Source organism: Rathayibacter iranicus NCPPB 2253 = VKM Ac-1602 (assembly GCF_003149025.1).
GTDB classification, from domain to species: Bacteria; Actinomycetota; Actinomycetes; order Actinomycetales; family Microbacteriaceae; genus Rathayibacter; species Rathayibacter iranicus.
Map to the genome: position 1 here is coordinate 57672 of NZ_QGDV01000004.1, position 57671 is coordinate 115342.

The window sequence follows — 57671 nt, forward strand, 5'->3', positions numbered from 1 at the left end:
GGGTGCACCGGGTACCGGTGAGAGCCCTGCGAGTATAACGATCCGGTGACCGCGAGCCTCTAAGGCAGCCGCAGTGGCGTCATGGTAGTCCGCGGACTCTCTCAGGAACATGCCACCGCTCACACGACTACAGCAGGACGGCTCCCGGTTATCATGGTGGACGGTGCGCGGCGATTCACCCCTATATCCGCGCGCCCCGATGGACGACCGTCGGAACCCGACGGTCGGGATCGACACCACAGGGGGACGGGACACCACAGATGAAGAGACTCCTCGACTCGCAGAAGGTCCGCTTCCTCGTAGCAGGCTGCACCAACACCGCGATCGACTTCCTCATCCTGAACGCCCTTGTGCTGCTCCTGCACCTGCCGACGCTTGTCGCGAACGTCTTCTCGGTCCTGGTCGGCATCACGATTTCCTACGCACTCAACCACTTTTTCGTATTCCGCCACCCGGGTCGCGTCTCCGTCGCCACCTTCCTCAAGTTCTTCCTCGTGACGGGATTCAGCTCGCTGGTCCTGCAGTCCGTCATTATTTACGGGTTCGAGGTCTTCTTCAATACCCGCTTCGGCAACTCGCTCCTCTTCCTGCCAAGCTCGGGTCAGAACGCCTTCCTGGCGATCAATATCGCGAAGGCCGTCGCGGTGCTCGTCGGTCTGGTGTGGAACTTCTGCATGTACAAGTTCGTGGTGTTCCGCCGGCCCACGAATGATGTACTCCCCGCGGTCGAAACGATTTCTCCCGCTGCTGTGGCCGTCAGCACTGAGCAGGTCAACATCACCCGCTGAGACGCTCGCGCCCGGAGTTCCGCTCCGACCCCCGTGCTAGCCTCGTCGAGTTCTTCCGACGGTGCCCCCGCCCGCCGATGCCGTACTCCCCGGAGGCTCCCATCGCTCGCTCGACGTTGCCCATCGCGGTGGTGGTCGTCACCCACTTCTCGGGTGAGGTCCTCCGCGCGTGCCTCGAGTCGGTTCCCGAGGCGACCGAACACGACGTGCGGGTCGTCGTCGTCGACAATGCGACCACCGACGACTCTGTACGCCGGGTTGTCGAGCGGATCCCGACGGTCGAGTTCCACGAGACGGGCGAGAATCTCGGCTACGGCGCTGCTGTGAACTACGCGGTCGAGCGGCTCAGCCGGAACGTCGAGTGGATCCTCGTCACGAATCCAGACACCGTCTTCCTCCCCGGTTCGATCGACGCTCTCTACGACGCAGCCGTGGCCGACGAGCGGATCGGCTCGATCGGACCGCGCATCCTCGACTCGGACGGCACGGTGTACCCCTCCGCCCGCGCCCTGCCCTCGCTCGGCACCGGCGTCGGCCACGCGCTCCTCGCGCACGTCTGGCCCAGCAACCCGTGGTCGGCAAGGTACCGTCGCTCCCGCATGGTCGAGACACTCGAGCATGGGCGCCTCGAGGCGGGCTGGCTGTCCGGCGCCTGTGTCATGGTGCGGCGCACGGCGTTCGACGAAGTCGGCGGATTCGACGAACGGTACTTCATGTATTTCGAGGACGTCCAGCTCGGCGACTCCCTCGGGCAACGGGGCTGGACGAACGTCTACCTCGCCGACGCGGTCGTATCCCACCTCGGCGGGCACTCAACGCGCCTCGCCTCGGCACGGATGCTCGCTGTACACCACCGCAGCGCCTACCTCTACCTGGCGCAGAAATACGGTGCCTGGTATCAGGCGCCGGTGCGGGCAGTGCTGCGTCTCGGCCTCGGCGCGCGCGTCGTCCTGATGGGCCTGCGCCCGACCCGCTGACGTCTCGTCGCTGATCAGCGGACGATCAGCGCAATCAGACTCAGGAGGAGGCGTCTAGCGTCGAATAGAAGGCGCGCGCTGCGGCCCACGTGGGCAAGATACCCTGCGCCTCTGCCTCGGCGAGCGATGGCGCATCAGTGTCCTTCGGCGAGAGCAAGAGTTCGCCGGCTTCGGGCGGGAAGCGCAGACCGATCTGCTCGTCAAGCGGGTCGATACCCTTCTCGCGCACCGGATCGAAGGTCGAGTTCACCAGATAGGACACGACGGCGTTCTCCGTCAGCGCGACGAAAGCGTGTGCCAGGCCCTCTGCGATGTAGACCGAGCGACGGTCGACGTCGTCCAGGAGGATCGACTCCCAGCGACCGAATGTCGGCGAACCAACCCGCACGTCGATCACGTAGTCGAGAACTGCACCCGAGAAGCACGAGACGTACTTCGCCTGCGACGGCGGCAGCTGTGCGAAGTGGATCCCGCGCACCGTCCCACGGCGCGAGACCGAGGTGTTGCCCTGCCGAAGGGACAGTGGATGTCCGACCTTCTCGGCGAGGTGGTCGAACCGGTAGAACTCGTAGAAGACCCCCCGCTCATCAGGGAACTGGCGCGGAGTCACTTCGTAGACGTCGGGGATGTCGAGCTCGCGGATCTGCACGGACGTCAGTGTAATGGTGGGGTGTTCCAGTGGCGCGGATCTGTGCACTGCGCGCCACCGGAGGCGGGGTCGGTGCGCCGCCGGTCAGGCGCCGGAGCGCTCGGGCATGATGAGGAGGTGACTTTCCTCATCACGGGCGCCTCCGGCATGCTCGGCACCGACCTCCGCGCCGTCCTCGGCTCCCGCCCCAGCACCGCCCTCGGGCGCAAGGACCTCGATGTCACCGACCTCGACGCGGTGCGCGCCGCCGTGGACGGTCACGACGCGGTACTCAATTGCGCCGCCTATACGCGCGTCGACGATGCCGAATCCAACGAGGAGGAGGCGTACCGGGTGAACGCGATCGGCGCGCACAACCTCGCGCTCGCGACCGCTGAGATCGGTGCAGCCCTCATTCAGGTCTCGACCGACTACGTCTTCGATGGCTCCGCCTCGAGCCCTTACGCGGAGGATCACCCGCGCAATCCGATCTCGGCGTACGGCCGCACCAAGGCCGAGGGTGAGCGGCTCGTGCTCGCCGCGAATCCGGAGCGCGGCTACGTGGTCCGCACCGCGTGGCTCTACGGCGAGCACGGCGGCAACTTTGCCAAGACGATGGTGCGCCTCGCGGGTACGCACGAGACCTTGACGGTCGTCGATGACCAGCGCGGGCAGCCGACCTGGACCGCTGATCTCGCCGCGCGCCTTGTCGAGCTGATCGACTCCGGTGCGCCGGCAGGCGTGTACCACGGCACGAACTCCGGCGAAACGACCTGGCTCGGCTTCGCCCGCGCCGTCTTTGCCAAGGCCGGCCTTGACCCCCAGCGCCTCCGCCCGACCGACAGCGGCTCCTTCGTCCGCCCCGCCCCGCGACCCGCTTACTCGGTGCTCGGCCACGACGGCTGGAGCCGGGCTGGTCTTTCTCCGCTGCGCTCGTGGGAGGAGGCTCTCGCGGCCGCTCCGCTCCAGGTGGTGACCCCGTGACGACGACCCTTCGAGTCGTCGTCGATCAGATGCTCGCCCGCGTTCCCGGCGGCATCGGCCGCTACACCGAGGAACTCACCCGCGAGCTGATCGCCACAGCGCCGCCCGACTGCGAGGTCGAGGCCGTCGTGTCTGCGCATCCGCCCGAGAAGGAGGAGGAGCTGCGGCTGCGCCTGCCGGGCCTGGCCCGCATCCACCGGCTCCCCCTCGGCCGGCGAGAACTCTCACGGGCGTGGCAGTACGGCATTGGGATCCCGGCCGGCGGCGGCATGATGCACGCGCCGAGCCTCTTCGCACCGGTCCGTGCTCACGACGGCAGCGAAGGCGAGCAGATCGCAGTCACCATTCACGACACGGTGCCGTGGACACATCCCGAGACACTGACCCCGCACGGGGCGAAGTGGCACCGCGCGATGGCGAAGCGGGCGCGCAAGCATGCCGACGCGGTCGTCGTACCGACCCACGCCGTCGCCCAGCAGCTCTCGCAGCTTATGGACTTCGGCGACCGCCTCCGGGTCATCGGCGGTGCCGTCGGCTCGGGCCTCGTGCTGCCCAAAGACGCCGACGAGCGCGCCGAGACCCTCGGGCTGCCGCCGGAGTACGTCCTCAGCGTCGGCACCCTAGAGCCGCGAAAAGGCCTCGTGTCGCTGATCGCGGCATTCGGCGCAACCTCGGCCCCCGCGGTCCCCCTGCTCCTTGTCGGGCCGACAGGGTGGGGGGATCTCGACATCGCCTCCGTCGCTGACGAGCAGGGTCTGGATGAGTCGCGGGTGCGCGCCCTCGGAGTGCTCAGCGACGGCGACCTCGCGGTCGTCCTCTCTCGCGCCACGCTCTTCGTCTATCCGAGCATCGCCGAGGGCTTCGGGCTGCCGGTGCTCGAAGCCATGCACTTCGGCGTGCCGGTTGTGCACTCGGACGATCCGGCGCTCATGGAGGTCGCCGCGGACGCGGGCGTCGCCGTGGAGCGCGGGGATGCGAAGGACTACCCGGAACGCCTCGCCCTAGCGATGAGCAGCGTGCTCGCCGACACCGTGCTACGTGAGCGGATGTCTGTCGCGGGACGCGACCGCTCCCGCGCCTTCAGCTGGCGTGACTCCGCCGAGAGGGTCTGGGCACTGCACGCCGACCTCTAAGCCAGGCGTTTTTGCCCGGCCCGGAATGCATCGCCGTCAGCGCGGCGTTTCGGCAGCGGCTCGCGGCCTGTCACGTCCCCGGACGAGGTGTGGCGGGAGCCGACGGTCCAGGCTTATCCGACGGCGGCGGCTTCCAGTCCCGATCCTCCTGCGACATCGAAGGCTCATCACCCGGCTGCACCTCTCCCTCCGCCAAGCGACGCTGATACGAACGATTTAACTCGTCCGAGTCACCACGCTCACACCGCGACACCGCACCAAGACGGTAGCGATTATCCCAGGCAGAAGAGGTGGCAAAGCTCGCGCGGAGCACCGGACCGCCCTCACCATAAACCGTGGGCCACGGGGTTGAATCAGTCACTCGCACGCTCATGCCCAGAGAACGCCAATACTCCGCGATCCGCTGCGCATCCCCATTCAGATCCGCATTCGGGAACGCCCAGTACGTGTAAGCGAACTGTGCACCCTTGCTCCCCGAACCCAACCCGCACACGTCCGCCCGCGGTGAACCCTCCCGCGTCGACCACCCCTCAGCAGGCACCACAGCCGCAGAATCACGCACGAACTCGACCACTCCCACACGATTGTCCTCCGGCGACATTTCTCTTTCGGCGCTGCACGACACGAGAAGCACGAACGAAACCGCCACAGCTACCACCGAGAGAAGCCGTGCCCGGACCTGCCCCTCAACCATAAGAACAATTCCAGGGAGACGGCGTGCGGCCCATCACGTCCCCAGACGAGGCGCAGCGGGAGCCGACGGTACAGGCCCATCCGACGACGGCGGCTTCCAGTCCTGGTCCTCCTGCGACATGGAAGGCTCATCACCCGGCTGCACCTCCCCCTCCGCCTGACGACGCTGATAGGAACGATTCAACTCGTCCGAGTCACCCGGCTCACACCGCGACACCGCATCCATCGAATACCTGCCGTCCCACGACGACGATGTGTCGAAACTCGCGCGCAGTACCGGACCGCCCTCGCCGTAGACGGTAGGCCACGGGGTCGAATCAGTCACTCGCACGCTCATGCCCAGCGACCGCCAATACTCCGCGACCCGCTGCGCATCCCCATTAAAATCTGAATTCGGGAGCGCCCAATACGTATAGGCAAACTGTGCCCCCGTGCTCCCCCACCCCAATCCGCACACATTAGCCCGCGGCGCACCCTCCCCCGTCGACCAGCCCTCAGCGGGCACCACGGCCGCCGAATCACGGACGAATTCGACCACCCCCCGCCGATTGTCTTCCGGCGGAACAGACCCTCCTTCACTGCACGAAGACAGAAGCACCGCCGCAACAGTCACCACGATCACCGACAGCCATCGCCGACGCTGCCATAGCTCAGCCATGAGCAGGAGCCTCCGGCGCACGCTGAGGGACCGGACGCGGAAGTGTCTCCCGGAACGGGGTAGGCGGAGTCAACTTCTCATCCTCCCCACCCAGCGCGAGAGAAACATTGTCGGCGCTTTCCGTGTCCTTATCGAGATACCCCCGATCATCCGTCGAATCACCGGCCACCGCATCATGCTTCGTCACCGGCAGCCCCGCATCACCTCCCGTCTCCACGCCGAACACGTGGGCGCCGAAGGCAGGATCAGCCGGATTCACGCTGTGCCACGGACTGAACTCCCGCCCCATCCACGAAGTTTCATCATCGGGAAAAGAATTACCCCACTTCCGGTCGGTGGCCTGACCTGCATAAACCTTGCCAGCATGCAACTGCTGCGCCGACGTAATCCAATTCCGCAACCCAGCGGAGCCGAGCGCGACAAACGCATCCCTCGTCGTCGTGCCCATCCCAGGATCGGGCACCACACCCCGACCTGTCAGCTGGGACTGACGTCCCTGCCTGCCCAGACGCCGCCATGCTCGCCCATACAACGCTTTCGGCGCCGCGTCTCGGTAGCCCAGCGACGGCTCCCGGCCCGTCACGTCCTCGGACCAGGTGTAGCGGAAACCGACGGCACCGGCCCATCCGACGACGACGGCTTCCAGTCCCGATCCTCCTGCGACATCGAAGGCTCATCACCCGGCTGCACCTCCCCCTCCGCCAAGCGACGCTGATACGAACGATTCAACTCCCGCGAGTCACCCGGCCTGCACCAGGACACTGCACCGAGGGAGTACCTACCGTCCCACGGCGAGTGGGTATCAAAACTCGCACGCAGCACCGGACCGCCCTCACCATAGACAGTGGGCCACGGCGTTGAATCAGTGACCCGCACACTCATCCCGAGAGAACGCCAATACTCCGCCACCCGCTGCGCGTCAGCGTCCCGATCCGAACCAGGGAAAGCCCAATAGTTGTAGACGAACCTCGCCCCCTTCTGACCCCAATCCAGTTCGCACACACTTGCCCGTGGTGAACCCTCCCGCGTCGACCAACCGTCACCCGGCACCACGGCCGCTGAATCGCGAACGAACTCGACCACCCCCAGCCGATTGTCCTCCGGCGACACCTGCGTCCCCGCGCCACACGACGCGAGAAGCGCCGTCGCGAGCACTGCGGACAGCACCGTGCGCAACCACGGCCGAGTGCGCCTCTCAATCACGAGGAGGAACTTCGCGTCGGGGCGGAGGAACGGATTGCGGCGCCGTCAATTCCGCAGGATGAGAAGGCGGAGTGAGGTCATCGTCCAGACCCCCAAGCGCCCTGCTCACATTGAGGACAGACTCCGTGCGTGGGTCGAGATACCCCCGGTCATCCGTGGCCTCCCCGGCCACCGCATCATGCTTCGTCACCGGTAACCCCGCATCGCCGCCCGTCTCGACGCCGAACACGTGGGCGCCGAAAGCAGGATCAGCCGGGTTCACACTGTGCCACGGACTGAACTCTCGCCCCATCCACGAGGCCTCATCGCCGGGAAGAGAATCGCCCCACTTCCGGTCGGTGGCTTGACCGACATAGACCTTGTCAGCACGCAACTGCTTCGCCGACGTAATCCAATTCGGCAACCCAGCAGACTCGAGCGTGACGAACGCGCCCATCCCCGGAGCGGGCGTCACACGCCGACCTCTAAGCCGGGACTGACTTCCCTGCCCGCCCAGACGCCGCCATCCCCGCCCATACACCGCTATCAACGCCGCGTCTCGGCAGCCCGGCGACGGCTCCCGGCCCGTCACGTCCTCGGACCAGGTGTAGCGGAAACCGACGGCACCGGCCCATCCGACGACGACGGCTTCCACTTCCGATCCTCCTCGCTCATCATCACCTCACCACCGGGTTGCACCTCCCCCAATGCACGGCGGCGCTCGTAGGAGAGATTTAGTTCCCGAGAGTCACCCGGCTCGCACCGCGACACCGCACCCATCGAGTAGCGACCGTCCCAAGCCGAAGAGGTATCAAAACTCGCGCGCAGGACCGGACCGCCTTCACCATAAACGGCCGGCCACGGCGTTGAATCAGTGACCCGCACACTCATCCCGAGCGACCGCCAATACTCCGCGACTCGCCGCGCATCCCCGTCGATGTCCACTCCTGGCAAAGCCCAATACGTAAAAGCAAATTGTGCTCCCTTTCTGCCGGAGCCCGTCCCGCAGACATCCGCTCTCGGTGCACCTCCCGTCGTTGACCACCCCTCACCCGGCACCACGGCCGCCGAATTGCGCACGAACTCGACCACCCCCCGCCGGTTGTCCTCCGGCGAGACTGGCGCCTCTACGCTGCAAGAAGTTAGCAGCGCCGTCACAACGGCCACGGCTATCACTGACAGCCATCGCCGTCGCTGTCGCGGCTCAGCCATGAGCGGGAGCCTCCGGCGCACGCCGAGGGACTGGACGCGGAAGTGTCTCTCGGAACGGGGTAGGCGGAGTTAGCCTTTCGTCATCCCCGCGCAGCGCCCTCGACACATTGCGGGCAGATTCGGTATCCGGGTCGAGATACCCCCGGTCATCCTTCGAGTCACCGGTCACCGCGTCGTGCTTCGTCACCGGCAGTCCCGCATCGCCGCCCGTCTCCACTCCGAAAACGTGGGCGCCGAAGGCAGGATCAGCCGGATTCACACCATGCCACGGACTGAACTCCCGCCCTATCCACGAAGCCGCATCACCCGGACCAGGATCGCCCCACTTCCGGTCGGACGCCTGGCAACCCAGCGGCGACTCTCGGCCCGTCACGTCCTCGGACCAGGTGTGACTGAAGCCGACGGTACAGGCCCATCCGACGACGGCGGCTTCCACTTCCGATCCTCCTGCGACATCGAAGGCTCATCACCCGGCTGCACCTCCCCCTCCGCCAAGCGACGCTGATACGAACGATTCAACTCCCGCGAGTCACCCGGCCTGCACCAGGAGACCGCATCTATCGAATAACGGTCGCCCCAGGCAGAAGAGGTGGCAAAGCTCGCGCGGAGCACCGGACCGCCCTCACCATAAACCGTGGGCCACGGGGTCGAATCAGTCACTCGCACGCTCATGCCCAGAGAACGCCAATACTCCGCGATCCGCTGCGCATCCCCATTCAGATCCGCATTCGGGAACGCCCAGTACGTGTAAGCGAACTGTGCACCCTTGCTCCCCGAACCCAACCCGCACACGTCCGCCCGCGGTGAACCCTCCCGCGTCGACCACCCCTCAGCAGGCACCACAGCCGCAGAATCACGCACGAACTCGACCACTCCCACACGATTGTCCTCCGGCGACATCTCTCTCTCGGCGCTGCACGACACGAGAAGCACGAACGAAACCGCCACAGCTACCACCGAGAGAAGCCGTGCCCGGACCTGCCCCTCAACCATGAGAAGAATTCCAGGGAGACGGCGGTAGGACTGGAGCTGGCGGTACTCTCTTCCTGGGCGGCGAAGGCGGGGTGAGCTTCTCGTCCAGTCCCTGAAGCGCCCAATCCACATTGCGCGAGCACTCAGTTCCCCGGTCGAGATAGCCTCGGTCGTCCGTGGCCTCACCGACTACCGCATCGTGCTTAGTCACCGGCAACCCAGCATCGCCGCCCGTCTCGACACCGAAGACGTGGGCTCCGAAAGCAGGATCGGCCGGATTCACGCTGTGCCATGGACTGAACTCTCGCCCGATCCACGAAGCCTCATCGCCGGGATCAGGATCACCCAACTTCCGGTCGGTGGCCTGGCCGACATAAACCTTGTCAGCGTGCAGCTGCTTCGCAGAGGTGATCCAATTCGGCAGCCCAGCAGACCCGAGCGTGACGAATGTGTCAACGTGAACGCCCGGATCCGTCATCGTGATTGCCGCCGCTGTGCTCCCAAAGGAGTGCGCGATAACCCCTAGGTGCGGTGGGCTCTCACGCCGAACGACATCAAGCCCCTTCAACGCCGAAGCAAGCGCAGTACCGCCGACCTCAGCGTCCGCGATACCCAAAACACTGAGATCAAAAACCGGCGGCGACGGCATCGGAGGCGTTTTATATCCAATCCAGGCAACGACCGCGCTCCCCTCGCCGCGGAGCGTCTGCACGGTCTGCGCCCCCGTCGCCCACGTCTCCATATCCTTCGTCGTCGTGCCCATCCCCGGGACCGTGAACGACACGTCCGAGGCGGTGTCGAGGTCGCCGATTGAGACGGCAGCCAGCGGTGGCCGGTCCGCGGTCAGTGATATCAGGAACCTCGGAGCATCCTTTTGCGCCGCTCCAAGGGTCGCGTCGATCGACTCGAGGCACGTCCGCCGCTCTTTCAGCGGCTGGAGCTTCATCTCGAGCGCCGCGACCACGGTGGGATCGCAGGTGAGGACCGCGGCGACAGACGCCACGACTAGCATGCGCTCGATCTCCTCGATCTCCTTCGCCGTAGCGTCGAGGTCCTGTTGCAGACCAATCCTGTTCGCTCGGTCCCTTGCCCCATAGGGCAGGCCCTCGAGATTGCCGAGCAAGGTCGGGAGCGTAGAGAGAAGGAGTTTCTGTCGATCGGAGAAGCCTGCTGAGGCGTCGCCCGGAGCGAGGCCAGCCCACCAGGTGGACACTGTTGCGGGACTGATCCGCCCGATGCGAGCGGCGAGGTCGGGGGACGCCGCGAATAACGCGGTCAGTTCGTCAGCGGGGAGATCTGACAGCGCCCGGAGCAGTCGACGCTCGTCCATCGGGGCGAGTGGCGGCGCGACCACATCCAGGGCAGGGACCGAGAGCGACCCGCCGCCCGCCGCCTCGAACGCGTTCGCGATCTGCTCGATCCATGCCGCGTCGACGCGTTCCTCCTGCACCAGGTACTCAAATCCACTGAGGAACGTCGAGGATCCCGTCAGGACCCAGCCGCAGGACGACGTGAAGTTGACCCAACCGGAGCGCAGCCGAGCGAGAGCATCGTCGAGGGCGGGCGCCACAGCGTTGGCCTGCCTCACGAAGACACGAAGATTCTCAGGATCGGCCGAGCTCAGACCGGACTGACCCCCTCGGCTCCCCCGATGGCGCGGCACCGGAGTGAACGCGACCGAGACCTCCGGCGTCGCAAACGGGACATCGGAGGGCATCCGATCGACGACGACGTCTTCTACCATCGGGACACCTGCGGCGGCGCTCTGACGGCGCCGCTCGTCCCGCTCGTCCTCACGCACCTGCCATGCCGCCAGCTCCTGCAACCGTTCGAGTTCACGTCGCGCCTGATGCGCCGCGATCTCGACATCGTCGGCGAGACGCCCAAGCGCGCGCATCAGCACGCCATAGTCCGCGCTATCCGAGCGGCAGTTCTCCTCGAACACTCGCGCGTAGGGCCCCCGGAAATCCCCCAGCGCGCTGCCGATAGCGACATCGAGCAGACGCCGCTCCGTCTGGACGGCGGAGAGAACCACCTCCGCGGTCTGCACGAGCCGACGTGCACTCTCCTGGTCGAATTGCAGCATTTCCCGCACCCTTCCCCGAGCAGCATGGATGCTCAGGTTAGGTTAGGGGGAGATAGCCCGTCTTTACGCGCCAAAGATCGTGCCATTGCCGCCAGCAAGGTGCGGAAAAATAGCCGAGCCGCCGCGACAAGAGCGGCAGTTCGACGGCTCCACCGCCCGAGCGCCTACTTCGAGGAGTCCGCCGAGAGCCCGTCCTTCACGAGCGAGTGCACGACGTCGTAGTCCGGAGCCTCAGGATTCACGGCCGGCGGAACCAGCTCGATCGGGTCGACCGGCTGCGACTTCGTCTTGAACCCGAGCTGCACGAAGTAGCCGAGCATGCCCTGCGGCACGTCCGTCTTAATGACCTGCGACCCCGCCGCCGCGACGTCCTGGAATTTCGCGAGCACGTTGGCCGGTTCGAACTGAGCGAGCAACGCCTCCTGCACCTGGCGCTGGCGAGCCATCCGGTCGTAGTCGCTCGTCGTGTACCGGGAACGGGCGTAGGCGAGAGCCTGATCGCCGTTGAAGTGCCACTGCCCCGGCTCGATCCACTGGTTGACGCCCTGCATGACGCCGTCCTCGTCTGGAAGCCCGCCGAGCGGCAGCGGCTCGTCGGCCACGTAGTCGATGTCGATCCCGCCGAGCGCGTCGATGAGCTGGGCGAAGCCCTCCATATCGACCAGGGCGTAGTACTGGATCTTCAGATCGAGGATGCCCTCGACCGCGTCGCGCATGCCCTCGATCCCGGGTTCGCTCCCACGAGAGACGGCATCGGGATAATAGTCCGGATGCTTGAGCTGCATCTCGGTATAGATCGAGTTGAGCTTGCAAGGGCTGACGTCGCACTGACCCGAGTTGTAACCCATGGGGTACCGCTCGTGCATCGGACTGTCCGCGGGGATCGGGATGTCGACGAACTCCCGCGAGATTCCGATGATCGAGGCCTTGCCGCTGGAGGCGTCGATGCTCACCACCGAGATGCTGTCCGGACGCAGCCCGTCGCGGTCCTCACCGGCGTCGCCCCCGAGGAGCATCACGTTGTAGCGTCCGTCGACCGGCGGCTCGATCGCGCCGCCGCCGAAGATTGACGAGAGCGTGCCGCGGGTGACCCCGATGAGATACGTGCCGTATGCGGTAGTGCCGACCGAGACTGCCATCAGCGCGATCGTCGCGAACGCGAGCACCCCGCGCATCCGGGGCCGCACACGCACGACGCGAATCAACCGCAGCGTGTCGAGCGTCAGCACGAACCAGACCACGCCGTAGACGACGAGCGCCGCCTGGAGCGCCCACATCGACAGGTCGAAGGTGGCGAGCGTGTAGAGCCCGGTCGGGAAGACGAAGTAGAGCAGAACGCCGACCGCCAGGGCCATCCAGAGGCCGAGAGTGAAGCACAGGCCGAGCCGTCCGAGCCGGCGGTTGCCGGCAAGCACCTGTGCGGAGCCGGGGACGAGGAAGTTCGTGACGAGCAGCCACCACGCGCGACGGGTCATGATGGCGCGCGAGGCGACGTCCGGGTGCCGCAGCGGCAGCGTGACGGCCGTCACAGGCTCGCCACCAGGGCGTCGTTCTTTCGGGCAACCTGCGCTTCGAGGTCGAGAGCGAAGGCCTCGAGCGCTGTCGCGAGCGCTTCGTCGCCGGTCGCCAAGATCCGAACCGCGAGCAGGCCCGCGTTGCGCGCGCCGCCAATCGAGACGGTGGCGACCGGAACGCCCGCCGGCATCTGCACGATGGACAGAAGCGAGTCGAGTCCGTCGAGCGTCGCCAGCGGCACGGGCACACCGACAACCGGCAGCGGAGTGACTGCGGCGAGCATCCCAGGCAGGTGAGCGGCCCCTCCGGCGCCCGCGATGAGAACGCGAAGACCGCGGCCGCGCGCCTCACGCCCGTATGCGATCATCGCCTCTGGAGTCCGGTGCGCCGACACGACTCGCACCTCGTGCGCGACTCCGAACTCGGATAACGCCGTCGAAGCGGCCTGCATGACAGGCCAATCAGAGTCCGAGCCCATCACGACACCGACGAGCGGAGTCGGACGATTCACCAGCGCTCCGGCGCTCATGAGAGGGGTCCGTCGGGAATCTGGGCGGTCGGCTGGCGTGTCACGGCGACCATCGTACGGGTCAGTCCGTGAGAAGGGCCGCCGCCGCGCGCGCCTCGTAGACGACGAGATCGAGCTCGTCACCGGTCGCGTTCACGTGCCCCACCTTCCGCCCGGGCCGCGGCTCCTTGCTGTAGTTGTGCACTTTGACGCTCGGATGCTCCGCCAGCACCCGCGGGTATCGGTCAGTGAGCGACTCCCCCATGGGGCCCCCCAGCACGTTCACCATCACGGTCCACGGGTCCCGGCAGCCGGTCGCGCCGAGCGGGAGGTCGAGCACCGCGCGCAGGTGCTGCTCGAACTGGGAGGTGGTTGAGCCGTCCATCGTCCAGTGGCCGCTGTTGTGCGGGCGCATTGCCAACTCGTTCACCAGGATCCGGTCATCGCTCGTCTCGAAGAGCTCGACGGCGAGCACTCCGGTGACATCGAGGCTTTCAGCAAGGGTCTCGGCGATTCCGGCCGCGACCGCGGCGATCCTGCCGGCAGAGGCGGGGGCAGGGGCGATCACCTCCGAACAGACGCCGCCGCGCTGCACCGACTCCACAACGGGCCAGAGAGTGCTCTCACCGGAGGGGCGCCGGGCCACGAGCTGAGCGAGTTCTCGGCGAAAGTCCACGAGTTCCTCGACCAGGAGCGATCCGCCCCGGCCGTCCTCGGCGAGCGCCGTGAACCAATCGTCTGCCTCGTGGGCCCCACGCACAACGCGGACGCCCTTCCCGTCGTAACCGCCGCGTGCAGTCTTCACCACAGCGCTGCCACCGTGCTCGGCGAGGAATTCCGCTAGCTCATCGGGCGAGGAGACCTCCGCCCACTCGGGGACGGGGACACCCAGCTCACTCAGTCGTCGGCGCATCATCAACTTGTCCTGCGCGTAGAGCAATGCATCCGGACCGGGATGGACGGCAACACCGCGAGCGGTCAGTTCTCGCAGGATCGGCTGGGGCACGTGCTCGTGGTCGAAGGTGATCACGTCGACCGTCTCGGCGAAGGCCAGCACCGTAGCGGCATCGCGGTAGTCACCGACGCGCGTTGCAGCGAGAGCCGCCGGGGCACCCTCGTTCTCGGCGAGCACGGCGATCTCAATGCCGAGCTCCACCGCCGCAGGGATCATCATCCGGGCGAGCTGGCCGCCTCCGATCACGCCGACGCGCATGAAACTCCTCCGTCTCCGCCCGCTGACGCGGTGCGGCTCCATGCTACCGACGCGCCCGAGCCACCGGAGGGCCAGCTCAGGCTGGCGGTGGCCACTCCGGCTCCGTGCCGGGGGCCGACGCGATGACAGCGCGCAGCAGCTCCGCAGCGAGATCCGGATCGGGGAGATCACGCAGCTGAAACACTTCGGCCCCGCCCTGGACGATGGCGATGTCGCCGCACCGCGCCAGTCGCTGGGCGAGCGTCCGCTGGACGGACACGCTCATCCGCGGGTCGAAGACAAGATCGGCCCGCCGCACAGCGACCACTCCGCGGCGGGCGGTCAGGCCCCTCGCCGTGATGCGGTAGCGGATGCTCGCCCACCGCGCGATGCCGGGCACGCAGAGCAGGAGCACCAGAACCGCCGTGCCGATACCAATGACCCAGCGCTGCAGGGCGAGTTCGAACTGCGCGAAAAAGTAGAAGCCGGTCCACGTCAGCAGCAGGAAGCCAAGGACGGGGCCGACTACTCCGCGGGCGCGCGGCGTAAGCCGGGCGAGCTCGCGGTCGGCGGGGTCGGGCACGGATCGGGCCATTAGGACCGCAGGTGCGTAATGTCGCCCGCCGAGAACACGCGCCGCGCCCCCTCCTGCTCGAGCACGAGAGCGCCGTCGATTCCGAGGGCCACCGCGATCCCCTCCGCGTGGCTGCCGTCGGGCAATTCGAGCCGCACCCGCGAGCCGATCGTCGAACAGGTGGCGCGGACCGCGGCGGCTGCGCCTGAGGCCTCGGCGTCGTGCAACGCCAGCAACGGACCCAGGAGTGCCGAGAATGCGGAGAGGAAGGCGGCGAGGACGGCATCGGGCTCGGTCACCCGTGCCCCGGCAAGGGCGAGAGACGTGGCCGTTGGAACGGGGAGTTCCCTCTCCTCCAACAGCAGGTTGATTCCGGTGCCAACGACGACGCGGCCGTCGAGGAGCCGCTCGGCGAGAATCCCCGCTGTCTTCCGCCCGTCGATCAGGACGTCATTGGGCCACTTCACCCTGACCTCTGCGGTGACGAGCGGAGCGAGGGCGGAGGCGAGCGCGGCGCCGGCCACCAGAGGCAGCCAGCCGAGGGCAGACCCTTCCAGTCCGGAGCCGTCGACCAGAGTCGACGCCGCGAGCGTCCGCCCCGAGGGGGCCAGCCAGACGCGGTCGAGCCGCCCGCGGCCAGCCCGCTGGTCATCAGTCGCAACCACCGAAAGGTGCGGCCAGGCCGCAGGCTCGGCCGTCGCGCGCTCGCGGAGTTCGTCGTTCGTGGACCCCGCGTGCTCGAGCACCAGGACGCGGGGGGAGACGGCGGCGGAGAGCGGGAGTTGCATCCGGCCACGCTAGCGGCGGCTCCCGCGAGGCGCCTCGGAGCGGTGCCGCGCCGCACGGGACGCGACGACACGCGTTGTGCGGATCCTCCCGCCGGGAGCTGTCGTCCCTGTGCTAATGCAACAAGAGAGCCCTCCTCGACCGCCGGTAAGGTGAGCGAGTGACCGCGAACATCGAACGTCCCGCGCCCGATCTGCACACGACGGCGGGGAAGATCGCGGACCTGCGCGACCGTTATCACGAGGCCGTCACGGCCAGCGGCGAAGCGGCGATCGAGAAACAGCACGCCAAGGGCAAGATGACCGCCCGCGAACGGATCGACACCCTCCTGGATCCGGGATCGTTCGTCGAGCTGGACGAGTTCGTCCGCCACCGCACCCACGCTTTCGGCATGGAGAAGAAGCGTCCCTATGGCGACGCGGTCGTTACCGGAACGGGCACCATCCACGGCCGCCAGGTGGCCGTCTACTCGCAGGACTTCACGATCTTTGGCGGCTCGCTCGGCGAGGTCGCAGGCGAGAAGATCATCAAGGTAATGGACTTAGCCCTCAAGACGGGCGTGCCCATCATCGGCATCCTCGACTCCGGTGGAGCGCGCATTCAGGAGGGCGTGGTCGCCCTCGGCAAGTACGGCGAGATCTTCCGCCGCAACACCGCATCTAGCGGCGTGATCCCCCAGATCTCGATCATCTGCGGCCCGGCCGCGGGCGGCGCGGTCTACTCCCCCGCTCTCACCGATTTCGTGATTATGGTCGACAAAACCAGCCAGATGTTCGTGACCGGCCCCGACGTGATCAAGACCGTCACCGGCGAGGACGTGGGCATGGAGGAGCTGGGCGGCGCGCTGACGCACAACAAGATCTCGGGGGTCTCGCACTACCTCGCGAGCGATGAGAACGACGCGCTCGACTACGCGCGGACGCTGCTCTCCTTCCTCCCCGACAACAACCTCTCGCCGGTCCCCGTCTTCGAGACCGAAGTCGACCTCGAGACCACCGACGCCGACCGCTTCCTCGACACGGTGATCCCAGACAGCCCGAACCAGCCGTACGACATGCGCGCCGTGATCGAGCACATCGTCGACGAGGGCGATTTCCTCGAGGTGCAGCCGCTGTTCGCGCCGAACATCGTGATCGGCTTCGGCCGCGTCGAGGGCCGCTCGGTCGGGATCATCGCCAACCAGCCGAGCGCTATGGCCGGCACCTTGAACATCGAGGCCGGAGAGAAGGCGTCCCGCTTCGTCCGCTTCTGCGATGCCTTCTCGCTGCCGATCCTCACCCTGGTCGACGTCCCGGGCTACCTGCCGGGCACCGACCAGGAGTGGACGGGCGTCATCCGACGCGGCGCGAAGCTGCTCTACGCCTACGCCGAAGCGACAGTTCCGCTGGTCACCGTCATCCTGCGCAAGGCTTATGGCGGCGCCTACATCGTGATGGGCTCCAAGCAGCTCGGGGCCGACATCAACCTGGCCTGGCCGACCGCCGAGATCGCCGTCATGGGCGGGCAGGGCGCGGTCAACATCCTCTACCGCAACGAAATCCGCAAAGCGGAGGAGGCCGGCGAGGACGTCGCGGCGGTGCGGACCCGTCTTGCGAACGAGTACACCTACAACGTGGCGAGTCCGTTCCTCGCCGCCGAGCGCGGCGAACTCGACGGCGTGATCGAGCCGTCGGCGACGCGCGTCTCGGTCGTCAAGGCGCTGCGGGCGCTGCGCACGAAACGGGCGAGCCTACCTCCGAAGAAGCACGGCAACATCCCGCTCTGATCTGCGCTGTTCCGCTCCGCTGGCCTGTCGAAGCACCGCAGCGTGCGCTCGACTGGGCGGCGTCGATGGCAGAAACGCGGCTCAGCTGCGTGAGAGAGGTGCGCGGAAGGGCGCGTGCGGCGGTCAGTCGATGCGGCCGGGAGTCGCTGTAGCGGCGGGCTTCTGCTCGGCGACGGCAGCGGGCTTGTCCTCCGGGGCGGGCGCCTTTTCCTCGGGCTTAGCGCCGACCACTCGCGCGAAGGCAAGGGCCTGCGACGCTGAGAGATCCGGCAGGTACGCGCGGCCGAGCGCCGCTCCGATCCGTGGAAGCTGGAGCGCATCAGCGTAGGTCATCCACAGGCCTGCATAGCGCGGGTGGAATTTGGCTTTGAAGCGGAAAAGCGACGTGAATCCATAGGCAGGTTCGAGCGTGCGCGAGACGAATTCGAGCAGCCGTGAAAGGACCGTCGGCTCAGGCGCCTCCTGACCCTCTTCAACCGGCGCGGTCGCGAGTGGCGCTCCCGAGAGCGAGAGGAACTCTGCCCCCTCCTCCTTCACCCGCAGCGCGGCGGAGGCGATGAGGAATTCCATGATCCCGGGCATCGCGTCGTCGGAGCGGCGCATGAAATCGAGCGTCCAGCCGACGATCCTGCCCTCGCGGTAGACGGGGAGCCAGCTGGTCACGCCCTGCAGGACACCGTCCGCGCCGACCGCGAGCAGGAGAGCGACATCGGGATCGCGCACCTCCTCGATCCCGCCGAGCGTGAATCCCATTTCGGGCAGCGATTTTTCGGCTACCCAGCGCTCCGAGAGGTCGACGATCTGATTGGCCATTCCGAGCGAGAGTTGGGGCCAGTTCGTCCATTGGGCTTCGATCCCGAGCTTGATCCCGCGGTTGAGCGGATAGCGCACCTTCTGCCACTGCTTGCCGGTGAGTTGGAAATTCGAGAGCTCGATGATCGTCTCCTCGCCCACCGAGAGGCGCAACCAGCCGAGGTCGTCGAAGACCGGGAGCAGCTCGTCGTGGATGCTATAGAAGACCGGGGTCCAGCTACGCTCGTCGCAGAACCCGACGAACTCCGCGACCGCCTGCGCTCTCCGTTCAGGAGCGCACGCCGGATCGGAAAGGGTGATTGCGACACCTCCGATCACCCTGTAAGCGACTCCGCTCGTGCCGTCGGCCGAGATCCAGTGCGCGTTGCCCTCCCAGGTCCCCTGGTGACCGAGGCTGCCCGCTCCGTGCTGTGCAAGCAGGGCGCGGTAACGGGCTTCAGCGCCTCGGACGCGCTGCACATCGGTTGCCCGCAGCAGCGCGACGACCGCCGCCACCACGAGCAGCCAGAACACTGGGCCGACCCACTCGAAGACAAGGCGCGCGATCGGCTCGCGGGGCACCGCCGTCAGCCCCGCGCCGCCGAGGAAGCCGACCGGCACGAAACGCAGCAGCCCGTCGAGCAGGAGCCGCCCGAAGCCGAGGAGAGGCTCGAAGCCCGTGCGGAGACGCGCCGAGAAGACGAGATAGCCGACGAAACAGACGACGAAACCGGCCGCGACGACGCGGCTCCAGAGCAGGGCCGCAGCCCGGGGAGCGCGGATGCGGAAGTGGCGTCGGCTCAGCAGGAGCACCGCCACCACGGCGAGCGGCACCAGGACCGTCGTCGCCATCCAGAGCAGGTATTCGGCGTAGTACTGGAACTCCGGGTGTCGGGCGGCTCGCTGGAGCGAGAACAGCTCGAGGACAGCGATGGCGAGGTTCACCCCGATCGCCAGCAGCAGACCGAGCCGCCGTCCTGAGCGCAGGCCGTAGGCGGCAACCAGGAGGAGGATCAGGGGGACAAAGGTCAGCAGGATCGGCCCCGGCGCGACGAGACTCAGCCGGACGTGGTGTGAACAGTGGCGAATCGCTCGGCTGCACGGGTCCTCGAGATCCGTCGTCCCGGTGAAAGCGCTCTGCAAAATTCGGCCGAGGAACGAGAACGGGCCGTAGCCGGAGTCCGAAAGAACCGCGACCAGGGGACCGATAGCCGTCACGGCGACGACGGTCGCGACCAGGGCTCGCGATTCCCGGTGCGAACTCGGCGCCGGCCGACGTGGTCGCAGGCCCGCCGCTCCGCTTGACAGCACCTCGCCAAGTACCAGCCCAGTCACTCCGGCGAGGAGCCGATAGACGTCGGCCGAATCGCCCGCGTAGAGCACGAACATCAGCACGACGGCAAACGTCACGACCCGCAAGCGCCGTCGCCACAGCGTGCCCATGAACGCGGTCGCCGTCACTAAGGCGCCGACCCCGCCGATCAGCGGATCGAAAGTGCGGTCGCCAACCGTGTCGCCGGCCCACCACTCGCCGAACGCGGCGCCGATTGTTTGAAGGGCCGTTCCGAGAACGGTCCCGACCACGCCGGTGACGACGAACGCCGTCACGGTCCGACCAGCGCCCATCCGGCGCTCGGCGACGATCAGTATGGGAAGGAGAAGGGCGACGTCGAGGAGCAATTGGAGCGGGGAGGAGGCGATCAGAAGAGACGTCACCGCGGCCCACGGGCGGCCGGCGAGCGTCGTGTCGGCACTCGTTGCCCACCATGCGGTCGTCTCGGCGCTCGCGGGCGCCAGGAGAGTCCCGGTCACGGCACTGGCGACCAGCAGGACGAGGGTCATCGTGACGGCGGCCGGAGATCGCCGCATCAGGAGACGTAGAGGGCGCACAGCAGCAGCGCCGCTCCTTGGGATCCACGTCGGCATACTGATGGAACTCCTGTTCGCGACGGGGTGTGCGTCGCTCCGGCGGCGCCCGGCGTCATCATAGCCATGTGGTGCTAGCCGACGCCGTGAACGGCGTGCGATAGCGTCACGGCATGACAGCTCTCGACTCCACACCCGCCGTCGTCATTTCCACTCCTGGCCTCGATGCCCGCCAGATCGCCGCAATAACCGCCGTCGTGACGGCGATTGCCTCGCAAGCGCCCGCCGAACCCGAGGCACCGCACGAGCTGAGCGGAGGCTGGAACGACCGCGCCACGGCCGCACGCACATCGCTGCGGCCCGCTCCCGGCGCCTGGCGCTCATTCTCGGGCTGAATCACGTTTTGTCCCCCGATTGGTCCCCTTAAATGCCGACTATCCGGGTCTGTTCCTGGCGAGGATAGTAATCGACGTACGGTGCTTCTTCGCGAGAAGGAACACCGCCAATCACCCGCCGACCAGGGTAAGCAGGCGGGTGTGTTGGGGGCGAGTGAGGGCGATATTCGGGTTGTTGCCCTCACTCGGGGTGTGACGGCGGGTCGCCCCCTCTTCGGAGGATCGGGCGGCCCGCCGTACGTCATTAACGAGTCGATGCACCTCCCGGGCGTCACTGCCGGGTGTCACCCTCCTGAGGTTCGTCGCTCGTCGCGCCGGATCTCGACCCACGCGTCGACCTCGTCTCCCGCGTCGTCCGATCCGAGCGCCCCGGCGCTCCCGTCGCCCGCCGTGCGCAATCCCACTACTGTGACCGCCGACGGAGAATCCGCCGAGGCTGTGCGGACAACCACGCGGTCCACCTCGTCACGGATGCCCGTGAGAGCACGCGCGAGTTCCCGAAGGACGCGCAGGCTCTCGCGCTCGGAACTGCGGTCGAGGCCGCCGTCATCGAGCACCGAGACTGTGACGCCCCGCCGCCGCGCGTCGAGAACCAGGCGCCGTACATCGTCGTCGAGGAGCCTGCGTCCCCGGATCTCATCACGGACGGAAGCCTCGAGGAGCCGGCACTCGCGCCGATCTTCCTCGGTCAGCCTCGCGCCGCGATCCGCGATCCGCCGCAGCATGTCGGAGGCGATGGCCCGGGTCTGCTCAAGGCGCACCTCCCGCTCTGAGAGGTGAGCTTCCTCCGCGGCGCGCCAGGACGCGGCAGCACGCTCCGCCGCCTCCAGCACCCGAGCCTCCGCGCCTGCCCGCGCAAGCTCGACGATGAGCAGCTGCGCGATGGCGACCCACGCGACCCCGCCCACGACCCCAAGCGTGGCAAGCGTTGCCGGACCCGCCCACACCGTGGTGTGCACGACGAGGAAAGCCATTCCAGCCCAGGCGGCGAGGGGCTGACGGCGTGCGCAGACGATCGTCATCAACGTTCCCGCCGCGGCGATATACCAGGTGGCGTAGCCGTTGGACGCGGTGGGATCCAACGACGGCGCCACCAGCAGCGGGAGCGCGATCGAGATTCCCGTCATCCCGATCGCTACCGGCAGGGACAGCCGAGTGATCGACCCGGGCCAGAGCGCAATGACGGTCGCCGTCACGTAGAGCGCCACGGCAATGAGGTCGGCCGAGGTAGCGGGAATGGTCTGGAACGAGAAAAACGCGAGCACCACGTGGTAGAGGGAGAAGCCGGCGCCGAGCGCATAGAGCAGAGGACGAGGGTAGGCGATCATCGCGTCGGCTCCCCCTCTGCGCCGTCGGGCCACGCGAGCACGACCCGCGTGCCCTCGCCTGGTACGGAATCGACGCGCGCCGCACCCCGCGCGTTGTGCACGCGCTCCAGGATCGACAGGCGGATGCCCAGGCGCTCGCGCGGCACATCAGCGAGGCGAAACCCGCAGCCGTCATCCTCGACAACGACGTCGACGCCGTCCCCGCCGAGCCACCCGCGCACGACCCGGTGGACGCTCTCGGACGGACCGGCGTGCTGCAGGCTATTCGCAAGGGCCTGCCAGACAGCACCGACCAGCGCCTCCGCGACCGTGCGCGGGAGCGTGGCACTTCGCGGATTCACGTCCGGTGCGAACTCGACGGCGCACTCTGTTCGGAAGGTCGAAGCGGCGTGCGCGAGCTGACGCTCGAGCAACTCCAGGGGTACCAGCCCCTCGGGAGTGTCGGGCTCGCGCTCGGGCAGCAAGACGGCAAGGGTGTGCTGCGCCATTGACGAGACGAGGGCGCGCTCGGCCGATGACTCCGCCGACGAAGCGGCCAGCAGAGTCGCCAGGACATTGTCGTGCACGAGCGCGTCGACTTCGACCCGCTCGATCTCACCGGCGTGCTGGCGCATCGCGGCCTCGTACTGCTCCATCGCAGTTGTCCTGGCTCGGTCGACCTGATCAGCGGACTGCCGCAAGACGGTGATCAGGACCAGCATCACGAAGCCGACGATGCCGACATACACAGCGTCGAGGACGGCGCGCGTCGGCTCCACGGCACCACCCGAGGGCAGGATGCGCAGGATCCCGAACAGCACCGTCGTGACCGATGCGTAGGTGATCGCGATCCGCAACGGAGCGACAATGGTGCAAAACGCCGTCCCGATCGTGAGCAGGTACCAGATCCAGGGTGTCTCGCGTCCGACTTCCCCCGGGGGCACCGAGAGCGGCCAGGTCACGAGCGCGACGAAAATTCCGGCCGCGACGAAGACGGCCGCGGCGCGGGTGTCCCGGCGCAGGACCGCGGTGACAACGGCCGCGGAGAGGGAACCGAGCACGAGGAGGAGGATCGGCCACGCGATCGCGGGCCGCAAAGACGGCAATTGATCGAGGATCGGCGGCACGGTTTGGACACCGAAGCCGAAGCCGAAGGACGACACGACCGTACTGAGGATCCGATCGATACGCTCACGCGCGGCGTGCGCGCGGGCGGTCGGTGCCTCAGCGAGGGCCATCGCCGGCGTCGGGGTCGATGCCCGGAAGGATCCCGTCTTCGACCGCGCGTCGAAGCAGGTCGACCTTGGTCGGAGCCGGACGCCCGATCTCGACGTACCGCCCGCGGATTCGGTCGAGGTATTCCTTCGCTGTCGAGACGGAGATCTGTAAACGGTCGGCGACCAGCTTCAGAGGGAGCCCAGACGCGTAGAGGTGCAAGACATCGCGCTCGCGGCGCCCGAGCACGGCACGAGCGAAGTCGTCGTCCGCATCGATCGCGGAGGCCCACTCGAGGTTGTTCAACACCTCGCCACGAGCGACGGTCCGGACGGCGGCGATGACGGTCGACATCGGCGACGACTTCGGGATCACCCCAGCCGCACCGGCAGCGAGCGCTTCTCGCACTGCAACCACCCGGTCCGCGATGCTGTGCACCAGCACTGCCGAACCGCGTACCTGGCCCCACTTAACGTTGCTGGTGATGCTTGAGCCGTCATTCAACGAGAGGTCGAGAACGAGCACGTCCATCTCGGCGAGGCCAATGGCCTGGTCGAGGCAACCCACCGTCTCGGCGGCGGCGATCACTTGCATTCCGGCACTCCCGAGCGCGGCGGCGACCCCGAGGCGCACCGACTCGTGGTCATCCACGATGGCCACGCGCACGCGCGGCACGGCATCGGGGTTCGGCTCCATCCGGCTCATCGTAGCGATGCGAGAGCTACGCGGGTCAGCCTTCGCGGCGGACCAGTCGAGCGACAGCCTCCACATGGGACGTGTGCGGGAAGAGGTCGAAGCCGTCGAGGCGCTCGAGCTCGTAGCCGGCGCCGGTCAGGGAGCCGACGTCACGAGCGAGCGCGACCGGGTCGCAGGCGACGTAGACGAGCTGCTCCGGACGCAGCTGCGCGAGCGCGTCGGTGACCGCGCGTCCCGCTCCCGAGCGGGGCGGATCGAGGACGACGGTCGCTGCCCGCCAGCGCGCCCGCTCTCGGGCATCGGCCTGCACGAGAACGTCGCGGAGGTAGCGATCGACCCGGGCGGTCACGGCGCGCGCACCGACGTGGTCGGCGAGGTTCTCGAGGGCGTGCTCGGTCGCTCGGGCGTCGCTCTCGACGCTGGTGAATCGCGCTTCCGCTCCGAGGCGGTCGGCGAGCGCGGCGGCGAGCAGGCCCACTCCGCCGTACAAATCGTGGTTCGCGGCACCCGGATCTGCCGACGCCGCGTCGACAGCGGCCTGGACCGCCTCGAAGAGCGTGGTGGCGGCTCCGCGGTGCACCTGCCAAAAGCCGGTGCGATCGACACGGAAAGTGCGGTCGGCGACGACCTCGGTAACGACCGTGCGGTCTCGGCGTGCGCGCTTGTCGGCGGGGTCGTGCACCACGACGGCGGCGCCCTCGGAGCCGGCCGCGTCGATGAGGTCGACCACTGAGCCAGGTGCGAGCCGTCCGTCCAGCGGAGCGGCGGCGGTCGAGGCGGCGGTCGCCAGCGGCAGCGTCGCGACCGTGACAACGTGATGGCTGCGCACCGCGTATGGGCCGACCCGGCCGTCATTGTCGACGTGCAGGCGGTTCCTCGTGCGCCAGCCGAGTCCGCGCGCCGCGTCGTCCCCGGCGATCGGCGTGACCTCGACCGAGACGTCTCGGTGGGCGAAGCGGGCGAAGGAGTCGACGAGCACCAGGCGCTTAAGCTCGCGCTGGTAGGCGAGGTCGGCGTGGCCGAACTCGGCGCCACCCACCCGCTCCTCCGGGCGCCTGCTTAGCGCCGCCTCAGGCCAGACGTGCTCGACGCGGTGCTCGGAGGCCTCCAACACTTCCAAGGCCTCGGCCCGCCAGAAGCTGTCGTGCCGCACCTCGCTGATCCGCGCCCGCACCCGCTCGCCGGGCAGTACCTCCGGGACGAAGACGACGCGGCCCTCGTGCCGGGCGACGAAGACGCCGCCGTGAGCGACATTGCTAACATCGAGTTCGATCTCGGTCCCGAGTGCGTCGTCAACCCCGTCGGGGCGGGCAGAAGCTCGGGGCGGGGTCTGTGCCATCCGTCGAGCATCCCACAGCGTGGGCCCGGCCGCAGGGAGCCCTCGTGCGCCTCTACCTCGCCTCGACGTCCCCCGCACGCCTCGCGCTGCTGCGCGCGTCCGGGATCGAGCCTGTCGTCGTGCCCTCGCGGGTCGACGAGCCCGCGGCGGTCGCCCGGGCTGAGCAAGAGCAGGGGGCCGCGCTGGACGCCGACACGACCGTGTCCCTGCTGGCTCGCGCGAAGGCGCAGGCAATCCTTGGGCCGGAGATTGACGGGCTCGTGCTCGGCGGCGACTCCGCCTTTGTCCTCGACGGGGTTGTGCACGGCAAGCCGCACGAGCCGGAGCGGGCCCGCGAGCGCTGGCGCGCCCAGCGCGGACGCACCGGCCGCCTCCACTCAGGGCACTGGCTGATCGACTACCGCGGAGGGAGAGTGATCGCCGAGACCGGTGCCGTCGCCTCGGCTTCCGTCACCTTTGCGAACGACATCGACGACGCCGAAATCGACGCCTACGTTGCCACCGGAGAGCCCCTTGAGGTCGCGGGGGCCTTCACCATCGACGGGCGAGGTGCCGGGTTCATTACGGCGATCGAGGGCGACCCGTCGACCGTGGTCGGGATGTCGGTGTCCACCCTGCGCTCGCTTGTCCGCGAGCTCGGCCACGAGTGGACGGCGCTCTGGAGCCGCTGAACTCCGCTGCACCGTTGTGAAGAACCGACGAACGCCCCGTTCTTCTTTGTCGTGAGCCGCGCCGGGCATCCTCAGGGCGCCCCCTAGGGTTGGGGACCATGCCGCGCATTACGAAGGTGCTCATCGCCAACCGAGGCGAGATCGCCGTCCGAGTCATCCGTGCCGCCCGTGACAGCGGGATCGCCTCCGTCGCCGTCTATGCCGACCAGGACCGCGACGCGGTGCACAGCCGCCTCGCCGACGAGGCCTACGCCCTCGGCGGGACGACCAGCGCCGAGACGTACCTCGTAATCGACAAGCTGCTCTCGGTGGCTCGGCGCTCCGGCGCCGATGCCGTGCACCCCGGCTACGGATTCCTCGCTGAGAACGCCGACTTCGCGCGCGCCGTGATCGACGCCGGTCTGATCTGGATCGGGCCCAGTCCCGACTCGATCGAGCGACTGGGCGACAAGGTCTCGGCCCGCCACGTTGCCGAGAAGGTCGGCGCGCCGCTTGCTCCAGGCACCCTGAACCCTGTCTCCGGCGCCGCCGAAGTCCTCGAGTTCGTCGACCAGCACGGCCTCCCGGTCGCCATCAAGGCGGCCTTTGGGGGCGGCGGCCGCGGCCTCAAGGTCGCTCGCGAGCGCGACGAGGTCGAGGAGTTATTCGCCTCCGCCACCCGCGAGGCCGTCGCCGCCTTCGGCCGCGGCGAGTGCTTCGTCGAGAAGTACCTCGACCAACCGCGTCACGTCGAGACGCAGTGCCTCGCTGATGCGCACGGAAACGTCGTCGTCGTCTCGACCCGCGACTGCTCGTTGCAGCGCCGCCACCAGAAACTCGTCGAGGAGGCACCCGCGCCGTTCCTGACCGACGAGCAGAACGCCGAGCTGTACCGCGCCTCAAAGGCGATCCTTCGGGAGGTCGGCTACGTCGGCGCCGGAACGTGCGAATTCCTGGTCGGCAAGGACGGCACCGTGTCGTTCCTGGAAGTCAACACGCGACTCCAGGTCGAGCACCCCGTCTCGGAGGAAATCACCGGCATCGACCTCGTCCGCGAGCAGTTCCGGATCGCCGAGGGCGGTGTCCTCGACTACGACGATCCGGCTCCGCGCGGTCACTCCTTCGAATTCCGGATCAACGGAGAGGACGCGGGCCGCGGCTTCCTCCCCGCCCCCGGGCCCGTGCACGTCTTCAAGGCGCCCGGCGGCCCTGGCGTCCGCGTCGACTCCGGAGTGGTCGCGGGAGACGCGATCTCTGGCGCGTTCGATTCCCTCCTCGCGAAGCTGATCGTGACCGGCGACACTCGCGAACAGGCGCTCGAGCGTTCGCGTCGCGCGCTGGCCGAGTTCGAGGTCACCGGGCTCCCGACCGTGCTCCCGTTCCACCGGGTCATCGTCGATGATCCGGCCTTCGCTCCCGCGGGCGGTGCCCCGTTCTCGATCTACACGCGCTGGATCGAGACCGAGTTCGAGAACACGATCCCCGCCTGGAGTGGGGAGCCGGGGGTCACGCCAGACGCCGCCGCGCGCCACAGCATGGTCGTCGAGGTCGATGGCCGTCGCGTCGAGGTCTCACTGCCCGGCGACGTGATCGGTTCCGCGCCCGCCCGCGGCACCTCCGCCGCTTCTCCCAAACGCCGCGGATCCTCCTCTGCGAGCACGGTCACGGGCAACTCCGTTTCCTCGCCGATGCAGGCCACGATCATCAAGGTCGCCGTCGCCGAGGGCGACACGGTGGTGGCTGGCGACCTAGTCGTCGTCCTCGAGGCGATGAAGATGGAGCAGCCACTCACCGCTCACAAAGATGGCACGGTCCGCTCCGTCTCGGCCGCAGCCGGCGACACGGTCCCCGCAGGCCACGTGCTCCTCGAGATCGTCTAAGCCACCTCCGAGTATCACCTGACCCGGGAACCTCACCAGAGGGAGCTAGCTGACGATGTGCATCGCGCGGGCCGCGTCCGAGATCGAGCCCGTGAGGCTCGGGTAGACGGTGAAAGCCCGGGCGACCTGGTCGACCGTGAGACGGTGCTCGACCGCAAGCGCCAGCGGGAAGATCAACTCGCTCGCCTTGGGGGCGACGATAACCCCTCCGATGACAGTGCCGGAGCCGGTGCGCGCGAACAGCTTCACGAAGCCGTCGCGGATTCCCATCATTTTGGCCCGCGGGTTCGCGGCGAGCGGCAACTTGTAGATCTCGCCCTGCGCGATTCCCTCCTCGATCTCGCGCTGGCTCCAGCCGACGGTAGCGATTTCGGGCTGCGTGAAGATGTTCGCCGCGACGTTGCGCACCTCCGTCGGATTCACGGCGTCGCCCATCGCGTGGAACACACCCGTGCGCCCCTGCATGGCGGCGACCGACGCGAGCGGCAGGAACGTCGTGCAGTCCCCCGCCGCATAAATCGAGGACACGCTCGTGCGCGCGACCCGGTTCACGCGGATGTGGCCGGTCGACGTCAACTGCACGCCCGCGTCCTCGAGACCGATGCCTGCGGTATTCGGCACCGAGCCCACGGCCATCAGGCAGTGCGATCCCTCCACCACGCGGCCGTCTGACAGGACCGCTTGCACGCCCGTCTCGGTGCGCTCGACTCGGTCGGCCCGAGACTTCGACAGGACGACCATCCCGTTGCGCTTGAAGACGTTCTCGATCACGGCGGCGGCGTCAGCATCCTCGCCGGGCAAGACCTGATCGCGAGAAGAGATGAGCGTCACCCGGGAGCCGAGTGCGCGATAGGCGGAGGCAAACTCGGCGCCGGTCACGCCCGATCCGACGACGATCAGGTGCTCGGGCACCGACTTGAGGTTGTAAAGCTGCGTCCAGCTGAGAATCCGCTCGCCGTCCGGCGCTGCCGTGGGCAGCACGCGGGGACTTGCCCCCACCGAAACGACGATCGTGTCGGCCTCGATGCGGTCGAAGTCCATTCCTTCGCCGCCGCCGGCGGTCGAGACGATCAGCGCGTTCGAGCCGTCGAGGCGCCCCTCGCCCTGCACGATGCGCACGCCGTGGTGCACGAGTGCGGCGCGCATGTCCTCCGATTGTTGCCGGGCAAGACCAAGCAGGCGCTTGTTCACCGTCGCGAGGTTCACCGCGACCTCTGGACGGACGGGACGGTTCTGCTCCGAGCGAGTGAAGAACTGCACGCCGAGGTCAGCGGCCTCGCCGATGGCATTGGTCGCCTCCGCCGTGGCGATGAGCGACTTCGACGGAACGACGTCCGTGATGACGGCCGAGCCGCCCACTCCCACCCGCTCAACCAGGGTGACCTCGGCGCCGAGTTGGGCTCCCGCGATGGCGGCTTCATAGCCGCCGGGTCCCCCTCCGAGTACAGCGATCCTCTGCGCGCGCTCGAACTCGTAGGCCATACCTTCTATTGTCTCCTCTTGCCCAAAGTTCACCCAATCGTGGGGTACGGGAGCGACGAGGCCGGCGTCCGCAGCGCCGCGCCGCCCGTCGATAGGGTGGAGCAATGGCCGACCAGACCCCGCATCCGCTCGACGCTCCCGACGCCGATCCCTTCGAGATCGCCGCCCGCGCCGCCGCTCAGATCATTGACGCGACAGGCATCGAGAGACACGACATCGCCCTGACGCTCGGGAGCGGCTGGGGCAAGGCCGCCGATGCGATCGGCGAGACTACCGCGACGGTCCAGGCGACCGAGATCCTTGGATTCTCGAAGCCCGCTGTGCACGGGCACGGCGGCACTCTCCGCTCGGTGCTGCTGCCGACCGGCAAGCGCGCGCTCATCATCGGCGCTCGCACCCACTATTACGAGGGTTACGGCGTCCGCCGGGTCGCGCATAGCGTCCGAACCGCCGCCGCGACCGGCGCCTCCGTGATGATCTTGACCAACGGCGCCGGCGGCATCAAGGAGCACTGGACGCCCGGTACTCCCGTGCTCATCAGCGATCACATTAACCTCACCGCCGACTCGCCGCTCGAGGGGGCGACGTTCATCGACCTGACGGACCTTTATTCTGCGCGCCTGCGCGAACTCGCCCGCGGCACGAGGTCGGAACTCGACGAGGGCGTGTACGTGCAGTTCCGCGGGCCGCACTACGAGAGTCCGGCGGAGGTGCAGATGGCGAAGATTATCGGCGGCCACATCGTCGGCATGTCGACCGCACTCGAGGCGATCGCGGCACGCGAAGCGGGGATGGAGGTACTCGGCATGTCACTGATCACGAACCTCGCCGCGGGCATCCAGAAGACGCCGCTCAGCCACGAGGAGGTCCTGGAGGCCGGACGCGATGCGGAGGACGACCTCGCCCGCCTGCTCGCCGGAATCACGGGCGCACTGTGACCTCCGACGTCCGCGCCCTAGCGGAGGATTGGCTCGCGCAGGACCCCGATCCCGAGACACGCGAAGAACTCGTGAGCCTGCTGACCGCGTCCGACGCGTCCGCCGAACTGGAGGACCGCTTCGGCACCCGTCTCACCTTTGGCACCGCAGGACTCCGAGGGGCCATCGCCGCGGGCTCGAACCGGATGAACCGGGTGCTCGTCTCGCAGGCCGCCGTTGGCCTGGCCGAGTACCTGCTCGCGCAAGGCACCGAGCGTCCGATGGTGGTCATCGGCTACGACGGCCGGAAGAACTCGCGCGTCTTTGCCGAAGACTCGGCGGCGCTGATGGCGGGCGCGGGCGTCGATGCGGTGCTGCTGCCGCGCCTACTACCGACCCCCGTGCTCGCGTTCGCAGTGCGGCACCTCGGCGCCGATGCTGGAGTGATGGTGACCGCCAGCCACAATCCTCCGCAGGACAACGGCTACAAGGTGTACCTCGGCGGGGTCGACGCAGGCTCGCAGATCGTGCCACCCGCCGACAGCGACATTGCCGAGCGGATCCTCGCGGTCGCGCGGACGAAGCGCGTCCCGGACCTGCCGCGCGGCGAATTCCGGCTGGCAGACGAGTCCGTCGTCTCGGCCTACATCGAGGCGACCTCCGCAGTGGGCCGGCAATCGGCTGGGCTGCGCGTCGTCTATACGGCGATGCACGGGGTCGGCTGGGAGACCACGCACCGGGTCCTGTCTGCGGCCGGCTTTGACGAGCCGGCTGTCGTCGTCGACCAGATCGAGCCCGACGCTGCCTTCCCCACCGTCGCGTTCCCCAACCCGGAGGAAGCCGGCGCGCTCGACCTCGCCTTCGCGACTGCCCGCTCCGGCCGCGCCGAGCTGATCATCGCGAACGACCCCGACGCCGACCGCTTCGCCGCCGCCGTTCCGGACGCATCCGCGCCCGAGGGCTTCCGCCGCCTCACAGGCAACGAGGTGGGCGCCCTGCTGGGCTGGCGTGCCGCTGAACAGGCCCGCCGCGACGGGCGGCAGGGCGGCACTCTCGCGTGCTCGATCGTGTCCTCCCCCGCGCTGAGCGCGGTTGCGCACGAGTACGGGCTCGACTTCGCCGAGACGCTGACCGGCTTCAAATGGATCTCGCGGGTACCCGATCTCGTCTTCGGCTACGAGGAGGCGCTCGGCTACCTGGTGAACCCCGGCGCGGTCCGCGATAAGGACGGCATCTCGGCGGCTCTCGCCTTCCTGTCCCTCGCGAGCGCGCTTGCCGCGGAGGGGCGGAGTGTCGATGACGAGCTGGAGGCGTTCGCCGAGCGGTTCGGCCTGTTCGGGTCGGAGCAGATCTCGCTGCGCGTGATCGAACTCTCCGAGATCGGCCGCATCATGGCCGGGCTGCGTGCAGCTCCCCCGACCGAGATCGGCGGGCTCGCCGTGGCGAGCACGGAAGACCTTCTGTCTCCGGGTGGCGCGTTGCCGCCGACGGATGCGCTGCGCTTCTCCCTCGACGCAGCGCGCCTTATCGCGCGCCCCAGCGGCACCGAGCCCAAGGTGAAGCTGTACCTCGATGCGTGGTCGACCGACCCGGATACCGCGACCCGTCGCTCCGCTGTCTCGTCCCGCCTCGCCGCCCTCCGCTCCGGAGCCACGACTCTCCTCGCCTGACCCCGCCAACCCGCTGAGGGGGGTGCCGCCCTCTCCCGCAAGGGAGAGGGCGGGCATGAGAATCGCGTGCCAGCGATTCGAATCAGCCCGACGCCCCCCGCTCCACCCAACGCACCCCGTCACGAAGCCAACTGCGCTGAGCCGCGCAGGGAGCGGCTCAGAAACGAACGCTGAGCCGCGCAGGCAGAGGGTCAGAAACACCTCGCTGCTCAGAGACAAACACCTCGCGATCAGGCGAGCGCGCGCTTGATCTTGGCGGTGATCTCGTTCTGGTCGAGGTAGTTGTCGATGACGACGACCTCGGCGAAGGTCGGGCCGAGACGGCCGACCAGTTCTCCCGAGGTGAGGATGATCTGCGCGTCGGCGGCGAGCGCGTCAACCGAGTCGAGGTCGGACGCGATGACCTCGGCGTCGAGATCGAGGGATTCGAGAGCGCGCTCTGTTCCGAGCTTGAGGATGGCGGAGGTGCCGATTCCGGCGCCGCAGAGAGTGATGATCTTCATGCGCTTCTTCCCTGAGGAGGGTGCGGAGGGTCGCCCGTCAGGACGGCGTTAATGCCGCGGACCGTGCGGGCGGCGGCGAGTGCGGCGACGGCGTCCGGGCGGGTGAGAACGTCGGCGAGCCCAGCGACGAAGCCAAGGTGCCCGTGCGCCTGGGTGGCAGCGATGCCGATGACGACCGAGACCGGGTCGTTGGTGCTATGTCCGAAGACGACGGGCTCGGCGAGCGTCACGACCGACAGGCCGTCGGCGAGCACGTCGTTGCCGGGCCGCGCGTGGGCGAGGGCGAGCCCCGGAGCTATCACAATGTAGGGCCCGAGCACGTCGATCTGCTCGATCATGCGGCGCGAGTAGCGGGCGTCGACGGCACCACGACGCTCGAGGGCGCGCCCGGCTTCGAGAACGGCCTCCCGCCAGGACGCCGCGGAGTGCCGCAGCGCGACCGCCTCGTCCGGCAGCGCGTCGAGCGGCATGCTCAGGCCGCCTCGAAGCCGGCGCTGATCGTCTCGACCAGCTCCAGCCGCTCATCGAGTGGGAGGAAGCTGGCCTGCGCCGCGTTGAGCTGGAAGGCTTCGAGATCATCGAGGTCGTAGCCGAACGCGTCAGCGAGCAGAGCCAACTCGCGACTCAGCGTCGTCGCGCTCATCAGGCGGTTGTCGGTGTTGACCGTCACGCGGAAGCCGAGCTGGTAGAGCAGGTCGAACGGATGGTCGACTAACTCCGTGCCCCAGGCGGCGACCGCGCCGGTCTGCAGGTTGGACGAGGGGCTGAGTTCGAGCGCGATTTCGCGGTCCTTCACCCACTCCGACAACTCGCCGAGCGTGACGTAGCTCGCCTCGTCGTCCTGACGCTCGACACGGATGTCCTCCGCGAGCCTGACGCCGTGCCCGAGGCGCAGCGCGCGCCCATCAAGGAGCGCGGAACGGATGCTGTCGAGACCATCGGCCTCGCCTGCGTGCACGGTGGTCGGGAAGTGTGCGGCGGCGAGCAGTTCGAACGCGGGACGGTGCAGGGCGGCAGGGTATCCCTCCTCGGCCCCGGCGATGTCGAAGCCGATGGCCCCGCGCTCGCGATGCCGCAGCGCCAGCTCGGCGATGTCGAGTGAGCGGTCAGCGTGACGCATCGCGGTGATCAGCTGCCCCACTCGGAGCCGGTGGCCCTGCGCCGCCGCCTCCTGAACGCCCTGTTGCAGCCCCTCCTGTACCGCTTCGACGGCCGCGTCGAGGGTGAGGCCCGCGTGCAGATGCTGCTCGGGTGCCCAGCGCACCTCGCCGTGCACGACACCGTCGGCCGCGAGGTCGAGGACGAACTCGCGGGCGACCCGCTCGAGCGCCGACGCGGTCTGCATCACGGCGAGCGTGGTCGCGAAAGTCGTGAGGTACTCACGAAGCGAGCCGGAGTCGGCTCTCGCTCGGAACCACTCGGCGAGCGCCTCCGGCTCCTCGGCCGGCAGCGCAACGCCGGTCTCGCGAGCGATGTCGATGATCGTGGCGGTACGCAGGCCACCGTCGAGGTGGTCGTGCAGCGACACCTTGGGGAGTTGATCGATAACGATGCCCTCGCCAGGGAGGAGGTACCCCTCGGTGTGATCGGACACGGTGCTCCTCGCGGCTCGGGCGGTTGCTCGCGGACAACTTTAGAGGGTCGACGAAGCCGCCTCACCGAGCGGCGCCTCCCCTGCCGCGGACGGCGCGATCGAGATTTGTGGCTCGTCGGACCGGCTCGGGCTCGCAGGATCGAGCGGGCTTAGTGAACCGACTGCGATTCCGCGAGCACCCGGGGGGTCCACGAGGGGCAACGAGCGGAAGCCTCAGGAGACGCGCTCAGCCACCAGCGGCCCACCGTCGAGCACCTCGTCGCCCACGTCGCCCACGCGGTACGCGCCCTCCAACGCCTCGAGGGCGCGCGCGAACCGTTCCGGCTCGTCGGCCGAGAGCGTGAATAGCGGCTGCCCGGCTCGCACGGCGTCGCCCGGCTTCGCCTGAAGGTCGATTCCCGCCGCGTGCTGGACGGCATCCGGCTGCCGAGCCCGGCCCGCGCCGAGCCGCCACGCAGCAATTCCGAAGGGTAGCGCCTGCTGCTCGACGAGCACTCCGTCGCGCTCGGCGAGCACGACGTGCGTCTCGTGCGCCTCGGGGAGCGGCGCCTCCGGGTCGCCGCCCTGGGCCCGAATCACCGCTCGCCAGGTGTCCATCGCGGCTCCCCCGTCCAGCGCGCCTTCGACGTCCGCCTCGGGTTGTCCAGCCAGCGCGAGCATCTCGCGTGCCAGAGTCAGGGTGAGTTCGCGCACATCCGCAGGACCGCCGCCGGCCAGGACCTCGACCGACTCCTGCACCTCGTTCGCATTGCCGATGGCCAGGCCGAGTGGCACGTTCATGTTGGTCAGAAGGGCCGTGGTGCGCACTCCCGCATCGTTGCCGAGATCGACCATCGCTCGCGCCAGTTCACGTGAGCGCTCGATGTCGACCATGAACGCGCCCGAACCGAACTTCACGTCGAGCACCAGAGCCTCGGTCCCCTCCGCGATCTTCTTCGACATGATCGACGAGGCGATCAGCGGGATCGCCTCGACCGTGCCGGTGATGTCGCGCAGGGCGTACAGCTTTTTGTCGGCCGGAGCCAGACCCGATCCGGCGGCGCAAATGACTCCACCGACGGTGCGAAGCTGCTCGAGCATGTCCTCCGTCGACAGATCCGCACGCCACCCCGGGATCGACTCCAGCTTGTCGAGCGTTCCGCCGGTGTGGCCGAGTCCCCGTCCCGAGAGCTGCGGCACCGCCACACCGAAGGAGGCGACCAGCGGCATCAACGGCAACGTGATCTTGTCACCCACGCCGCCCGTGGAGTGCTTGTCGACCGTACGCTTGCCGAGGCCGCCGAAGTGCAGTCGCTCTCCGCTGGCGATCATCGCGAGGGTGAGGTCGCGGATCTCGTCGCGCTCCATGCCATTGAGCAGCACGGCCATCGCGAAGGCGGCCATTTGCTCGCCTGAGACGTAGCCGCGGGTGTAGGCGTCGACCAGCCACTCGATCTGTGCGGTCGAGAGCGCGCCGTGATCGCGCTTGATACGGATGATGTCGACAGCATCGAAGTCCTCGACAGGGATAGTGCGGGTCATGCGGATCCTCGGTTCAGAGTGGGCAGGGCGGCGCTACTTTCCGGCATATGCCTCAAGAGTGCGCGGGCCGAATGCGTCGGGGATGACCTCGTCGATGCTCCGCAGGCCGGAGACGGTGTCGAGCACCATCCCGTCTGCCGAGTGCTCGAAGAGGAGTTGGCGGCAGCGCCCGCAGGGCATCAGCGTCGCGCCGTGCCCATCCACGCAGGTGAATGCGACGAGGCGTCCTCCGCCGCTCATGTGCAGGGCCGACACGAGCGCGCACTCCGCGCACAGACCCAGTCCATAGGAGGCATTTTCGACGTTGCAACCGGAGACGATCCGGCCATCATCGACGAGCGCTGCGGCGCCCACGGGGAACTTCGAGTAAGGCGCATACGCCCGGCCCATCGCGTCAAGGGCAGCGTCGCGCAGCGCCTCCCAGTCGATATCGGTCACGATGACTCCCCTCACGACTTCACATACGGCTTGCCGGCGGCCGCCGGTCCGCGGGAATGCCCGACGAGGCCGGCGACCGCGAAGATCGTCACCACGTAGGGCAGCATCAGCATGAACTCGCTCGGCACCGGCGAGCCGATGACGCCGAGCACGTTCTGCAGGTTCGTCGCGAAGCCGAACAGCAGCGAGGCGAGCGTCGCGCGGATCGGGTCCCAGCGCCCGAAGATCACGGCGGCGAGGGCGATGAAGCCTGCACCCGCGGTCATCTCCTTGCCAAATGCGCCGACCGCGTCGAGCGTGTAGTAGGCACCGCCGACCCCGGCGATGGCTCCGGCCAGCGAGACGTTCCAGAACCGCGTGCGCGCCACGTTGATCCCCACCGTGTCGGCCGCCTGCGGATGCTCACCGACCGCGCGGAGGCGCAGGCCCCACTTCGTCCTGAACAGGCCCCACCACACGGCGACGATCGCGACGTACATCAGGTAGACGATGACCGTCTGGTTGAACAGCACGGCGCCCACGATCGGCACCTGGCTGAGCACCGGGATCGGTAGCCGGTCGAACTTCACCGGCGAGTTGAAGGTCGACGCGTCCGCCGAGAGCACCTGGGAGTAGAGGAAACTCGTCAGGCCCGTTACCAGCACGTTCAGCACGACGCCGACGATCACCTGGTCGACCAGGTACTTGATTGCGAAGGCGGCCAGCACGAACGAGACCAGCACGCTCGCGAGCATCGCCGCGAGCAATCCGAGGACGGGCTGACGGGTCAGCGAGCCGACCATCGCCGCGGTGAACGCACCGGCCAGCAGCTGCCCCTCGATCGCCACGTTGACCACTCCGACCCGCTCCGAGATCACCCCGCCGAGGGAGCCGAAGATCAGCGGAGTGGCCAGGCCGACGGTCCCCAGCAACAGACCCGAGACGGGTAGCGCGGCGCCGGCCGAGGCCCAGACGAGGAAGCCGATCAAGAAGACGAACGCGAAGACCGCCGACAACCACAGCGGGATCCGCCGACCGGCCCGAGCCAGCGCCGCAGCAACGACGGCCAAGGCGACCAAAAGGATCGCGACGACAGCGCCGGTCCCGCGCGTCGGAAACGGCACGTCGGGCAGAGCAAAGAAATCGGTACCAGCCGCGAGCCGGAACGAACTCGTCCCGTCGCGGCCCAGGGCCACGAAGAGAACCACGGCGAGAAGCGCGAAGACGCCGAACGCGATCGGTGCCTTCCAGCTGCGGATCACGACTCGGTCGACAACGGTGGCGGTGCTCATGCGGAGACTTCCGGAATGGGTTGGGCGCGGCGCTTGGGGAGGGACCCGGGCGTCGGGAGGCGGAAGATCGCGCGCACCAGCGGCGGTGCGGCGATGAAGAGGACGATCAACGATTGGACGACGAGCACCACGTCGATCGGGATGCCCTCGGCAGCCTGCATCGAGTAGCCGCCGGCTTTGAAAGCGCCGAACAGGATGCCCGCAAAGAACACGCCCCACGGACGCGATCGACCCAGCAACGCGACCGTGATCGCGTCGAAGCCGATACCGGCGTCGATCCCGGAGGTGAACCCCGTGGTGACCGTCCCCATCACCTGGGCGCTCCCGGCGAGGCCCAGCAGCCCGCCCGAGAGCAGCATCGCGACGATATAGCTGCCCTTGACGTCGATGCCGGCTACTCGAGCCGCGTGCGGATTCTCGCCGACCGCGCGGAACTTGAAACCGATGCTTGAGCGATTCAGCAGCCACCAGACTCCGACGGTCGCGAGGACCGCGAAGACGAAGCCGAGCGTCAGCGAGTAGTTCGGGCCGAGGAGGGCGGGGAAGACCGCCGTCTGCTTCATCCCGGGCGACTTGGGGTTGTTCGATCCGGGAGCCTGGAGTGCGCCGGGCGTGCGCAGCAGGTAAGAGATGAGGTAGAAGGCGACGTAGTTCAGCATGATCGTGAGGATCACCTCGTGCGCCCCGGTGCGCGCCTTGAGCAGGCCGACCAGCCCGGCCCAGAGCGCACCGCCCAGGATGCCCGCCGCAAGCGTGACGACCACGTGGACGCCCCACGGCAGGTCGAAGGAGAAGCCGACCCAGCCAGCGCAGGCTGCGGCGATCAGCATCTGACCGCGACCGCCGATGTTGAACAGGCCGACACGGAACGCCAGCGCCACTCCCAGACCACCTGCGATCAGCGGAGTCGCGAAAGCGAGGGTGTCGGTGAGCGGCTTAATGCCGTTCGCGAAACCCTCGCGGCGGAAGTTGTAGACGGAGCCCTGGAACAGGGAGGAGTACGCCCCTGCGACCGACTGCCAGATTGCCTGCAGAGTGTCGAGCGGGCGGGCGAAGAAGTAACCGGATGCCGCCTGAACCTCCTTGTCGGTCGCGGCGATCAGCACGCCACCCGCGATCAGCGAGAGCAGGACGGCGAGCACGGACATGAGGGCCGTGCCGGAGAGGATCTCGCGCAGCACTCGCGAGGCTCCGCTCTCGATCCGACCGGGTCGCGCCTCCTGCTCCGGCTTCTGGCCGGGCTCGAGCCCCCGAGACTTCTCGATCTCGGCGTCGGGGTCGACGCTGGGCAGTTGCGCGTCGCTCACGCCGCCGCTCCCTTCTCGGCGGGCATCTGCCCGGCCATCATCAGCCCCAAGACGTCGCGGGGAGTATCGGCGGGCACGATGCCGATAATCCCGCCCTTGTACATCACCGCGATGCGGTCGGCGAGAGCGGCGACCTCATCGAGCTCGGTCGAGACCACGATCACGGGAACGCCGGTGTCGCGCGTCTCGACGATGCGCTTGTGCACGAACTCGATCGAGCCGACGTCGATCCCTCGGGTCGGCTGCGCGGCGATGAACAGCCGCAGCTCGCGGCTGAGTTCCCGCGCGAGCACGACCTTCTGCTGATTGCCGCCGGAGAGCCGGCCGACGTGGGTACCGATTCCCTGCGCGCGGACATCGAACTCACGCACGCGCTCCTTGGCGAAGCGCTCCAACTCTTTCAGACGCAGACCCAGGCCCTTGACGAAGGGGCCGGGGCCGGAGCGGTCGAGCATCAGATTTTCGGCGATGGTGAATTCGGCGACCAGGCCATCCTCGGTGCGATCCTCGGGGACGAAGCCGACGCCCGACTCGAGCACGCGGCGGACCGAGAGTCCGTCGAGGCGGCGACCGTCCAGCGTCACCGAGCCCTCGACCCGCTCCTGCAACCCCATGATCGCCTCGGTGAGTTCGGTCTGGCCGTTGCCTTGGACGCCCGCGATCGCCATGATCTCGCCGCGGCGCACCTCGAACGACACATTGTCGACGACGGCCTGCCCGTTCGCGTCGCGCACGGTGAGATTGCTGACCACAAGAGCCTCGTCCCCTGCCTGCGCAGGCTGCTTCTGCACCGTCAATTCCACGGCGCGGCCCACCATTAGCGAGGCCAACTCGGCGTTGCTCGCGGTCGGCGACGCTTCTCCGACCACCTTGCCGAGGCGGATCACCGTGATCCGGTCGCCGACCTCACGCACCTCGCGCAGCTTGTGTGTGATGAAGACGATGGCTGTCCCGGCCGCGCGCAGCTGCCGCATGATCGCGATCAGCTCGTCCGTCTCCTGCGGTGTCAGCACCGCGGTCGGCTCATCGAACACGAGCACCCGAGCATCGCGGGACAGCGCCTTGATGATCTCGACACGCTGCTGCACCCCGACGGGCAGATCCTCGACGATCGCATTCGGATCGACATCGAAGCCGAAGCGGTCGGAAATTTCGCGCACCCGAGCCTGCGCGGCTGCGAGGTCCAGGCGACCGCCGGCCTTCGTCTCCTCGTGGCCGAGCATGACGTTCTCGGCGACCGAGAACACGGGGACAAGCATGAAGTGCTGGTGGACCATCCCGATGCCCGCCTTCATCGCATCGCCCGGGCCGGAGAAGCGCTGGACCGCGTCGTCCAGCAGGATCTCTCCCTCCTCAGCCTGGTAGAGGCCGTAGAGCACGTTCATCAGCGTCGACTTGCCAGCGCCGTTCTCACCGAGGAGACAGTGGATCTCGCCGGGTTCCACCGTGAGATCGATGTGGTCGTTGGCCACGAGCGCACCGAAGCGCTTCGTAATGCCCCGCAGTTCGAGCTTCATAAGACCAATCTAACTTTGGCTTCGGGCCTTGATGCGCCGCGAGGCCGGGGCCGACCCACGACGTGGCCGGTGGGCCCGAGGAGTGCTCGGGCCCACCGGCCACGTGGGGTCAGGGACTACGACGCCTTCGGAGCCGAGGGGGACGTGACGGTGATCGAACCGCCGATGATGCCCTGCTTGATGGTGTCGAGCTCGCCCTGCAGATCGGCCGACACTTTCGACTCGAACTCGTGGAACGGCGCGATGCCCACTCCGTCGTTCTCGAGCGTGCCGACGAAGGGAGTGGGGTCGAAGGAGCCGGCGCCGGCGGTGCTGGTGACGTCCGTCGTGCCCGCCTCGATGCCCTTGAGGATCGACGTCAGGTACAGGTCGCCGCCATCCGGGTACGTCTGGTACAGGTCCGCGTCGACGCCCACCATCGCGATGTCCTTGCCGGAGTCGCGGATCGCCTCGATTGCGGACTGGAAGATCGGACCACCGACGGGGAGGATCACATCCGCGTTCTGATCGATCAGCGACTGCGCGGCCGACTTCGCCTCGATGCCCGCCGCGAATCCGCCGGTGAAGGAGCCTGTCTGCGCATCGACATCCCAGCCGACGACCTTAACGTCCTTCCCCTTCTGCTCGTTGAAGTACTTCACGCCGTCGGCGTAGCCGTCCATAAAGATCGTGACGGTGGGGAACTGCTGGCCGCCGTACGTGCCGACAACGCCGGTCTTCGAGTAAGACGCCGCCGCGTAGCCAGCGAGGAACGCCGCCTGTGACGTGTCGAAGGTGATCGGCTTGACATTCGGCTTGTCAATCGACGCGTCGTCGATGATCGCGAACTCGATGTCGGTGTTGGCCTCGGCCGCGGCTGCCGTGGCGTCTGCCAACGCGAAACCAACCGTGACGATCAGGTTGCAACCCTGATCGACCAGGCTGGTGAGGTTCGGCGCGTAGTCGGTTTCGGATTCGGAGGTCGCCGTCTTCGGAGTGACGCCGAGCTGCTCGGACGCCTTCACAAGGCCGTTGTAACCCAGCTCGTTGAACGACTTGTCGTCGAACCCGCCCGCGTCGGAGACCATGCAGGGCAGGAAGTCGCCGCCGGCAGCGGCACTCGAGCCGCTCGTCTCGGGGGCGGAGGCGCAACCGGCGAGAAGCGCGGTGACGCCGAGTGCGGCGAGACCGCTGACAGCGGCCTTACGCGAGGTGATAGTCAAGATGTCGTCCTCCAAGAATGCGGCCCCGCGACGAGCGCGGCAGGGCGTCGATCCGTCCACGTTACCGACTGCGCAAATCGCTCAGCCGCCGCGGACCCTGCGGCGAGGGAAGCGTTACACAGTGTTGATCTTCCCGTGATGCGTCGAGCACCTGCCGCAACCCGACCGGACGTGGCGCCGGAACGGAGTCGACCGGTGTCTCGCGCCACATCTTCGCGGCGGCATGCAGCCTGAGCCGTGCCGATCTCTCACCCTTCGAGCGGAGAAAGCCCGATATCACCGGCCTGTTTGCCGGCATGAAGGCGCTGCCGAGCACTCAGCACCTACCGATATCCCGCGCCAGCCGAACGCAGGAACTCCCGTCTCTCTTCTACCGTCCTCGCAGCATCTCTTTCTCCTCTCACCATCGGACACTTGTGAATCCTCGAATACTTGTTCTGACATTCGGCATGTTCGCCATCGGCACCGATGGATACGTCATAGCAGGTCTCCTCCCCGAGATCGCTACTGCCACCGGAGTGAACATCAGCGTCGCGGGCCAACTCATCACGGTCTTCGCGATCGTCTATGCCGTGATGAGCCCGGTGCTGGCTTCTGCCCTCGGCTCCCTCGATCGCCGAACCCTTCTGCTCCTCTCGCTGGTCGTCTTCGCGCTAGGCAATGCGATCGTGGCGTCCAGCGAGCTCTACTCCGTGCTCGTCATCGGTCGAGTGGTGGCGGCGATCGGAGCGTCGATGTTCACTCCCGCTGCCCTCACCATCACCGGCGGGCTCGTCGAACCCGCCCGAAGAGGTCGCTCCATCGCCCTGGTCACCTCGGGACTCACGGTCGCGACCGTCGCAGGGGTTCCGCTCGGCATCGGTCTCAGCGCCGTGACTGGCTATCACGGTGTCTTCTGGATCATCGCTGGACTCTCCCTTGCCGTCCTCCTCGCGGTTGCCATCTGGTTCGCGCCGGTTGCCGCGCCGGCTGCCGTCTCTGTGAGCGCCAGGCTCCGCGCGCTGGGAAGCCCGGGGGTGCGGCCGACTCTCCTCGTCAGCCTCCTCGTCTTCACCGGAGCGTTCACGGTCTACAACTACATCGCCGAGTACTTCGCGACCCGCGTCGGAATTACCGCTTCCGCACTCCCGTGGATCCTCCTCGCGTTCGGAATAGGTGGCGCTGTCGGAAACCTCGTCGGCGGGACGATGACCGACCGGATAGGGGCGAGGAAGACCGTCGTCGTGAGTGCCGGAGCCCTCTCTGTCTCGTTCGTGCTCCTGTGGGCCGCGGGAAGCATCGCTCCCGTTGCGCTCGTCGCCACGATGATGTGGGGGGTCAGCGGCTGGCTCCTCGCCCCCGCGCAACAGCACCGGCTCCTGGCGCTCGGTGGTCCTTCAGCTCCCCTCCTCATCTCCCTGAACGCTTCGGCCATGTATCTCGGGATGGGGCTCTCCGGGGCGCTCGGAGGTCTCATGGTCGCGACTGTCGGAGTCGAGCAACTGCCGCTCGCGGGTATCGCGGCCGCGGTCGCGAGCCTCATCATTGCCACTCTGGGTTATCGACGTTCGGCATCTGGTTCGGCCTGAACTCAGCGGCGCACGTCGAGTCACCGGCCAGGGTCGAGTTTCGGGCCAGTGTCGAGTTACGGGCCAGTACAGAACGAAGCGCGGCGCCTCCACGGGAGGGCCGCGCTTCGGGCGCTTCAGGGCAGGAAACTAGAGGACGTCGGTGCGGCCCGAGAGGCGAAGGGCGTCGACGACACCCTTAACCTTCTGCGCGTTCTCCGTGGTGGTAACCAGGAGGGCATCGGGAGTGTCGACAACGACGATGTCCTTCACTCCGATGAGGGCGATGGTGCGGTTGCCGCCGCTGACCACGATGCCCGTCGCGGAGTCGGCCAGCACGCGCGCGTCCTCGCCGAGGATCGCGAGATCCGAACGTAGGCCGCTCGCGTGCAGCTTCGCGATCGACGCGAAGTCGCCCACGTCGTCCCACGAGAAATGCCCCGGCACGACAGCGAGCCTCCCCATTGCGGCGGCCGGCTCAGCAACGGAGTAGTCGATGGCGATCTTCTCCAGGCCGGGCCAGATGCGGTCGACGACAGCCCCCCGCTCGGGCGTGTCCCATGCGGCGGCGAGCTCGAGCAGCCCCGCAAGCAGCTCCGGCTTCGAGCGGCCGAGTTCTTCGAGGAGGCGGTCGGCGCGCGCGATGAACATGCCCGCGTTCCACAGGTACTGACCGCTGGATACGTAGGAACGGGCGGTCTCGGCGTCGGGCTTCTCGACGAAAGAATCGACGGCGAGCGTGTTCGACGCTCCGTCGATGGCGAGGTGCTCGCCCGTGCGGATGTAGCCGAAGCCAACGGCCGGCTCGGTCGGGGTGATCCCGATGGTCGCGATGTAGCCAGCGTCTGCGGCGACGACGGCCTCGGCGACAGCGTCGTAAAAAAGCTGCTGTCCATTGATGACATGATCGGCGGCGAACGATCCAATGATGACGCCAGGCTCGCGGCGCTCGAGAATCGCGGCGGCGAGGCCAATCGCGGCGGAGGAGTCGCGTGGCTCGCTTTCGAGGACGACGTTGAGGTCCTCGAGACTCTCGAGCTGTTCCTCGACGGCGGCCCGGTGCGCGCGGCCGGTCACGACCATGATCCGGTCGGCGCCCGATATCGGCGCGAGGCGGTCCCAGGTGTCGCGAAGGAGGGTCTGACCTGATCCCGTGAGGTCGTGCAAGAACTTCGGCGCATCAGCCCGGGAGAGCGGCCACAGTCTCGAACCGATCCCACCGGCGGGGATCACGCTGTAGAAGCGGTCGAGCGGGGCGCGGCCATCGGTCTCAGGTGGTGTCATGACCGCAGGATACAAGGGAGACGCGCGCGTCCGTCGCACTGCCCTGCAGGGGCGCGGCGCGCAGAGCACCGGTTCCACCCACGAAGGCGCTCCTCTTCTCTTACTTGTCGTGCCGTTCGCGCAGGTCTCGGTGAGGGTGACGCCCTGGTCGGCAACATCGGATGCTTCTCCCCGACAAGCGAGTGAACGGCTGGCGGCTCTCGCTTCCCTCCCGCACACCACGCTCGTCGTCGGTGGCTACGGCCCCTCCTGAACCCAGGTCGCCTCGACCGTCGGGCCGCGTGCCTCCCGACCTCATCAAGCACGGCGCCGATGACCTCACTCGCGGCATCTCGCAGCTAAGGCTCGCCTAAGCCGCGCCTCTCGGCGCCGACGCTTAGGATCGAAGAACGAGTTTCTCGTCGCTCCCCGCCCCGTCCCCGTCGCTGAGACGCGGAGTCCGGTCAGGCTGTCGGAGCACAACCAGGGAGGGTTGTTCGTGTCGGTTTCAACTGCTCACACCCTCGCACCCCGGAAGCAAGGGAAGATCCGGCGTCCGGCCGGCACCCTCTACCGTGGTCGCGAAGGCATGTGGTCATGGGTGCTGCACCGGATCACCGGTGTCGCCATCTTCTTCTTCCTCCTCGTGCACGTTCTCGACTCGGCTCTTATCGCGGTAAGCCCAGAGGCGTACAACGCGGTCATCGGAACGTACAAGAACCCGATCATGGGACTCGGCGAGACCGGACTCGTGGGCGCCATTGCGTTCCACGCGCTGAACGGCCTGCGGATCATCCTGGTCGACTTCTGGAGCTGGGCCACCCGCAACCAGCGCATCCTCTTCTGGGTGGTCATCGGCCTCTGGGTCGTGCTGATGCTCGGCTTCGCGCCGCGCCACCTCATCAACGTCTTCAGTGAAGGAGGAGCCCATTGAGTACCATCGCCGCACCGCGCACCCCGCACACACCGACCCGCTCCTCCGGCACCAACTGGGAGAAATGGGGCTGGATCTACATGCGCGCCTCGGGCGTCGTGCTGATCGTCCTGATCTTCGGGCACCTGATCTACAACCTCCTTCTCGGTGACGGCATCAAGGCCATCGACTTCGGCTTTGTCGGCGGCAAACTGGCAAATCCGTTCTGGCAGTGGTGGGACGTCCTGATGCTGTGGCTCGCGCTGATCCACGGTGGTAACGGCATGCGCACGTTGGTCAACGACTACGCGACATCGCCTCTGCTTGCCCGCGCCTTCAAGGGTGGGATTCTCGTGGCCGTCGTCGCGCTCATCGCTCTCGGCACCTGGGTCGTCTTCGCGTTCGACCCGTGCCCAACGGGCGCCGATCCGGCACTGCTTGCGTCGTTCTGCTCGGCGTGACCCTCCGGAGCCACCCACTCCTCTTCATCCGTCCTCCCTTCCCGCACATCGGAGCAACTCCCCCGTGAGCACACCAGGCCACTCCCACGCCGGCGCCGACCAGGGCGCCTTCGCGCAGACCGTCGGACCAGACGGCGTCCACTACCACCAGTTCGACGTGGTGATCGTCGGAGCCGGCGGTGCCGGCATGAGGGCGGCCATCGAGGCCGGTCCAAAGGCGAAGACGGCGGTCATCTCCAAGCTGTACCCGACCCGCTCGCACACCGGAGCGGCGCAGGGCGGCATGGCTGCGGCCCTCGCGAACGTCGAGGAGGACAGCTGGGAGTGGCACACCTTCGACACGGTCAAGGGCGGCGACTACCTGGTCGACCAGGATGCGGCCGAGATCCTGGCGAAAGAGGCCATCGACGCCGTCATCGACCTCGAGAACATGGGCCTTCCCTTCAACCGCACCGACGAGGGCAAGATCGACCAGCGGCGCTTCGGCGGCCATACCCGAGACCACGGCAAGGCGCCCGTGCGCCGGGCGTGCTACGCGGCCGACCGCACCGGCCATATGATCCTGCAGACGCTGTTCCAGAACTGCGTCAAACTCGGCATCAACTTCTATAACGAGTTCTATGTGCTCGATCTCGTCATGACCGAGGTCGACGGGGTGCCTCAGCCCTCGGGCGTCGTCGCCTACGAGCTGGCCACCGGCGAACTCCACGTGTTCCAGGCGAAGGCGATCATCTTCGCGACCGGCGGCTTCGGCAAGATCTACAAGACCACCTCCAATGCGCACACCCTCACGGGCGACGGCGTCGGCATCATCTGGCGCAAGGGCCTCCCGCTGGAGGACATGGAGTTCTTCCAGTTCCACCCGACCGGCCTTGCCGGACTCGGCATCCTCCTCACCGAGGGAGCGCGAGGAGAGGGAGCGATCCTCCGCAACGCCTCGGGCGAGCGCTTCATGGAGCGCTATGCCCCCACCATCAAGGACCTGGCGCCGCGCGACATCGTCGCCCGCTGCATGGTCCAGGAGGTGGCGGAGGGACGCGGTGCCGGCCCGCACAAGGACTACGTTTTGCTCGACTGCACCCACCTCGGCGCCGAGGTGCTTGAGACGAAGCTCCCCGATATCACCGAATTCGCCCGCACCTACCTCGGCGTCGATCCGGTCGTCGAGCCGGTGCCCGTGATGCCGACCGCGCACTATGCGATGGGCGGCATCCCCACGAACGTGAAGGCGGAGGTCCTTTCCGACAATACGACCGTCGTCCCCGGCCTCTACGCCGCGGGTGAGTGCGCCTGCGTCTCGGTGCACGGCTCGAACCGCCTCGGGACCAACTCCCTTCTCGACATCAACGTCTTCGGCAAGCGCAGTGGGAACAATGCGGCTGATTACGCCAAGACGGTCGACTTCACCCCTTTGCCCGCCAATCCGGCCGGCGCGATCCGCGACATGCTCGCCTCGCTCCGCTCCGCGACGGGCACCGAGCGGATCGCCGCGATCCGCAAGGAGCTGCAGGACGAGATGGACAAAAACGCGCAGGTGTTCCGCACGGACGAGTCGCTTGAGTCGGTCACCGACACGATCCAGCGTCTGCGCGACCGGTTCCGCAACATCTCGGTGCAGGACAAAGGCAAGCGCTTCAACACCGACCTCCTCGAGGCCGTCGAGCTGGGCTTCCTGCTCGATCTCGCCGAGGTCGTCGTCTACTCGGCGCGCAATCGCAAGGAGAGTCGTGGCGGACACATGCGCGACGATTTCCCCAAGCGCGACGACGACAACTACATGCAGCACACGATGGCGTACCTCTCCGGTGACGCCCACTCCTCCGACGCCGGTGACCACATCCGGCTCGACTGGAAACCCGTCGTGATCACTCGGTACCAGCCGATGGAGAGGAAGTACTAGCCATGTCGACCGCTACCCTCGAGCAGCCGCCCGCCGCCCCCGCGGCCCCGGAGGCGTTCACCGTGACGTTCATCATCCGCCGCTTCGACCCCGAGGTGGACGCCGAGCCGCGCTGGCAGGACTTCGACGTCGAGATGTACTCGACCGACCGCGTCCTCGACGCCCTGCACCGCATCAAGTGGGACCAGGACGGGTCGCTGACCTTCCGCCGCTCCTGCGCGCACGGCATTTGTGGCTCGGACGCGATGCGGATCAACGGCCGCAACCGCCTGGCCTGCAAGACGCTGATCAAGGACCTCGATATCTCGCAGCCGATCTACATCGAGGCGATCAAGGGACTGCCCCTCGAGAAGGATCTCGTCGTGGACATGGAGCCGTTCTTCGCGTCCTACCGGGAGGTGCAGCCGTTCCTCGTCGCGAACACCGCCGCTCCCAAGGGCAAGGAGCGCGTGCAGTCGGTCGCCGACCGTGCCCGCTTCGACGACACCACCAAGTGCATCCTCTGCGCCGCGTGCACCTCGTCCTGCCCAGTGTTTTGGACCGACGGACAGTATTTCGGGCCAGCCGCGATCGTGAATGCCCACCGCTTCATCTTCGATTCCCGCGATGATGCGGGTGGAGCGCGCCTGGACATCCTCAACGACAAGGAGGGCGTGTGGCGTTGCCGCACGACCTTCAACTGCACGGAGGCGTGCCCGCGTGGTATTCAGATCACGCAGGCGATCGCCGAAGTGAAGCAGGCCGTGATCCGCGGACGCGCCTGACTCTCACGCTCGACGGCGGCCGTTGTGCACGCTGGATTCACGGATCCAGCGTGCACAACGGTTTTCGTCATGTGCCGCTATCCCTCCACAGGCGCTGATCCGGCGAACTGTCCACGGATGCGGCGAACCGGAGTCGCGGCGCACGCACGCGACGTGAGGCTGGGGGCATGTTCACCGGCATCGTCCACCTGTCCGAGCTTCGAACGCTCGGCATCGACCCTCGCACCGCCATCCGCGACGGGACGCTGAAGTGCCTTCGCCCAGGCTGGTTCGCTGCGCCCGGGGCGCCTCCCGAGCACATCCGAGCCGTCCTGGGCGCCGGCGTTGTCTCGTGCATCTCGTTCTTCGCTGCGCGAGGCGTCCGCCGGCCCGAGGACAACCGCCTGCACCTCGGAGTGACCGGCTCCAGCAGCGCGCGGTCGCCGAGCGCTGATCTGCTCCTGCACTGGGGTGGCCGGACGCCGCCCGCACATCTGCCGTCCGCCGAGGCCACTCCCGAGCGCGCACTCGAGCACGTCCTGCTCTGCCAGCCGCCCGGCCAGGCGGTCGCCGTTATCGACTCTGCCCTCCACCTCGGAGTCCTCGGTTCGGGCCTTCTCGCGAGCACCCTCGCGTTGCTCCCCGCCCGCCTCTGGCCTCTGCTGCCCGCCTTCGATGGCCGCGGAGTCGGGCCTGGAGTCGCTGACGCGGTTCCACCTGCGCGCCGGCGGCATCCTCTGCGGTCGCAGGATGAGATCGCCGGAGTGGGTCGAGTCGACCTCCTCATCAATGATTGGCTGGTGATCGAACTCGACGGGCGCCGCTGGCATGTGGTCGAGGAGGCGTTTGTGCATGATCGTCGGTGCGACGCGGCGGCGGCCCGCCTCGGCTACGCGGTTCTGCGATGTGGATATGCGGACGTTGTGCACGACTGGGACCGGACGTTGGCCACGATCTGCGCGACCCTCGAACGCGGCCGGACGCGGTGAGTGGCCGATGCCGCAGCGCACGCTCCTTTCGACTGCCGAGCGTGCGTCGCGACGCAGAGAGTGCGCAGTGGGCTCGGGGACGCATCGCTACGCTGGGAGATATGACGGTGCCCGGCACCCCTCGAGGGATTTCGGCCCTGTTCGAGAGAATTATGCGGACCCTGCCCGCGCGCGTGCTTCTGCACTACTCGGAGACAGGTGGGCCGCTCTTCGCCTCGGGACTCGCGTTTCAAGCGCTCTTCGCTGTCTTCGCGACGCTTTTCGTGTTCTGTGCCGTCTTCGGCTTCTGGGTGCGCAATGACTCCGTCCTCCGCGACTCGCTGCTCGAGCTCGTCGGACGCTCGGTGCCGGGCCTCATTGGTGACACCAACGCACTGGTCTCGGTCGACACGCTCCTCGACTCCTCAATCCTCGGTTGGACGGGGGTGATCGCCGCGGTGGGCCTACTCGGGACGGCACTCAACTTCCTCGGCAGCCTGCGCCAGGCGGTGCGACTGCTCTTCTCGCTCCCCGGCCCTACGACGCTGTTCCTGCTGCTCAAGCTCAAGGACGCCGGCCTCGCTCTGATATTCGGCGTGGTCCTCCTTGTCTCAGCCGCCCTCTCGGTGTTCTCGACCTCTTTCGTCGATGTCGCTCTCGCCTTCCTCGGGATCGGGAGCGACGCGCCGGTAAGCCGGATCGCCGGCGGAGCGGTGGGCCTGGTCATCATGCTCGCGCTCGACACCGCCACCCTCGCGGGCTCCTTCCGTATCCTCTCGGGCATCCCGATTCCCTGGCGGAATCTCTGGTCGGGATCCCTTCTCGGCGGGTTCGCGCTCGGCGCGCTGAAAGTCCTGGGCACACAGCTGCTTGGAGGCGCGGCTCGCAATCCGCTACTCGCCTCGTTCGCCGTGCTGATCGGCCTGCTCATCTGGTTCAACCTCGTCTGCCAGGTGATCCTGATCGCCGCGTCGTGGATCTCCGTGCGGATGAGGGACGCCGGTATCTCGGCGCGCACGCTCACTCCCCGGGAGCGGGAGAAGGAGCGGGAGGAGCAGCTCCGCACGGCGCGCCGCACGCTCGCCGAGGCCGAACGGGAGCGGTTGCAGGGCGCCCTGCCCGAAGCCTCCCTCTTCACCCGCCGTCGGCTCGAGAAGCAGCTCGCCAAGCTCGACAAGCAGCTCAACGACACCCTGGTCTGAGGCAGTCCGTGCCAAGACTGCTGCCGTTCGGCGCCAGGGCTGCACAGTCGAGACACGCACGGTCGGACGCCCGGCAGAATTACGTCCACCGCGCATGTCCGTTTTTGTTGACTTCACGCACATACGGGTCTAAAAAGATGAGAACGCAGATCCGAGGACTGTCCAGATATCGCGGATCCAGCGAACGACCACGGCGAGACGACGGAGTCCACATGTACGCACCGGAGCGGCACCATGCGATCCTCGAACGCACCCGCCTCGACGGGCGCGTCGAGGTCCGCGACCTCGCACTCTCCCTCGCCGTGACGCCCGAGACGATCCGGCGCGACCTCACGAGCCTCGAGAAGCGCGGACTGCTGCGCCGGGCCCACGGGGGCGCGATCCTCGTCGAACGCCTCGGCATAGAGCCCGAGGTCGCCGCCAGGGAGGGGCACCTCGCCGGCGAAAAGGATCGCATCGCTACCGCCGCCCTCGCCGAGGTACCCGATGGCGGCTCCATCGCCATTGACGCGGGCACGACGACGGTACGCCTGGCAGAACTACTCCCCCTCGACCGCCGACTGACGGTCGTCACCCACTCCCTCCCCGTCGCGGTGGCGCTCGTCGGTCGGCCCAACATCGACCTTCACCTCATCGGTGGTCACCTGCGCGGAGTAACGCAGGCCGCGGTCGGCCCCTGGGTCACTCAGGTGATCTCCTCCGTCTCAGTGGACGTCGCCTTCATCGGCACGAACGGCATCAGTCGGGAGCGTGGGCTCACCACGCCCGACCTCGACGAGGCCGTCGTCAAGTCCGCGATCATCGCCTCCGCTCGCCGAGTGGTAGTGCTCGCCGACCACTCGAAGTTCGGCCGCCAGGACTTCGGGCACGTCGCCCCACTGTCTGCGATCGACACCGTCATCACGGACAGCGATGTCGACGACGAACTCGCGGACGACATCGAGTCCGCCGGCCCGGAGGTCGTGCGCGCATGATCGTCACCGTCACCGCCAATCCGAGCATCGACGTCACCCTCTCCACGAGCGGCTTCGTCATCGGTGAGGTGAACCGCGCCCACGATGTCCGGCGCGACCCCGCAGGCAAGGGAGTCAACGTCGCGCGAGCCCTCGCCCGCAACGGCGTGGAGGCGACAGCGGTCTACCCGGCGGATGCGTCGACCGGTCTTGATCTCTCGGCCATGCTCGAGGCCGCTGGAGTGCGCTCAGCAAGCGCGCCGATCGCCCGCCCGATCCGCACCAACATCACCGTGGTTGACGATCGCACCGGTCACACGACCAAGATCAACGAGCCCGGTCCCGTCGTCACGGCAGAAGAGGCGCGAGCACTCGCGGAGTTAATTGGCGAGCACGTCTCGGCCTCACCTCGCTGGCTGGTCGCCTGTGGCAGCGTGCCTCCCGGCCTCGGAGCGGACTTTTATCCGGCCCTCGGTCGACTTGCCCAGCATTTCGGCGTCCCCCTCGCCGTCGACACCTCGGGGGCACCCTTGACCGCGATCGTCGCGGCCGGCACCGCCACCCTGGTCAAGCCCAACCTCGAGGAGCTCGAAGAACTCCTCGGCCGCTCCCTGACGACGGTCGGAGACGCCGTCACCGGAGCCCGCGCTCTCCTGCAGCTGCCCGACGCGCGAGCGCTGGTCAGTCTCGGAGAGCACGGCGCCCTCCTTGTCACGGCGCACGCGTCGTGGTGGGCCGGTGCCCCCGCTGTCGTGCCCCTCAGCACGGTGGGGGCCGGCGACAGCACGCTCGCCGGCTACCTCTCGGCCGTCGAGGCCACGGAGGCGGAGCGCCTCGCGACAGCCGTCGCCTGGGGCACCGCCGCCGTCCAGCTCCCGGGTAGTGAAGCTCCCGGACCCACCTCCCTCCGCCTCGACGACGTCACCGTCCTCGAGAATCCCGAACCCCACCTCCCGATTGGAGAACTGAGCGCATGACTGCTCTCACCGAGGCGTCGACCGTCATCGTCGACCTATCCGCCGCCACGAAAGACGAGGCCACCGCGCAGCTCGCGAAGACGCTCGCAGACGCCGGCCGCGTCACTGATCTCGACGGCTTCCTCGCCGACGTCCGCGACCGCGAGTCGCAGATGGCCACCGGAATGCCCGGCGGCATTGGCATCCCCCACGCCCGCTCGTCGCATGTCGTCGCACCGAGTGTGGCCGTTGGCATCGCGAAGCAGGGCGTCGACTTCGGCGCCCCCGACGGTCCCGCCGACCTGATCTTCCTGATCGCAGCCCCGGACGGCGCCGATCAGGCGCATCTCAAGATCCTCGCTCAGCTCGCCCGCAAACTGATCCACGAGTCCTTCACCGGTTCCCTCCGCGCCGCTGCCAGCGGCCAGGAGGTCGCGGACATCATCGCCAGAGAGGTTGTCGTCTCGTGAAGATCGTCGCCGTCACCAGCTGCATCGCCGGTATCGCCCATACGTACATGGCGGCCGAAGCCCTCGAGCAGGCCGCCAAGAAGAAGGGGTACGAGATTCAGGTCGAGACCCAGGGCGCTGCGGGCTCCGACCCCATGTCGGACCAGACCATCGCCGACGCCGATGTCGTAATCCTCGCTGCCGATCTCGAGGTCCGCGGCAAGGACCGCTTCGCGGGCAAGCCCACCCTGGAGGTCGGCACGTCGGAGGCGCTCGCAAAGGCCGCCGACGTGATCGACCGCGCCGCCGCGAAGGCCCAAGACGTCCCGGCCGCCGCCGGACCGCGCTTCGTCGCCGTCACCAGCTGCATTGCGGGCATCGCGCACACCTACATGGCGGCGGAGGCGCTCGAGCAGGCCGCGAAGAAGCGGGGCTACCCGATTCATGTCGAGACCCAGGGAGCAGCCGGCTCGGACGAGATGAGCGCGGGCGACATCGCCGCCGCCGACGTCGTCATCTTCGCCGCCGACCTCGACGTCCGAGGCCAGGAGCGCTTTGCCGGAAAGCCCGTGCTCCGGGTCGGCGTGGCGGAAGCGCTCTCTCGGCCCGACGAAGTCCTCGACCGTGCGCTCGCCCTGCGCGGGTCCGACGCGGCCGCTCCCGCCCGCCCGGCCGCGGCACCCGCTGCGCCGAAGAAGGTCGGCGTCGGCACGCGCATCCGGCAAAACCTGATGACCGGCGTCTCGTACATGATCCCGTTCGTCGCGGCCGGCGGTCTGCTGATCGCTCTTTCGTTCCTATTCGGCGGCTATACGATCACCGATTTCAAGGCTCAGCAGATCATCGACAACGGCTTCAACGTCATGAACGTCACGGACTGGGCCGGAGTGATGTTCCTCATCGGTGGGGCGACGTTCGCGTTCCTCGTGCCGGTTCTCTCCGGTTTCATCGCTTTCGGCATCGCCGACCGACCCGGCATCGCCCCGGGCTTTCTCGGCGGAGCGGTCGCCGTCACTGTCGGCGCCGGGTTCCTCGGCGGCCTCGCCTCCGGTTTCATCGCTGGATACGCCGCGCTCTACATCTCGCGGATCAAGTTGCCGGCGGCGTTCAGATCGTTGATGCCTGTCGTGATCATTCCCCTGATCGCAACCTTCATCACTGGCTTCCTAATGTTCGTCGTGCTCGGCGCTCCGCTGCGCGCGCTGAGCGAGGGCCTGTCGGCCTGGCTGTCTGGCCTGACGGGCGGCAACCTGATCATCCTGGGCATCATCCTGGGCCTGATGATGGCGTTCGACATGGGCGGACCGGTCAACAAGGTGGCCTATGCCTTCGCGACCACAGGTCTCGCCTCCGTCCCCGCCGACGGCGACCCGAACTCGGTGCAATTCAAGGTGATGGCAATCGTGATGGCCGCGGGGATGACGCCTCCGCTGGGCCTCGCCCTGGCCACGTCCCTCCGCAAGCGTCTCTTCACCGACGCAGAGCGCCAGAACGGCAAGGCGGCGTACCTACTCGGTGCGTCCTTCATCTCGGAGGGAGCAATCCCGTTCGCCGCGGTCGACCCGCTCCGCGTGATCCCTTCGGCGATGGTCGGTTCGGCCGTGACGGGAGCGCTGGTGGCATTGTTCGGATCGACGCTCCGTGCCCCTCACGGTGGAGTCTGGGTGACCGGTCTCGTTGGGGAGCCGGTGCTCTACCTGATTGCGATCCTCGTCGGGATGGTCGTCACCGCCGTCTGCGTCATCATCGCGAAGAGCGTCACGCGCGCTGCCGTGGTCGCCGAGGTGCCTGAGCCCGCCGCGGCCCAGCCCGTAGCCGCCTAACTCCCACCGACCGGCCGTCCTGAGCGGCCCCGCCGGCGGTCGCCCTCACGCCTCCTCCCCCTCTCCGAGGGAGGTGACGATGGGGACGACCGCCGGCTTCTGCGTTCCCGGGCTGTGCGATCTGCAGGAGGCTGTCCTCTGCGCAGGAGGCTGTCCGATCTGCAGGAGAACGTGCGATTACCAGGGGATCCGCACGCTGCCGACGACGCCCCGGGCCGAATTGGCGTCTGACGGCGACATCCCCTGCACATCGCACCGTCCTGCGAGCGTTGGTACCTCCTCCGTACAATGCAGGGGTGACCCCCACGCCGCTCCGCATCGCCTCCGTCAATGTCAACGGGGTCCGCGCCGCCTTCCGGAAGGGGATGGGCGACTGGCTCGCCGCGCGAGACGTCGACATCCTTGCCCTGCAAGAGGTCCGCGCCTCCACCGACGACTTGACGGGCCTGCTCGGCGACGACTGGGACGTGCTGCACGACGAGGCCACCGCCAAGGGCCGCGCCGGAGTCGCACTCGCCTCGCGCAATCGCGCCACGATCCACCGGGTCGCTTTCGGTGCGGACGACTTCGATTCGGCCGGGCGGTGGCTCGAGGCCGACTACGCGGTCGGTGACCGCACGCTCACAGTCGTCTCGACATACGTCCACTCGGGCGAGGTTGACACCCCCAAGCAGGTCGAGAAGTACCGCTTCCTCGACGCGATGAAGGAGCGCCTTCCCGAGTTGCAAGCGCACAATCCGCTGGCACTCGTGGTGGGTGACCTCAACGTCGGCCACCGCACGCTCGACATCAAGAACTGGAAGGGCAACGTCAAGAAGGCCGGCTTCCTGCCACAGGAGCGCGCCTACTTCGACGAGTTCGTCGGCGCGGAAGACGATCCCAACTACAACGCCGGTGCGGGCCTGGGCTGGATCGACCTCGGCCGACGCTGGGCGGGTGAGGTGGCCGGCCCGTACACCTGGTGGTCGCAGCGCGGCAAGGCTTTCGACACCGATACCGGCTGGCGCCTGGACTACCAACTGGCGACCCCCGAGCTCGCGACACTCGCCCGTTCCTATACCGTCGACCGCGCCGACGCCTACGACACTCGCTGGTCCGACCACGCCCCGGTGGTCGTGGACTACGAACTCTGACCCTCCTCCCCCGCGGATCCCGCGACTCCCACCCCTCGAGGCCCCATGACCCCCAGCACTCCGGGCGCCAAGCCCGTCATCTTCTCCGGCATGCAGCCGTCCTCAGGCTCGCTGCATCTCGGCAACTACATCGGCGCCCTCACGCAGTGGGTTGCCATGCAGAAGGACTTCGACGCGTACTTCTGCGTCGTCGACCTGCATGCGATCACCGTGCCGCAGGACCCGCAGCAGCTCCGCGAGCGCACCCGCGCGACGGCGGCACAGTACATGGCGGCGGGGATCGATCCGGAGCGGTCGACCCTGTTTATCCAGTCGCACGTGCCCGCTCACGCCGAGCTCGCCTGGGTGCTCACCACCCTGACCGGCTTCGGCGAGGCCAGCAGGATGACCCAGTTCAAGGACAAGTCGGCGAAGAACGGGACGGAGACCGCCTCGGTGGGCCTCTTCACCTACCCGATCCTGATGGCGGCCGACATTCTGCTGTATCAAGCTGACGCGGTGCCGGTGGGCGAGGACCAGCGCCAGCATCTGGAGCTCACTCGCGACCTCGCCGGGCGCTTCAACGCGCGCTTCGGTGAGACGTTCACCGTGCCGGAGCCGCACATCGCGCGCGAGACCGCGAAAATCTTCGACCTACAAAACCCGGGCTCGAAGATGTCGAAGTCGGCGGAGTCGGAGGCGGGCCTGCTCAGCGTGCTCGATGAGCCGACGGTCACGGCAAAGAAGATCAAGCGCGCTGTGACCGACACCGAGTCGGAAGTGCGCTTCGACCGCGCAGAAAAACCCGGCGTCTCGAACCTGCTCACGATCTACTCCGTGCTTGCCGACCGCTCGATCGAGTCAATTGAGCGGGAGTATGCGGGCCGCGGCTACGGCGACCTCAAGAAGGGGCTCGTCGAGGTGGTCGCCGCAACCTTCGACCCGATCCGCGCCCGCACTGCCGAGCTGCTCTCCGACCCGGCCGAACTCGACCGCGTCCTCTCCCGCGCCGCCGATCGCGCCGCCGAAACCGCGGAGCGCACCCTCGCCTCTGTCTACGAGCGCGTCGGCTTTCTCCGCCGCGCCCGCTGAGCGCGCCCCGGCGTGCTGACTGTCCAAAAGTTGTCGCACTCGGCGCCGAGTGCGACAACTTTTGGACAGTCGCGACGGGGCTGGTCTACTGCACGTCCTCGTCGACCCAGTCGAACGTCTTGGTGACGGCCTTCTTCCAGAGGCGGTACTGGCGAGCGGCCTCGTCCTGGTCCATCTGGGGGGTCCAGCGCGAGTCCTCCTGCCAGTTCTGGCGCAGGTCGTCGAGGTTCGCCCAGAAGCCGACCGCGAGGCCGGCCGCGTAGGCCGCTCCCAAAGCGGTGGTCTCTGCAACGACCGGACGGACAACCGGAACTCCAAGGATGTCGGCCTGGAACTGCATGAGCAGGTTGTTGGCGATCATTCCGCCGTCGACTTTCAGCTCCTGCAGCGGCACACCGGAGTCGGCGTTGACCGCATCCAAGACCTCGCGGGTCTGGAACGCGGTCGCCTCCAGCGCAGCCCGGGCGATGTGGCCCTTGTTGACGTAGCGGGTGAGGCCCACGAGAGCTCCGCGCGCGTCCGAGCGCCAGTAGGGCGCGAACAGGCCCGAGAACGCGGGGACGAAGTAGGCGCCTCCGTTATCTTCGACCGTGGCGGCCAGCGCCTCGACCTCGGGGGCTGAACCGATGAGGCCCAGGTTGTCACGCAGCCACTGGATCAGGGAGCCGGAGACAGCGATCGAGCCCTCAAGCGCGTAGTGCACCTCGCCGTCGCCGAGCTTGTAGCCGATGGTAGTCAACAGCCCGTTCTTCGAATGGACGATCTCGGTACCGGTGTTGAAGATCAAGAAGTTGCCGGTGCCGTAGGTGTTCTTCGCCTCGCCCGGATCGAACGCAGCCTGGCCGAAAGTCGCGGCCTGCTGGTCGCCGAGGATGCCCGCGATCGGCACCTCGCGTAGCAGCGACGAGGACTCGACGTGGCCGTACACCTCGGACGAAGAGCAGACCTCGGGGAGCATCGACTTCGGCACCCCGAAGGCCTCGAGGATGTCGTCGCGCCACTCGAGGGTCTCGAGGTCGAGGAAGAGGGTGCGGGACGCATTGGTGACGTCGGTCTTGTGGACGCCGCCGTCGA

General features: G+C 67.7%; 50 protein-coding genes (1 of these 50 only partly in view). 24 read left to right on the forward strand and 26 right to left on the reverse strand.

Features of this window, described 5'->3' with window-relative positions; genetic code table 11:
- Window positions 1-260 precede the first annotated feature (260 nt).
- Together B0H03_RS06165 and B0H03_RS06170 are read left to right on the forward strand one after the other, a co-directional pair.
- Window positions 261-788, forward strand: a complete 528-nt coding sequence (locus B0H03_RS06165; protein WP_104264939.1) for a GtrA family protein — start codon at window positions 261-263, stop codon at window positions 786-788.
- Window positions 789-865: 77 nt separating this feature from the next.
- The gene (locus tag B0H03_RS06170; protein WP_104264940.1) at window positions 866-1765 is read left to right on the forward strand and encodes a glycosyltransferase family 2 protein; all 900 of its coding nucleotides are present in this window, start codon (window positions 866-868) and stop codon (window positions 1763-1765) included.
- Between the two features lie 40 nt (window positions 1766-1805).
- Here the strand turns inward: B0H03_RS06170 and B0H03_RS06175 are convergent, their stop codons facing one another.
- Window positions 1806-2414, reverse strand: coding sequence for a dTDP-4-dehydrorhamnose 3,5-epimerase family protein (locus tag B0H03_RS06175; protein WP_104264941.1), 609 nt, complete (start codon window positions 2412-2414; stop codon window positions 1806-1808).
- A 117-nt stretch (window positions 2415-2531) separates the two neighbouring features.
- On the opposite strand from B0H03_RS06175, the gene rfbD reads away from it, so the two are divergent.
- Together rfbD and B0H03_RS06185 are read left to right on the forward strand one after the other, a co-directional pair.
- Entirely contained in the window at window positions 2532-3377 is an 846-nt protein-coding gene (gene rfbD / locus B0H03_RS06180; protein ID WP_104264949.1) for a dTDP-4-dehydrorhamnose reductase, read from the forward strand.
- On the forward strand, window positions 3374-4510 hold the full coding sequence (locus B0H03_RS06185) for a glycosyltransferase family 4 protein (RefSeq protein WP_243411137.1): 1137 nt from the start codon (window positions 3374-3376) through the stop codon (window positions 4508-4510). Before rfbD ends, B0H03_RS06185 begins: the two co-directional genes overlap by 4 nt.
- A 1343-nt stretch (window positions 4511-5853) precedes the next feature.
- Here B0H03_RS06185 and B0H03_RS06195 read toward each other — a convergent pair.
- The 8 genes from B0H03_RS06195 to B0H03_RS06230 form a co-directional block, all read right to left on the reverse strand.
- Window positions 5854-6309 carry a hypothetical protein gene (locus B0H03_RS06195; protein ID WP_104264951.1) on the reverse strand — a complete coding sequence of 152 codons (456 nt, stop codon included), beginning with the start codon at window positions 6307-6309 and terminating at the stop codon, window positions 5854-5856.
- Between the two features lie 747 nt (window positions 6310-7056).
- Window positions 7057-7698: a hypothetical protein gene (locus B0H03_RS16145; RefSeq protein ID WP_127843949.1), complete on the reverse strand. Its 642-nt coding sequence runs from the start codon at window positions 7696-7698 to the stop codon at window positions 7057-7059.
- Between the two features lie 1542 nt (window positions 7699-9240).
- Window positions 9241-11313: an alpha/beta hydrolase gene (locus B0H03_RS06205; protein ID WP_104264953.1), complete on the reverse strand. Its 2073-nt coding sequence runs from the start codon at window positions 11311-11313 to the stop codon at window positions 9241-9243.
- 164 nt (window positions 11314-11477) lie between these two features.
- Complete coding sequence (locus tag B0H03_RS06210) at window positions 11478-12842, reverse strand: LCP family protein (RefSeq protein ID WP_241560425.1); 1365 nt, start codon at window positions 12840-12842, stop codon at window positions 11478-11480.
- Window positions 12839-13357 (reverse strand): 5-(carboxyamino)imidazole ribonucleotide mutase, encoded by a 519-nt coding sequence (gene purE / locus B0H03_RS06215; RefSeq protein WP_104264954.1) that lies wholly within the window; start codon window positions 13355-13357, stop codon window positions 12839-12841. The genes B0H03_RS06210 and purE overlap by 4 nt, the downstream gene beginning before the upstream one ends.
- Window positions 13358-13418: 61 nt before the next feature.
- Entirely contained in the window at window positions 13419-14549 is a 1131-nt protein-coding gene (locus B0H03_RS06220; RefSeq protein WP_181075052.1) for a 5-(carboxyamino)imidazole ribonucleotide synthase, read from the reverse strand.
- A 76-nt stretch (window positions 14550-14625) separates the two neighbouring features.
- Window positions 14626-15111: a PH domain-containing protein gene (locus B0H03_RS06225; RefSeq protein WP_160487272.1), complete on the reverse strand. Its 486-nt coding sequence runs from the start codon at window positions 15109-15111 to the stop codon at window positions 14626-14628.
- An 11-nt stretch (window positions 15112-15122) separates the two neighbouring features.
- Window positions 15123-15890: a biotin--[acetyl-CoA-carboxylase] ligase gene (locus B0H03_RS06230; RefSeq protein ID WP_104264956.1), complete on the reverse strand. Its 768-nt coding sequence runs from the start codon at window positions 15888-15890 to the stop codon at window positions 15123-15125.
- Window positions 15891-16048: 158 nt separating this feature from the next.
- Between B0H03_RS06230 and B0H03_RS06235 the strand changes: the two genes are divergently transcribed.
- Window positions 16049-17653 (forward strand): acyl-CoA carboxylase subunit beta, encoded by a 1605-nt coding sequence (locus B0H03_RS06235; protein ID WP_241560426.1) that lies wholly within the window; start codon window positions 16049-16051, stop codon window positions 17651-17653.
- Between the two features lie 123 nt (window positions 17654-17776).
- Here B0H03_RS06235 and B0H03_RS06240 read toward each other — a convergent pair whose 3' ends face one another.
- On the reverse strand, window positions 17777-20314 hold the full coding sequence (locus B0H03_RS06240; protein WP_160487271.1) for a bifunctional lysylphosphatidylglycerol flippase/synthetase MprF: 2538 nt from the start codon (window positions 20312-20314) through the stop codon (window positions 17777-17779).
- Window positions 20315-20484: 170 nt separating this feature from the next.
- Here B0H03_RS06240 and B0H03_RS06245 point away from each other — a divergent pair, with 170 nt between their 5' ends.
- Complete coding sequence (locus B0H03_RS06245; protein ID WP_104264958.1) at window positions 20485-20706, forward strand: acyl-CoA carboxylase subunit epsilon; 222 nt, start codon at window positions 20485-20487, stop codon at window positions 20704-20706.
- Between the two features lie 284 nt (window positions 20707-20990).
- On the opposite strand, the gene B0H03_RS06250 is transcribed toward B0H03_RS06245, so the two are convergent.
- Genes B0H03_RS06250 through B0H03_RS06265 form a run of 4 tightly spaced genes read right to left on the reverse strand, consistent with a single transcriptional unit; the run spans window position 20991 to window position 25263 of the window.
- Entirely contained in the window at window positions 20991-22034 is a 1044-nt protein-coding gene (locus B0H03_RS06250) for a hypothetical protein (protein WP_104264959.1), read from the reverse strand.
- Window positions 22031-23251 (reverse strand): ATP-binding protein, encoded by a 1221-nt coding sequence (locus B0H03_RS06255; RefSeq protein WP_104264960.1) that lies wholly within the window; start codon window positions 23249-23251, stop codon window positions 22031-22033. The genes B0H03_RS06250 and B0H03_RS06255 overlap by 4 nt, the downstream gene beginning before the upstream one ends.
- Entirely contained in the window at window positions 23238-23933 is a 696-nt protein-coding gene (locus tag B0H03_RS06260; RefSeq protein ID WP_104264989.1) for a response regulator transcription factor, read from the reverse strand. The genes B0H03_RS06255 and B0H03_RS06260 overlap by 14 nt, the downstream gene beginning before the upstream one ends.
- Window positions 23934-23958: 25 nt before the next feature.
- Complete coding sequence (locus tag B0H03_RS06265; protein ID WP_109714849.1) at window positions 23959-25263, reverse strand: class I SAM-dependent RNA methyltransferase; 1305 nt, start codon at window positions 25261-25263, stop codon at window positions 23959-23961.
- A gap of 44 nt (window positions 25264-25307) precedes the next feature.
- On the opposite strand from B0H03_RS06265, the gene B0H03_RS06270 reads away from it, so the two are divergent.
- Both B0H03_RS06270 and B0H03_RS06275 read left to right on the forward strand, forming a co-directional pair.
- The gene (locus tag B0H03_RS06270) at window positions 25308-25934 is read left to right on the forward strand and encodes a Maf family protein (protein ID WP_104264961.1); all 627 of its coding nucleotides are present in this window, start codon (window positions 25308-25310) and stop codon (window positions 25932-25934) included.
- Between the two features lie 98 nt (window positions 25935-26032).
- Complete coding sequence (locus tag B0H03_RS06275) at window positions 26033-27793, forward strand: acetyl/propionyl/methylcrotonyl-CoA carboxylase subunit alpha (protein ID WP_104264962.1); 1761 nt, start codon at window positions 26033-26035, stop codon at window positions 27791-27793.
- A 45-nt stretch (window positions 27794-27838) separates the two neighbouring features.
- Here B0H03_RS06275 and B0H03_RS06280 read toward each other — a convergent pair whose 3' ends face one another.
- Window positions 27839-29275: an NAD(P)H-quinone dehydrogenase gene (locus B0H03_RS06280; protein WP_104264963.1), complete on the reverse strand. Its 1437-nt coding sequence runs from the start codon at window positions 29273-29275 to the stop codon at window positions 27839-27841.
- 104 nt (window positions 29276-29379) lie between these two features.
- Between B0H03_RS06280 and B0H03_RS06285 the strand changes: the two genes are divergently transcribed.
- Together B0H03_RS06285 and B0H03_RS06290 are read left to right on the forward strand one after the other, a co-directional pair.
- Window positions 29380-30213, forward strand: a complete 834-nt coding sequence (locus tag B0H03_RS06285; RefSeq protein ID WP_104264964.1) for a purine-nucleoside phosphorylase — start codon at window positions 29380-29382, stop codon at window positions 30211-30213.
- Window positions 30210-31862 carry a phospho-sugar mutase gene (locus B0H03_RS06290; RefSeq protein ID WP_104264965.1) on the forward strand — a complete coding sequence of 551 codons (1653 nt, stop codon included), beginning with the start codon at window positions 30210-30212 and terminating at the stop codon, window positions 31860-31862. Before B0H03_RS06285 ends, B0H03_RS06290 begins: the two co-directional genes overlap by 4 nt.
- 230 nt (window positions 31863-32092) lie before the next feature.
- On the opposite strand, the gene B0H03_RS06295 is transcribed toward B0H03_RS06290, so the two are convergent.
- From B0H03_RS06295 to B0H03_RS06335, 9 genes are all read right to left on the reverse strand, one after another.
- Window positions 32093-32365, reverse strand: a complete 273-nt coding sequence (locus B0H03_RS06295; protein WP_104264966.1) for a PTS sugar transporter subunit IIB — start codon at window positions 32363-32365, stop codon at window positions 32093-32095.
- Complete coding sequence (locus B0H03_RS06300; protein WP_104264967.1) at window positions 32362-32835, reverse strand: PTS sugar transporter subunit IIA; 474 nt, start codon at window positions 32833-32835, stop codon at window positions 32362-32364. Before B0H03_RS06300 ends, B0H03_RS06295 begins: the two co-directional genes overlap by 4 nt.
- Before the next feature lie 2 nt (window positions 32836-32837).
- Window positions 32838-33959 carry an adenosine deaminase gene (locus tag B0H03_RS06305; protein ID WP_104264968.1) on the reverse strand — a complete coding sequence of 374 codons (1122 nt, stop codon included), beginning with the start codon at window positions 33957-33959 and terminating at the stop codon, window positions 32838-32840.
- Window positions 33960-34172: 213 nt separating this feature from the next.
- Window positions 34173-35480, reverse strand: a complete 1308-nt coding sequence (locus B0H03_RS06310) for a thymidine phosphorylase (RefSeq protein ID WP_104264969.1) — start codon at window positions 35478-35480, stop codon at window positions 34173-34175.
- A gap of 33 nt (window positions 35481-35513) precedes the next feature.
- A complete protein-coding gene (locus B0H03_RS06315; protein ID WP_104264970.1) occupies window positions 35514-35918 on the reverse strand; it encodes a cytidine deaminase in 405 nt (134 codons plus the stop codon).
- 11 nt (window positions 35919-35929) lie between these two features.
- Window positions 35930-37189: an ABC transporter permease gene (locus B0H03_RS06320; RefSeq protein WP_104264971.1), complete on the reverse strand. Its 1260-nt coding sequence runs from the start codon at window positions 37187-37189 to the stop codon at window positions 35930-35932.
- Complete coding sequence (locus B0H03_RS06325; protein ID WP_241560427.1) at window positions 37186-38496, reverse strand: ABC transporter permease; 1311 nt, start codon at window positions 38494-38496, stop codon at window positions 37186-37188. The genes B0H03_RS06320 and B0H03_RS06325 overlap by 4 nt, the downstream gene beginning before the upstream one ends.
- On the reverse strand, window positions 38493-40013 hold the full coding sequence (locus B0H03_RS06330; protein WP_104264972.1) for an ABC transporter ATP-binding protein: 1521 nt from the start codon (window positions 40011-40013) through the stop codon (window positions 38493-38495). The genes B0H03_RS06325 and B0H03_RS06330 overlap by 4 nt, the downstream gene beginning before the upstream one ends.
- A gap of 116 nt (window positions 40014-40129) precedes the next feature.
- Window positions 40130-41215 (reverse strand): BMP family lipoprotein, encoded by a 1086-nt coding sequence (locus tag B0H03_RS06335; protein WP_104264992.1) that lies wholly within the window; start codon window positions 41213-41215, stop codon window positions 40130-40132.
- A gap of 449 nt (window positions 41216-41664) precedes the next feature.
- Between B0H03_RS06335 and B0H03_RS06340 the strand changes: the two genes are divergently transcribed.
- Entirely contained in the window at window positions 41665-42783 is a 1119-nt protein-coding gene (locus B0H03_RS06340) for an MFS transporter (protein WP_160487270.1), read from the forward strand.
- 129 nt (window positions 42784-42912) lie between these two features.
- Here the strand turns inward: B0H03_RS06340 and B0H03_RS06345 are convergent, their stop codons facing one another.
- A complete protein-coding gene (locus B0H03_RS06345) occupies window positions 42913-44046 on the reverse strand; it encodes a mannose-1-phosphate guanylyltransferase (RefSeq protein ID WP_104264974.1) in 1134 nt (377 codons plus the stop codon).
- On the opposite strand from B0H03_RS06345, the gene B0H03_RS06350 reads away from it, so the two are divergent.
- The 13 genes from B0H03_RS06350 (at window position 44045) to trpS (ending at window position 56597) form a co-directional block, all read left to right on the forward strand.
- A complete protein-coding gene (locus tag B0H03_RS06350) occupies window positions 44045-44299 on the forward strand; it encodes a hypothetical protein (RefSeq protein ID WP_104264975.1) in 255 nt (84 codons plus the stop codon). The genes B0H03_RS06345 and B0H03_RS06350 overlap by 2 nt on opposite strands.
- Window positions 44300-44524: 225 nt before the next feature.
- Window positions 44525-44959, forward strand: a complete 435-nt coding sequence (sdhC, locus tag B0H03_RS06355; RefSeq protein WP_104264976.1) for a succinate dehydrogenase, cytochrome b556 subunit — start codon at window positions 44525-44527, stop codon at window positions 44957-44959.
- Window positions 44956-45399, forward strand: coding sequence for a succinate dehydrogenase hydrophobic membrane anchor subunit (locus tag B0H03_RS06360; RefSeq protein WP_104264977.1), 444 nt, complete (start codon window positions 44956-44958; stop codon window positions 45397-45399). Before sdhC ends, B0H03_RS06360 begins: the two co-directional genes overlap by 4 nt.
- 157 nt (window positions 45400-45556) lie before the next feature.
- Window positions 45557-47299: a succinate dehydrogenase flavoprotein subunit gene (gene sdhA / locus B0H03_RS06365; RefSeq protein ID WP_104264993.1), complete on the forward strand. Its 1743-nt coding sequence runs from the start codon at window positions 45557-45559 to the stop codon at window positions 47297-47299.
- A gap of 2 nt (window positions 47300-47301) precedes the next feature.
- Window positions 47302-48063: a succinate dehydrogenase iron-sulfur subunit gene (locus B0H03_RS06370; protein ID WP_104264978.1), complete on the forward strand. Its 762-nt coding sequence runs from the start codon at window positions 47302-47304 to the stop codon at window positions 48061-48063.
- A 167-nt stretch (window positions 48064-48230) separates the two neighbouring features.
- Window positions 48231-49031, forward strand: coding sequence for an endonuclease domain-containing protein (locus B0H03_RS06375; protein WP_104264979.1), 801 nt, complete (start codon window positions 48231-48233; stop codon window positions 49029-49031).
- Between the two features lie 101 nt (window positions 49032-49132).
- Window positions 49133-50212, forward strand: coding sequence for a YihY/virulence factor BrkB family protein (locus tag B0H03_RS06380; RefSeq protein WP_160487269.1), 1080 nt, complete (start codon window positions 49133-49135; stop codon window positions 50210-50212).
- Window positions 50213-50424: 212 nt separating this feature from the next.
- Complete coding sequence (locus B0H03_RS06385) at window positions 50425-51186, forward strand: DeoR/GlpR family DNA-binding transcription regulator (protein ID WP_104264981.1); 762 nt, start codon at window positions 50425-50427, stop codon at window positions 51184-51186.
- Window positions 51183-52142 (forward strand): 1-phosphofructokinase family hexose kinase, encoded by a 960-nt coding sequence (locus tag B0H03_RS06390; protein ID WP_104264982.1) that lies wholly within the window; start codon window positions 51183-51185, stop codon window positions 52140-52142. Before B0H03_RS06385 ends, B0H03_RS06390 begins: the two co-directional genes overlap by 4 nt.
- The gene (locus B0H03_RS06395; RefSeq protein ID WP_104264983.1) at window positions 52139-52591 is read left to right on the forward strand and encodes a PTS sugar transporter subunit IIA; all 453 of its coding nucleotides are present in this window, start codon (window positions 52139-52141) and stop codon (window positions 52589-52591) included. The genes B0H03_RS06390 and B0H03_RS06395 overlap by 4 nt, the downstream gene beginning before the upstream one ends.
- Window positions 52588-54393, forward strand: a complete 1806-nt coding sequence (locus tag B0H03_RS06400; protein ID WP_104264984.1) for a PTS fructose-like transporter subunit IIB — start codon at window positions 52588-52590, stop codon at window positions 54391-54393. The genes B0H03_RS06395 and B0H03_RS06400 overlap by 4 nt, the downstream gene beginning before the upstream one ends.
- Before the next feature lie 296 nt (window positions 54394-54689).
- A complete protein-coding gene (locus tag B0H03_RS06405) occupies window positions 54690-55526 on the forward strand; it encodes an exodeoxyribonuclease III (RefSeq protein WP_104264985.1) in 837 nt (278 codons plus the stop codon).
- A 45-nt stretch (window positions 55527-55571) separates the two neighbouring features.
- On the forward strand, window positions 55572-56597 hold the full coding sequence (gene trpS, locus B0H03_RS06410) for a tryptophan--tRNA ligase (RefSeq protein ID WP_104264994.1): 1026 nt from the start codon (window positions 55572-55574) through the stop codon (window positions 56595-56597).
- Between the two features lie 85 nt (window positions 56598-56682).
- Here trpS and glpK read toward each other — a convergent pair whose 3' ends face one another.
- Window positions 56683-57671, reverse strand: partial view of a glycerol kinase GlpK gene (gene glpK, locus B0H03_RS06415; protein ID WP_104264995.1) — the 3' portion only. It continues 526 nt past the right edge of the window; 989 of the gene's 1515 nt are visible here — the last part of the coding sequence; its start codon lies off the right edge, out of view; its stop codon occupies window positions 56683-56685.

Coding starts and splice junctions, on each gene's coding strand:
- B0H03_RS06165 (WP_104264939.1), top strand. CDS start 261: ATGAAGAGACTCCTCGACTCGCAGAAGGTCCGCTTCCTCGTAGCAGGC.
- B0H03_RS06170 (WP_104264940.1), top strand. CDS start 866: ATGCCGTACTCCCCGGAGGCTCCCATCGCTCGCTCGACGTTGCCCATC.
- B0H03_RS06195 (WP_104264951.1), bottom strand. CDS start 6,309: ATGGGCACGACGACGAGGGATGCGTTTGTCGCGCTCGGCTCCGCTGGG.
- B0H03_RS06205 (WP_104264953.1), bottom strand. CDS start 11,313: ATGCTGCAATTCGACCAGGAGAGTGCACGTCGGCTCGTGCAGACCGCG.
- purE (WP_104264954.1), bottom strand. CDS start 13,357: ATGAGCGCCGGAGCGCTGGTGAATCGTCCGACTCCGCTCGTCGGTGTC.
- B0H03_RS06220 (WP_181075052.1), bottom strand. CDS start 14,549: ATGCGCGTCGGCGTGATCGGAGGCGGCCAGCTCGCCCGGATGATGATC.
- B0H03_RS06230 (WP_104264956.1), bottom strand. CDS start 15,890: ATGCAACTCCCGCTCTCCGCCGCCGTCTCCCCCCGCGTCCTGGTGCTC.
- B0H03_RS06240 (WP_160487271.1), bottom strand. CDS start 20,314: ATGCGGCGATCTCCGGCCGCCGTCACGATGACCCTCGTCCTGCTGGTC.
- B0H03_RS06245 (WP_104264958.1), top strand. CDS start 20,485: ATGACAGCTCTCGACTCCACACCCGCCGTCGTCATTTCCACTCCTGGC.
- B0H03_RS06250 (WP_104264959.1), bottom strand. CDS start 22,034: ATGATCGCCTACCCTCGTCCTCTGCTCTATGCGCTCGGCGCCGGCTTC.
- B0H03_RS06255 (WP_104264960.1), bottom strand. CDS start 23,251: ATGGCCCTCGCTGAGGCACCGACCGCCCGCGCGCACGCCGCGCGTGAG.
- B0H03_RS06260 (WP_104264989.1), bottom strand. CDS start 23,933: ATGAGCCGGATGGAGCCGAACCCCGATGCCGTGCCGCGCGTGCGCGTG.
- B0H03_RS06265 (WP_109714849.1), bottom strand. CDS start 25,263: ATGGCACAGACCCCGCCCCGAGCTTCTGCCCGCCCCGACGGGGTTGAC.
- B0H03_RS06275 (WP_104264962.1), top strand. CDS start 26,033: ATGCCGCGCATTACGAAGGTGCTCATCGCCAACCGAGGCGAGATCGCC.
- B0H03_RS06280 (WP_104264963.1), bottom strand. CDS start 29,275: ATGGCCTACGAGTTCGAGCGCGCGCAGAGGATCGCTGTACTCGGAGGG.
- B0H03_RS06285 (WP_104264964.1), top strand. CDS start 29,380: ATGGCCGACCAGACCCCGCATCCGCTCGACGCTCCCGACGCCGATCCC.
- B0H03_RS06295 (WP_104264966.1), bottom strand. CDS start 32,365: ATGAAGATCATCACTCTCTGCGGCGCCGGAATCGGCACCTCCGCCATC.
- B0H03_RS06300 (WP_104264967.1), bottom strand. CDS start 32,835: ATGCCGCTCGACGCGCTGCCGGACGAGGCGGTCGCGCTGCGGCACTCC.
- B0H03_RS06310 (WP_104264969.1), bottom strand. CDS start 35,480: ATGACCCGCACTATCCCTGTCGAGGACTTCGATGCTGTCGACATCATC.
- B0H03_RS06320 (WP_104264971.1), bottom strand. CDS start 37,189: ATGAGCACCGCCACCGTTGTCGACCGAGTCGTGATCCGCAGCTGGAAG.
- B0H03_RS06330 (WP_104264972.1), bottom strand. CDS start 40,013: ATGAAGCTCGAACTGCGGGGCATTACGAAGCGCTTCGGTGCGCTCGTG.
- B0H03_RS06340 (WP_160487270.1), top strand. CDS start 41,665: ATGTTCGCCATCGGCACCGATGGATACGTCATAGCAGGTCTCCTCCCC.
- B0H03_RS06350 (WP_104264975.1), top strand. CDS start 44,045: ATGACCGCAGGATACAAGGGAGACGCGCGCGTCCGTCGCACTGCCCTG.
- B0H03_RS06345 (WP_104264974.1), bottom strand. CDS start 44,046: ATGACACCACCTGAGACCGATGGCCGCGCCCCGCTCGACCGCTTCTAC.
- B0H03_RS06370 (WP_104264978.1), top strand. CDS start 47,302: ATGTCGACCGCTACCCTCGAGCAGCCGCCCGCCGCCCCCGCGGCCCCG.
- B0H03_RS06375 (WP_104264979.1), top strand. CDS start 48,231: ATGTTCACCGGCATCGTCCACCTGTCCGAGCTTCGAACGCTCGGCATC.
- B0H03_RS06380 (WP_160487269.1), top strand. CDS start 49,133: ATGACGGTGCCCGGCACCCCTCGAGGGATTTCGGCCCTGTTCGAGAGA.
- B0H03_RS06385 (WP_104264981.1), top strand. CDS start 50,425: ATGTACGCACCGGAGCGGCACCATGCGATCCTCGAACGCACCCGCCTC.
- B0H03_RS06390 (WP_104264982.1), top strand. CDS start 51,183: ATGATCGTCACCGTCACCGCCAATCCGAGCATCGACGTCACCCTCTCC.
- B0H03_RS06395 (WP_104264983.1), top strand. CDS start 52,139: ATGACTGCTCTCACCGAGGCGTCGACCGTCATCGTCGACCTATCCGCC.
- trpS (WP_104264994.1), top strand. CDS start 55,572: ATGACCCCCAGCACTCCGGGCGCCAAGCCCGTCATCTTCTCCGGCATG.